This is a genomic window from Bradyrhizobium sp. KZN70725 (genome assembly GCF_055264925.1).
On the sequence record NZ_JBUYWT010000010.1, the window covers coordinates 1 to 57,451 of the forward strand.

Genomic DNA, 57,451 nt, shown 5'->3' on the forward strand with positions numbered 1-57,451 from the left:
TTGAACACCATCAGTTTGAGGGACGACCGCCTTCCAACCAACAGGCCGCTCGCGAGCGCGCTTCCAAATTGCGCCGTAGCGAGCGGGCGGCCGGCCCGTTACCCCATCTACGGCACTCCAATACGTCATGCCCGGGCTTGACCCGGGCATCCATCAATCTTCGGAAGTGTTTTTGAAGATGGATCGCCGGGTCAACCCCGGCGATGACACGTGTCGAGGAGGCCTACCCAGCCCCCACCTTCTTCTTGCGCCAGGCGAGATGCACGGCGCAGGTGCAGCCCTGCGGATGCGAGGCCAGCTCCGCGTCGTTGGCGGGCGTCGCGGCGGGCGCGATCGCCGATCCCTTGGCGCCGTCCTGCGAGGGGATGTAGTTCAAGACCGGCGCCAGCCAGCGCTCGATCTCGGCGACCGTCATGGCCTTGCGCGTGGCGTAGTCCTCGACCTGGTCGCGCTCGATCTTGCCGACGCCGAAGTAGAAGCTTTCGGGATGCGAGAAGTAGAGGCCCGAGACCGACGAGCCCGGCCACATCGCAAAGCTCTCGGTCAGCTTCACGCCGGCGGTGTTCTCGGCATCGAGCAGCGCGAACAGCGTCCGCTTCTCGGTGTGGTCGGGCTGCGCCGGATAGCCCGGCGCCGGGCGGATGCCGTCATATTTCTCGAGGATCAGTTCGTCCGCCGACCAGGTCTCATCGGGCGCATAGGCCCAGAACTCCTTGCGCACGCGCTGGTGCATGCGTTCGGCGAAGGCTTCGGCCAGGCGATCGGCCAGCGCCTTGCACAGGATCGAGGAGTAGTCGTCATTGGCGTTCTTGAAGCGGTCGGCGACCGCATCCTCGCCGATCCCCGCGGTGACGACGAAGCCGCCGATATAGTCGGCGATGCCGGTTTCTTTCGGCGCGATGAAGTCGGACAGCGCGGCGTTGAAGCGGCCCTCGCGCTTCTCGAGCTGCTGGCGCAGCGTATGGAAGGTCGCGATCTTCTGCTTCCGCGTCTCGTCGGCATAGACCTCGATGTCGTCGCCGACGGCGTTCGCCGGCCAGAAGCCGACGGTGGCGCGGGCGGTGAACCACTTCTCCTTGATGATGGTGTTCAGCATCTTGCGCGCGTCGGCATAGAGCGAGCGCGCGACCTCGCCGACCTTGGGGTCGTCGAGGATCGCCGGGAAGCGGCCGGTCAGCTCCCAGGTCTGGAAGAACGGCGTCCAGTCGATGTAGTCGGCGAGCTCGGCAAGATCGTAGGCGTCGAAGCTCTTCAGCCCGAAGAAGGCCGGCTTTTTCGGCGGCGCCGCCGCAAAATCGATCGCGACCTTGTTGGCGCGGGCCTCGCCAAGCTTCAGCCGCTTCTTGTCGGCTTGGGCGCGGAAATGCGCCGTCGAGATTCTTGCGTATTCGGCGCGTACCTCGGCGGCGTAGGCCTGCCTCTTCTCGGCCGACAGCAGCGAGGAGGCAACGCCGACGGCACGGCTCGCGTCATTGACGTGCACGACCGGGCCGCCCGGATAGTTCGGGTCGATCTTCACGGCGGTGTGCACGCGGCTCGTGGTGGCGCCGCCGATCAAAAGCGGCAGGTTCATGCCCTGCCGTTGCAACTCGCCGGCGAGGAAGCTCATTTCGTCGAGCGAGGGCGTGATCAGGCCGGACAGGCCGATGATGTCGGCGCCTTCGGCCTTCGCGGTCTCGATGATCTTGTTGGCAGGCACCATGACGCCGAGGTCGATGACCTCGAAATTGTTGCATTGGAGCACGATGCCGACGATGTTCTTGCCGATGTCGTGGACGTCGCCCTTCACCGTCGCGAGCACGATCTTGCCCGCGGCGTTGCGGCCGCCGGTGATGCCGTTGGCGAGATTGCGGGCCTTCTCCTCCTCCATGAACGGCATCAGATAGGCGACCGCCTGCTTCATCACGCGGGCCGACTTCACGACTTGCGGCAGGAACATCTTGCCGTCGCCGAACAGGTCGCCGACCACGTTCATGCCGGCCATCAGCGGCCCCTCGATGACGTCGAGCGGACGGGACGCGTTCTGGCGGGCGGCCTCGGTGTCCTGCTCGATGAACTCGGTGATGCCGTGCACCAACGCGTGGGACAGCCGCTTCTCGACCGGCCATTCGCGCCAGGCGAGATCTTGCTCCTTGGTCTGCTTCTCCTTGCCGCGGAATTTCTCGGCCAGCGCCAAGAGCCGCTCGGAGGCGCCGGGATCGCGGTTGAGGATGACGTCCTCGCAGGTCTGGCGCAGCTCGGGATCGATGTCGTCGTAGACGATCATCTGCCCGGCATTGACGATGCCCATGTCCATGCCGGCATGGATCGCGTGATACAGGAACACCGAGTGCATCGCCTCGCGCACCGGTTCGTTGCCGCGGAACGAGAACGACAGGTTGGAGACGCCGCCGGAGATGTGGGCGCCCGGCAGGTTCGCCCGGATCCAGCGCGTCGCTTCGATGAAGTCGACGCCGTAATTGTTGTGCTCCTCGAGGCCGGTCGCGATCGCAAAAATATTTGGATCGAAGATGATGTCCTCGGGCGGGAAGTCGAGCCGGCCGACCAGGATGTCGTAGGCGCGCTTGCTGATCTCGGTCTTGCGCTTGAACGTGTCGGCCTGGCCGGTCTCGTCGAACGCCATCACCACCACGGCGGCGCCGTGGCGCTTGGCGACGGTCGCCTCATGGATGAACTTCTCCTCGCCTTCCTTGAGCGAGATCGAGTTCACGATCGGCTTGCCCTGGATGCATTTCAGGCCGGCCTCGATGACGTGGAATTTCGAGGAATCGACCATCACGGGCACGCGCGCGATGTCGGGCTCGGCGGCGACGAGGTTGAGGAACGTCACCATCGCCGCTTCGGAATCGAGCAGGCCCTCGTCCATGTTGACGTCGATGACCTGGGCGCCGTTCTCGACCTGGTCGCGCGCGACCTGCAGCGCGGCGGTGTAGTCGCCGGCGGTGATCAGCTTGCGGAAGCGCGCCGAGCCGGTGACGTTAGTGCGCTCGCCGACATTCACGAACGGGATCGCGTCGGTCAGCGTGAACGGCTCGAGGCCGGAGAGCCTGAGCCGCGGCGCGATCTCGGGCACCACGCGCGGCTTGTGCGGGGCGACCGCCTTGGCGATCGCCGCGATATGGTCGGGCGTGGTGCCGCAGCAGCCGCCGACGATGTTGACGAGGCCGGCGGCCGCGAATTCGCCGATCAGCCGCGCCATGTAGTCCGGCGTCTCGTCATACTGGCCGAATTCGTTGGGCAGGCCGGCGTTCGGGTATGCACACACGAGCGTGTCGGCGACGCGGCCGATATCGGCGATATGCGCGCGCAGATCCTCGGCGCCGAGCGCGCAGTTGAAGCCGATCGTGATCGGCCTTGCGTGCCGCACCGAATGCCAGAACGCCTCCGGCAACTGGCCGGAGAGCAGGCGGCCGGACTTGTCGGTGATGGTGCCGGAAATCATCACGGGCACGTCGATGCCGCGCTCCTCGATGATCTCGGAAATCGCGTACAGCGCCGCCTTGGCGTTCAGCGTGTCGAAGATGGTCTCGACCAGCAGCAGATCGGCGCCGCCGTCGAGCAGGCCCTTGGCCTGTTCGCCATAGGCCTTGCGCAGATCGTCGAAGGTCACCGCGCGATAGCCGGGATTGGAAACGTCGGGCGAGATCGAGGCGGTGCGGTTGGTCGGGCCGAGTGCGCCGGCGACAAAGCGCGGTTTGCCGTCCTCGGCGCTCACGCGCTCGGCGGCGGTGCGCGCCAGGCGGGCGCCCTGCAGGTTCAGCTCATAGGCGAGGTCCGACATGTCGTAGTCGGCCTGCGCGATCGAGGTCGAGGAGAAGGTGTTGGTCGCGACGATGTCGGCACCGGCGCGCAGATATGCGGCGTGGATGTCCGTGATCGCATCGGGCTGGGTCAGGATCAGCAGATCGTTGTTGCCCTTGATGTCGCGGTGGAAGTCCGCAAAGCGCGCGCCGCGGAACGCGGCTTCGTCGAACTGCAGGCCCTGGATCATCGTGCCCATGGCGCCGTCGAGCACCAGGATGCGCTCGCGGGCAGCCGCGAGCAAAGCGTTACGCTTGGGGGAAACGGGAACGGACATGTGTCAGGCAGCTTTCTGGGCACCGTTCGGCCGGATGCCGAGCAGGTGGCTGATCGCGAACACGAGGTCCGCGCGGTTCATGGTGTAGAAGTGGAAGGTGTCGACGCCGTGCTTGAACAGCTTCTGCACCTGGCCGGCGGCGACGGTGGCGGCAACCAGCTTGCGGGTCTCGGCGTCGTTGTCGAGGCCCTCGAACTTCTCGGCGAGCCAGTCCGGCACGCTGGTGCCGGCGCGCGTCACGAAATTGCGCGCCTGCTTGAAATTGTGCATCGGCATGATGCCCGGCACGATCGGAATCTCGATGCCGCGCGCGCGCACCCGGTCGACATAGCGGTGGTAGAGGTCGTTGTCGAAGAACACCTGGGTGATCGCGCGCGTCGCGCCGGCGTCGACCTTGGCCTTCAGCGTGTCGATGTCGGCATCGAAATCCTTCGCTTCCGGATGCTTCTCGGGATAGGCGGACACCGAGATCTCGATGTCGGCGTGGCGCCTCTTGATCCCGGTGACGAGTTCGGCCGAACTCTGGTAGCCGTCCGGATGGGTGAAGTAGGGCGTGCCGATGCCGCCGGGCGGATCGCCGCGCAGCGCGACGATGTGACGGACGCCGACCTCATGATAGCGGTCGACGATGTCGTCGATCTCGCCGCGCGAGGCGCTGACGCAGGTCAGATGCGCGGCCGGCAGCAGATCGGTCTCGCGCAGGATGCGGGTGATGGTCGAATGGGTGCGCTCGCGGGTCGAGCCGCCGGCGCCGTAGGTGACCGAGACGAAGTTCGGCGTCAGCGGCGCCAGGCGATTGATGGTCTCCCAGAGATTGCGCTCCATCTCCTCGGTCTTCGGCGGGAAGAACTCGAAGGAGATTTTCGGCGCTTTGGGCGCACGTGGTGCGTTCGGCACGGAGGAAATGGTCTCGGTCATGATACGCAAAGGCTCCGCAACTGGAGGGCAGACATCCGGCCTGGATATGAAGGCCCCAAGATAAGCCAAACGCGTCGGATCAAACAGCCCATCGGATATGGGAAATTGCCCATTCGTGGCGCAGATCCGGCAAAAATTGACTATCTGGAATGTTCGGTGGGCAGTCCGCCGACTTCGCCGAAAATGACATTAACGTATTGAAAAGTATAAATAAAGGAAATGATTTGCAATTGATTGGAGAGCGAAATCGATTGTGGGTAGCGTGGTACGATGATGAATCATTGCATATCGTCCCAAAGCCGACGGCTACCGGCGCCGGCGTTCCGCCGCGGGACTGGTCTGCGCGGCCGGGGCCTTTGTCGCCTCGTGGCGCCACACTAGGTTGACGGCCATGATTCCGCTCTCCGTCCTCGACCTGTCCGTCGTCACCACCGGCACCAGGCCGGCCGCTGCGCTCCGCAACAGCATCGATCTGGCGCGCCATGTCGATGGCCTTGGCTACGTCCGCTACTGGCTCGCCGAGCACCACAACCTCGCTTCAGTCGCGAGCCCGGCGCCTGATCTGATGATCGGGCAGATCGCGGCGGTGACGGAGCATATCCGTGTCGGTTCCGGCGGTGTGATGCTGCCCAACCACGCGCCGCTGGTCGTCGCCGAGCGCTTCAAGATGCTGGAGGCGCTGTTTCCCGGCCGCATCGATCTCGGCCTCGGCCGCGCGCCCGGCACCGACGGCGCCACCGCCTACGCGCTGCGCAGCCGGCTCGATCGCCGCGAAGGCGATGATTTCCTCGAGCGGCTGCACGAGCTGACCTTGTGGGAGACGCGCGATTTCCCACCCGGCCATCCCTACAACAATGTGGTGGCGATGCCGGATGATTCGCCGCTGCCGCCGATCTGGCTGCTCGGCTCGAGCGACTATTCCGCCGAGCTCGCAGCCCAGGTCGGGATGGGCTTTGCATTCGCGCATCATTTTGCCACTCACGATGCAATTGCGGCGATGACGAACTACCGCGCGCATTTCAAGCCGTCGGGCTGGCGTGCGACGCCGCAGGCGATTCTGGCGGTTGCGGTTGTTGCGGCGGAGACCGACGCTGGAGCCGAGCGGCTTGCGCTGTCGATGGATCTCAACCGGCTGCGCCGCGACCGCGGCCAGTATCTGCCGCTGCCGAGCGTCGAGGAGGCAGAGGCCTATCCCTACACCGACGCCGAGCGCGCCTCGATCGCGCGCAACCGCACCCGCCTCTTCGTCGGCAGCCCCGCAACCGTGATGACGAAGCTGGAGCCGCTGATCGCGGCGACCCAGGCCGACGAGCTGATGGTGATATCAGCGGTCTACGACCATGCCGCGCGGAAGAAGTCGTACAGCCTGCTCGCCGAGGCGTTCGGGCTTGCCAAGACGGCGGCGGCTTGACCCCGTCATTCCGGGGCGATGCGCAGCATCGAACCCGGAATTTCGAGATTCCGGGTTCACGCTTTGCGTGCCCCGGAATGACTGCGTCAATCCTGCGTCTCGCTGAAAGTCGCGCGGAACGGATGGCCGGGATAGACGCCGACGATGCGGAATTCGCGCGAGAAGAATTTCAATTCCTCGATCGCGAACGCGAGGCTGCGCTCATCGGGGTGACCGTCGACATCGGCATAGAATTGCGTGGCGAAGAAATTGCCGTCGACCATGTAGCTTTCGAGCTTGGTCATGTTGACGCCGTTGGTGGCAAAGCCGCCCAGCGCCTTGTACAGCGCGGCGGGCAAATTGCGCACCCGGAACACGAAAGTCGTGACCAGCGGCCCCGAACCCTGCGTGGCCCACTTGGCCTCGCGCGCCAGCACCACGAAGCGGGTGGTGTTGTGGGCCTCGTCCTCGATGTCCTCGGCGAGAATGTCGAGACCGTAGATGTCGGCGGCGAGGCGGGAGGCGATCGCCGCCACGCTCTTGTCGCCGCGCTCGGAGATGTCGCGGGCGCTGCCGGCGGTGTCGGCGGCGACGATCGGCTTGATGCCGAGCTTGCGGATGACGCGGCGGCACTGGCCGAGCGCGTGGACATGGCTCTCCACACTCTTGATGTCGGCGAGCTTGGTGCCCTTGATCGCCATCAGCTGGTGGCGGATCGGCAAGAACCATTCGCCGACGATGAACAGGCCCGAGGCGGGCAACAGATGATGGATGTCGGCGACGCGGCCGGCGACCGAATTCTCGATCGGGATCATGCCGAGATCGGCCTCGCCCGAGGAAATCGCGGCCAGCGCGTCCTCGAAGGTCGGGCAGGGCATCGGCTCGGCATCGGGATAGGCCTCGACGATCGCGATATGGGAATTGGCGCCAGGCTCGCCCTGGAACGCGATTTTCAGCTTCTTGGTCATGGGTGGCCTTTTACCAGCCGGTCAGGCTTTGGAAAGTATTCTGCGGGCGGTTTCGAGATCGGCCGGGGTGTCGACGCCGCGCGGGACGGTATCGACGATGGTGACGTCGATCCGCATCCCGGCCTCCAGCGCGCGGAGTTGCTCGAGCTTTTCCTGCTGCTCCAGCGGCGAGGGCGGCAGCGCCACGAACCGCTCCAGCGCGGCGCGGCGGTAGGCGTAGAGGCCGATATGATGGTAGCGCGGCCCGTCGCCATAAGGCGCGGTGGCGCGGGTGAAATACAGCGCGCGCAACCGGTTCGGCCCGATCGGCGAGCCGACTGCCTTGACGACGCTGGGGGCCTGATCCTCCTCCTCGGTATGGATGGGCGAGGCCAGGGTCGAGATGTCGACTGCGGGATCGTCGAGCGCCGGCATCACGCTGCGGATGGTCTCGGGGCTGATGGTCGGGAAATCGCCCTGCAGATTGACCACGATCTCGGCATGGCCGTCGGGGTCGAGGGTCGTCATCGCTTCATAAATCCGGTCCGAGCCGGACGGATGGTCGGGACGGGTCATTACGACCTCGCCGCCCGCAGCCTTCACCGCTGCAGCGATCTCGGCCGTGTCGGTCGCAACCGCAACCCGGCCGATGCCCGCCGCCTCGGCCCGCCGCAGCACATGGACGATCATCGGCAGGCCGGCGATCTCGAGCAGCGGCTTTCCCGGAAGGCGAGTGGCGGCCATGCGGGCCGGAATCAGCACCAAGGTACGGGGTTGGGTCATTCGTGTCGGAGCCCGTCCGGCCTGCGGAAATTGCCGGGGAGGAGGTTGAATTCGGCGCGTTTATACGGGTTGCCAGAGCGCGGGCAAACCGATATCTCAACCCTGCTTGGGGCGGTGCGATAAGGCCGATTCCCAGGTCTTTCCCCGCGGCCGTATTCCCGGCCTGAAGTCGACATTCAAGGCCCGGAGCCTGACCCAAAATGGACTCCTTCGAACTCAACAAAATCCTCGGTGCGGTTCTCGGCACCTGCATCGTCGTCCTGGTGATGAGCTTTGCCGCCAGCGCGAAATTCGCGCCGAAGCTGCCGGAGAAGCCGGGTTTTGAGATCGCTGTGAAGGAAGAGTCCCATGGCGGCGGCGGCGAGGCCGCTGCGGCCGCATCCGAGCCGATCGAGAAGCTGCTGCAGACCGCTTCCGTCGAGAAGGGCGCCGCGGCCGCCAAGAAGTGCCAGGCCTGCCACACCTTCGAGAAGGGCGGTCCCAACCGCGTCGGTCCGAACCTGTTCGGCGTCGTCGGCGAGAAGAAGGGCGAGGGCCGTGGCTTCAATTTCTCGGCCGCGATGAAGGGCAAGGGCGGCGAATGGTCCTTCGACGACCTCAACAAGTTCCTGACCAACCCGAAGGGCTTCATCCCCGGCACCGCGATGGGCTTTGCCGGCGTGCCGAAGGACAGCGAGCGCGCCGACATCATCGCCTATCTGAATTCGAACTCGGAGCACCCGGCCCCGCTCCCGACCGCCTCGAAGTAGCGATTTGCTTCGCGCAAGCATGCGGATGAAACGGCCAGGCAATGCCTGGCCGTTTTCGCATGGGGAACGGTCGTCCCCCTTTTGGGGTTGCAGGGGTTGTTATCGAGACGTTTCGCCGCAGCGGATCGGTTCCGGACCGGCTATCATTAGGAAAAAGCAACGTAAGTGGTCGAACCGTTGCCGTATATTGAGGTCCATCTAGGCGGGGTCAGCAACAGGAATTCCGGATTTGGCAATCACCCGACGACACCTCCTTCAGGGCAGCGCACTGGCAGCAGTGGCTCCGGCACTCGGATTGAACTCTGGCGTGTCAGCGATAACGCCGGTACTCGCCGATAACGTCCCCAGTGGGCTCAAGTGGCGGCACGGCCTGTCGCTCTTCGGTAACGTCAAATACCCGGCTGACTTCAAGCGATTTGACTACGTCAATCCGGATGCACCGAAGGGGGGCCTTGTTCGGCAAATCGCAATCGGCACTTTCGATAATTTCAACATTGTTGTCTCGGGTGTGAAAGGCTCCATCGCGGGCGCTGTCGCCTTGATTTATGAATCGCTGACGACGCCATCGCTCGACGAAGTCTCAACGGAGTACGGATCGCTGGCGGAGGCCGCAAGTTACCCGGACGACTTCTCCTCTGTCGTTTACCGTCTGCGCCCTCAGGCAAAGTGGCATGACGGAGCACCGGTTACTCCAGAAGACGTGATCTTCTCGCTCGACGCCTTCAAGACGCATCACCCGATGTTTTCCGCCTATTACAGCCATGTCGTGAGGGCGGAGAAGCTTAGTGATCGCGAAGTGAAATTTGTCTTCGATATGCCGGGCAACCGCGAACTGCCACAGATCGTAGGCCAGCTTACGATCTTGCCCAAGCATTGGTGGGAAGGCACCGATAGCCAAGGACGCAAACGCGATATCTCCGCGACAACGCTGGAGCAGCCGCTAGGGTCGGGACCGTATCGGATCAAGGAATTTGTCGCAGGGCGGACTGTGACTTTGGAGCGCGTCAAGGACCATTGGGCGCGGGATCTCGCGATCAATGTGGGGCGCAATAACTTCGACGAACTTCGCTACGAATACTTCAGGGATCCGACGGTTGCGATCGAGGCATTCAAGGGCGATCAGATCGATTGGCGTTTGGAGAACAGCGCGAAGGCATGGGCGACCGCCTATAATTTTCCGGCTGTCACCGACAAGCGCGTGGTGCTGGAAGAGTTTCCGAACCGCAGTTCGGGCATCATGCAGGCCTTTGTCCCGAACCAGCGGCGCGCCAAATTCAAGGATCCGCGTGTTCGCCGCGCCCTGAACTATGCGTTCGACTTCGAGGAGGTCAACAAGCTGCTCTTCTTCGGCCAATATAAGCGCATCATTAGCTACTTTGATGGCGCCGAGGAGTTGATGGCGACTGGGCTGCCGCAAGGCAAGGAACTCGCGATTCTTGAATCCATGCGTGATCAAGTGCCTGCCGAAGTGTTCACGACGGTCTATGCGAATCCGGTCGGCGGCAATCCAGAAGCAGTGCGCGAAAATCTCCGTGAAGCATCTCGTCTGCTCAAGGAGGCTGGGTACGAGGTACGAGACAGGAAGCTCGTGGATCCAAAGAGCGGAGAGCCGTTCTCCGTCGAATTGTTGAGCGAGGATCCGAATTTCGAAAGGATCATGCTGGCTTACAAGCCAGCACTCGAGCGGCTCGGATTTTCGGTCACGGTACGCACGATCGATCCAATCCAATACGAGAACCGGATTCGCAATTGGGATTTTGACGTCGTCATCGGGTCCTGGGGGGAATCCTTGTCACCCGGAAACGAGCAGCGTGAATACTGGGGATCGAAAGCTGCGGATACGGCCGGATCGCGCAATCTTGCCGGCATCAAGAACCCGATAATCGACAAGCTGATCGAGCGGGTGATTTTTGCGACGGATCGCGAAGATCTCGTCGCGGCGACGAAAGCGCTCGATCGCGTGTTATTGTGGAACCATTACGTCGTCCCGCAATGGAACTACCCGAAGGTCCGCACAGCCCGCTGGGATCGCTTCGGCCGTCCGGCCGAGTTGCCCAAATATGGACAATCGGGGTTCCCAGCGATTTGGTGGTACGACGCCGACAAGGCGGCCAAGCTCAAGCGTTCATAAAACTCAAGGATTCGCGCATGGCGCTATTCTCCCGTCGGCACGCACTCGGCCTCGGCATCGGTGCGTTGAGTGCTGCAGGCTTGCGTGCTGCGCCGGCAGTGGCCGACAACGGAACCGAGATGCACGGCATGTCGGTGTTCGGCGACCTGAAATATCCGGCGGATTTCAAGATCTTCGACTACGTCAATCCGAAGGCGCCGAAGGGCGGGGCGTTCTCAATGATCCCTTCGACCCGTGCCTACAACCAGTCCTTCTTTACGTTCAGTTCGTTCAACGCGTTCATCCTCAAGGGTGAAGGCGCGAAGGGCATGGAGATGACCTTCGATTCGTTGATGGCACGCGCGGGCGATGAACCTGACGCGATGTACGGCCTGGCCGCAAGATCGGTCTCGATTTCTCCCGACAAGCTCACCTACCGCTTCACGATGCGGCCCGAGGCTCGCTTTCACGACGGCTCGAAGCTGACTGCGCAGGATGTCGCGTTCTCGCTCAATACGCTGAAGGAGAAGGGGCATCCGTTGATCGTGGTGCAACTGCGCGATTTCGTGAAGGCCGAGGCGCCCGACGACGGCACCGTGATCGTGACCTTCGCGCCTAATCGCGCGCGCGACGTGCCGCTTTATGTTGCGGGTCTGCCGATCTTCTCGAAGGCCTATTACGCGAAGCGGCAGTTTGATGAGTCCACGCTCGAAGTTCCGCTGGGCTCCGGGCCGTACATGGTCGGCAAGTTCGAGGTCAATCGTTACGTCGAGTATAACCGCCTCAAGGATTGGTGGGCAGCCGACTTGCCGGTCAATCGCGGCAGTTACAATTTCGACACCGTGCGCTACGAGTTCTACCGTGATCGCGATGTCGCGTTCGAAGGCTTCACAGGCAAAAATTATCTGTTTCGCGAGGAATTCACGTCCCGTGTCTGGGCGACGCGGTACGATTTCCCGGCTATCAAGGACGGGCGGGTCAAGCGCGAGACATTGCCGGACGAAACACCGTCCGGTGGGCAGGGTTGGTTCATTAACACCCGTCTCGACAAGTTCAAAGACCCGCGCGTTCGCGAAGCGCTAATCTATGCCTTCGATTTCGAATGGACCAACAAGACCATCATGTACGACGCTTACGCGCGCAGCGTCTCGCCTTTCCAGAATTCGGACATGGTGGCTAGTGGACTACCTTCGCCCGAGGAATTGAAACTGCTCGAACCATTCCGCGGCCAAGTGCCGGATGAGGTGTTCGGCGAGCCCTTTGTGCCGCCGGTGTCGGATGGATCGGGACAGGACCGCGCACTGCTGCGAAAGGCGACGCAGTTGCTCAACGATGCAGGATGCGTCGTCAAGGATGGCAAGCGGCGATTGCCTAACGGCGACCCGCTTACGATCGAGTTCCTGCTAGATGAGCCGACTTTCCAGCCGCATCACGCCAGCTTCATCAAGAATCTCAAGCCGCTTGGCATCGATGCCAACATCAGGCAGATCGACGCAGTGCAGTATCGTGCGCGTGTTGAGGCTTTCGATTTTGAGGTGACGACCCAGCGTATATCCATGTCGGCGACGCCGGGTGACAGCCTGAGGCCTTACTTCTCGTCCCAGGCTGCGACCACCAGGGGCTCCTACAATCTGGCGGGCGTTGCCAACCCGGCGATCGACGCATTGATCGAAAAAGCTATCGCTGCCGAGACGCGGGCGGACTTAACCTTTGCCTGCCGCGCGCTCGATCGCGTCTTCCGTGCCGGCCGCTATTGGGTGCCACAATGGTATTCTAACAAGCACCGTGTCGCCTATTGGGACCAGTTCGGGCATCCGGAGAAGCCGGCGAAATATGCGGGCGTCGGCGCCCCGGAGAACTGGTGGTATGATGCGGCCAAGGCCGCGAAGCTCGAGCAGGCGAAGTAGCCGATGAGCGCCTATATCGCCCGACGTATCTTCCTGATGCTGCCGACGCTGCTTGGCATCCTGTTCGTCTCCTTCGTGGTCGTGCAGTTTGCTCCCGGCGGTCCGGTCGAGCGCGTCATCGCGCAGATCAACGGCGCCGACACCGGCGGCACATCGCGCGTGTCGGGAGGCGGCGGCGATTTCGGCGCGCAGCGCGGCCAGGGCGCGGGCGCAGGCGCGGCCATCAATTCGAAATACCGCGGCGCGCAGGGGCTCGACCCGGATTTCATCAAGAAGCTCGAGGTGCAGTTCGGCTTCGACAAGCCGGCGCCCGAGCGGTTCGCGTTGATGGTCTGGAATTTCGCGCGGTTCGATTTCGGCAACAGCTATTTCCGCAGTGTCAGCGTGCTGCAGTTAATCAAGGAGAAGCTGCCGGTCTCGATGTCGCTCGGCATCTGGATGACGCTGCTGACCTATCTTATCTCGATCCCGCTCGGCATCCGCAAGGCGGTGCAGGACGGCTCGCGGTTCGATACCTGGACCTCGGCGGTGATCATCATCGGCTTTGCGATCCCGGGCTTCCTGTTCGCGATCCTCCTGATCGTGCTGTTTGCCGGCGGCTCGTTCCTCAACATCTTCCCGCTGCGCGGCCTGACCTCGGACGGCTGGTCGCAATTCCCCTGGTACTGGAAGATTATCGACTATTTCTGGCACCTGACGCTGCCGCTGGTGTCGATGGCGCTCGGCGCCTTCGCCACCATGACCCTGCTGACCAAGAATTCGTTTCTCGACGAGATACGCAAGCAATATGTGATGACCGCGCGCGCCAAGGGTTGCAGCGAGCGCCAGGTGCTGTACGGCCACATCTTCCGCAACGCCATGCTGATCGTGATCGCAGGCTTCCCGGGCGCGTTCATTCACGCGTTCTTCTCCGGCTCGCTCTTGATCGAAACCATCTTCTCGCTCGACGGGCTCGGCCTGCTCGGCTTCGAGAGCGTGTTGAACCGCGACTATCCGGTGGTGTTCGGGACGTTGTTCATCTTCTCGCTGGTCGGACTGGTGGTCAATCTGCTCTCCGATCTCGCCTATATGTGGATCGATCCCAGGATCGACTTCGAAGCGCGGGAGGTCTGATGACGATGCTCGCGCCCCAGCCGGTCGAGACCACGACGCAATCGCCGCTCGGCGAAACGGTGCCCGCCACGCACCACGCCTTTTCGCCGTCGCCGCTGAACAAGCGACGCTGGCAGAACTTCAAGGCCAATCGCCGCGGCTACTGGTCGTTCTGGATCTTCCTCGTGCTGTTCGTGGCGTCGCTGTTTGCCAATTTCATCGCCAACGACAAGCCGCTGGTCGTCAAATATGACGGCCGTCTCTACTGGCCGGTGGTGTTCACCTATGCCGAGACCACATTCGGCGGCGACTTCGAGACCGCGGCCGATTATCGGGATCCCTACCTGCAGAAGCAGATCGCCGCCAAGGGCGGCAGCATGATCTGGCCGCCGATCCGCTACTCCTACGACAGCCGCAACCTCGACCCGCCGACGGCGGTGCCGTCGAAGCCGACCTGGCTCTTGACCGAAGAGCAGTGCAAGGACGTGGTCAAGCGCAAGGGCCTGACCGGCTGCCGCGACCTCGAATACAACTGGCTCGGCACCGACGATCAGGGCCGCGACGTGGTCGCGCGGCTGATCTACGGCTTCCGCATCTCGGTGCTGTTCGGCCTGACGCTGACCATCCTGTCCTCGATCATCGGCATCGCCGCGGGCGGCGTGCAGGGCTATTTCGGCGGCTGGACCGATCTCATCTTCCAGCGGCTGATCGAGATCTGGACCGCGATCCCCTCGCTCTATCTGCTGCTGATCATCTCGGCGGTGCTGCCGCCGGGCTTCTTCATCCTGCTCGGCATCCTCCTGCTATTCTCCTGGGTCTCGCTGGTCGGGCTGGTGCGCGCCGAGTTCCTGCGCGGCCGCAATTTCGAATACATCCAGGCGGCGCGCGCGCTTGGCGTCTCCAACGGCGTGATCATGTTCCGCCATCTGCTGCCGAACGCGATGGTCGCGACCATGACCTTCCTGCCCTTCATCGTCTCGTCCTCGGTGATGACGCTGACGGCGCTGGATTTCCTCGGCTTCGGCCTGCCGCCCGGCTCGCCCTCGCTCGGCGAGTTGCTGTCGCAGGGCAAGGCCAACGTGCAGGCGCCGTGGCTCGGCCTCACCGGCTTCTTCTCGGTCGCGATCATGCTGTCGCTGCTGATCTTCATCGGCGAAGCCGCGCGCGACGCCTTCGATCCACGCAAGACGTTCTCGAAGGGCTGAGGCATGGACGCGATCAACCAGCCTTTGCTCGATGTCCGCGACCTCTCGGTCGCCTTCGGCCGCTCGCTTGCGGTCGACGGCATCTCGTTCTCGATCAAGCGCGGCGAGTGCGTCGCGCTGGTCGGCGAATCCGGCTCGGGAAAATCCGTCAGCGCGCTGTCGGTGCTGAAGCTGCTGCCCTATCCGACGGCCTCGCATCCCTCAGGCGCGATCCGCTTCCGCGGCCGCGACCTCCTGACCGCGTCCGACCAGGAGATGCGCAAGGTTCGCGGCAACGACATCTCGATCATCTTCCAGGAGCCGATGACCTCGCTCAATCCGCTCCAGACCATCGAGACCCAGATCGGCGAGATCCTGTCCCTGCACAGGGGCGTCAGTGGCGCGGCGGCGCGGGCGCGGACGCTGGAGCTATTGGGCCAGGTCGGCATCCCCGAGCCGGAGACCCGGCTCAAGAGCTATCCGCACCAATTGTCCGGCGGCCAGCGCCAACGCGTGATGATCGCGATGGCGCTCGCCAACGAGCCCGATCTGTTGATCGCGGACGAGCCGACCACCGCGCTTGACGTCACCGTGCAGGCGCAGATCCTGGCGCTGCTGGCCGAGATCCGCGCGCGGCTCGGCATGAGCCTGTTGTTCATCACCCACGACCTCGGCATCGTCCGCCGCATCGCCGACACGGTCTGCGTGATGAACAACGGCAAGATCGTCGAGCAGGGGCCGGTCGAGCAGGTCTTCACCGCGCCGAAGCACGCCTATACCCAGGCGCTGCTCGCGGCCGAGCCGAAGCCCGATCCGGCGCCGCCGCAGCCAGGCGCAGCGGTCGTGATGTCGGCGGACAATCTCAAGGTCTGGTTTCCGATCAAGCGCGGGCTGTTGCGCTCGACCGTCGGCCACATCAAGGCGGTCGATGGCGTCAGCCTCGCGGTGCGCAAGGGCGAGACGCTCGGCGTGGTCGGCGAATCCGGCTCCGGCAAGACCACACTCGGGCTCGCGCTGCTCCGGCTGATTTCGTCAGATGGTCCGATCGTTTTCCTCGGCAACGACATCCAGGGCCTGCGCTTCAAGCCGATGCGGCCGTTCCGCCGCGACATGCAGATCGTGTTCCAGGACCCGTTCGGCTCGCTCAGCCCGCGCATGTCGGTGGCCGACATCATTGCCGAGGGCCTTGAGGTGCACCAGAAGCAGCTGTCGCGCGAGGAGCGCGAGGCGCGGGTGATCAAGGCAATGAAGGATGTCGGGCTCGATCCGGACTGGCGCTTCCGCTATCCGCACGAATTCTCCGGCGGCCAGCGCCAGCGCATCTCGATCGCGCGCGCGGTCGTGCTGGAGCCGAACTTCGTCGTGCTGGACGAGCCGACCAGCGCGCTCGACATGCTGCTGCAGGCTCAGATGGTCGACCTGTTGCGCGACCTGCAGCGCAAGCGCGATCTCACCTACATGTTCATCTCGCACGATCTGCGCGTGGTCGCCTCGCTGGCGAGCCATCTGATCGTGATGAAATCGGGCAAGGTGGAGGAGGAGGGACCGGCCTCTGAGCTGTTCAAGAATCCGAAGAGCGACTACACCCGCGCGCTGTTCGCCGCCGCGTTTCGCATCGAAGCGGCCGGCGACGGGGCGGTGGCGACGTAACGAGCTTCGTAGGATGGGTAGAGCGCAGCGAAACCCATCATTTTTTTCCGCGCGGTAGCAGCTTGATGGGTTTCGCTTCGCTCTACCCATCCTACAAGATGGGCTAAAGCCGCTTAATCGCCAGGACTTCGCTGCCGGCCGCTCTGATCCTCGCGATCGCGGCCTGCGTGTTCTCCACCACCGTTGCCATGTGATGCGCGTTGGCGTGCACGATCGTGGTCGCGTCGCGCACGATGGCGACATGGCCCTTCCAGAAGATCAGGTCGCCGCGCTGCAGCTGCTTGGATTCCGCCGCCGTCAATTCGCGGCCGAGGCCTTCCTGCTGCATGTCGCTGTCGCGCGGGCAGCCGGTGCCGGCGGCGGTCAGCGCGATCTGCACCAGGCCTGAGCAATCGATCCCGAGGCTCGATTTGCCGCCCCACAGATAGGGTGAGCCGACGAATTGCTCGGCGATGGCAACGAAATCGCCTGCCATCGTGTCGAGCGGCGCGAGATGCCGGCGTGGCAGGTGCCAGCCCTCGCGGGTCACCGCGAGCGCACCGTCCTCACGGACGATGGCGAGCTTCGTCCCCATCGCCAGCGCCTCGACCGGCGGCAGCTTGATCGACGGGCCCGGAAACGCGAGCGTGCGCAGCGCCGTCACCTTGTGCGTCGGCGTGGCGCCGGGCTTGGCCAGCGCGGCCTCGGGAATCCAGCCGACATAGCCGTCATCGGCGAGCTGGCCCCAGGCCCAGCCTTCGCCGTTGCGATCGTACACCGTGACGCGCTCGCCCCGGAGCGCCTGCGTCATCTGTTCGGCATCGCTTGCCGGCGCCTGGCGTAGCGGCGCGATGGCGTCGCCGACCTCGAGCACTTCGCCTTCGACGAAGCGCAACGCCTGGACCTTGCCCTCCAGATACTTCGCCGCGAGGTCGTCGCGGGCCGGTGTCAGACGGGGGTCATGCATAGCGCTGGCTCAGCAATTTGTAGATCGCGCGCGCCGCCTGGCACTCGCCACCTTCGGGACGGCCGGGCTTTGCCGACGGCGTCCAGCCGTAGATGTCGACGTGCAGCCAGCTTCTCGCGTGCTCGACGAAGCGCTGCAGGAACAGCGCGCAGGTGATCGAGCCCGCGAAACCGCCTGACGGTGCGTTGGTGATGTCGGCGGTCTTGGAGTCGAGCCAGGCGTCGTAGGCCGGCCACAGCGGCATCCGCCAGAGCGGGTCGTTCTCGCTCTTCGCACAAGATGCGACGTCGCCGGCGAGCGCCTCGTCATTGGTGTAGAACGGCGGCAGATCCGGGCCCAGCGCCACCCGCGCGGCGCCGGTCAGCGTGCCCAGATCGACCAAAAGATCGGGCGTCTCCTCGTCGGCGAGCGCTAGCGCGTCGGCGAGCACCAGCCGCCCTTCGGCGTCGGTGTTGCCGATCTCGACGGTGATGCCCTTGCGCGACTTGAAGATGTCGAGCGGGCGGAACGAGTTGCCGGCAACTGCGTTCTCGACCGCCGGGATCAGCACGCGCAGCCGCAGCTTGAGCTTCGCGTCCATCACCATCTGGGCCAGCGCCAGCACGTTGGCGGCGCCGCCCATGTCCTTCTTCATGATGAGCATGCCGCTCGAAGGCTTGAGATCGAGCCCGCCGGTGTCGAAGCAGACACCCTTGCCGACCAGCGTCACCTTCGGATGGGCGGGGTCGCCCCAGCTCAGCTCGATCAATCGCGGCGACCGCGTCGACGCCATGCCGACGGCGTGGATCAGCGGGAAGTTCTGGGCGAGCTCGTCGCCGTCGATGCAATTGAAGGCAGCGCCGAACCGCGTCGCGAGGTCGCGCGCCACCTCGGCGAGCTCGGCCGGTCCCATGTCGTTGGACGGCGTGTTGATGAGATCGCGCGCCAGCGCCGCGGCATCCGCCATCCGGGTGATCTCCGCCGTGTCGACGCCGTCGGGCGGCACCAGCCGGACTTCGGGAGCCTTGTTGGTGCGATACCGGCCGAAGCGGTAGCAGCCGAGCGCGAAGGCGAGCGCGGCAAGTCTGGTGTCGTGCGGCGCATTGGCGAAGCGGTAGACGCCGGGCGGCAGCAGGCCGGGCAGGGCGCCGGGCCGGAACGGATCGCGCGCCTTGTGGTCGGCGTCCTCGAGACCGAACAGCACCTGCGCGATGCCGCCGTCTGCCGCCGGCAGGACGAGCAATTTTCCCGCCTTGGCCACGAAGCCATTGGCCGCCGCGAACTGGCGCGCCGGCGCCGGCAGCTCGCCCTGAATCGCATCCCATGTCGCCTTGGTGACGAAAGTGATCGGCGTGGCGGCGGTCGTGGCGGTCTCGAACACGGATGGCATGCGGCTCTCGGTTCTGGCGTCGTTGGTGGGCTACTACACGCCTTTCGCCACGGATGGTAGCGCGCCAACGGTTCACGCGCCGTGCAGGCCGGAACCGGAGCGTCGGCTGCCGGCGCCGCCAGTTAACCAGACGTTAGGGTTAACAGTCTATTGCTGGCACGCTCGGCTGGAACCGTTCGCCCGATTTCGTGAGTCACAGTGCCATGTGTCGACAGTCCAATCTGACCCGGCATCTTGCTTCCGCAGCCCTTCTGGCGGTCCTGGCCGCAGGGCTTGGCGGTTGCCAGACCATGTCCGACGTGGCGGGATCGATCACGTCGCGGTCCGATCCCACGCCCGATGATCCGCGCCGGGCCGTCGAGGCCTATGGCGAGCGCTATCGCAAGAATCCCAAGGATGTCGCTGCCGCGGTCGCCTACGGCCAGGCCCTGCGTATGACCGGCCAGCGCTCGCAGGCCTGCGCCGTGCTCGAGCAGGCCACGATCGCCAACCCCGGCAACAAGGCGCTGCTCGCCGCCTATGGCCGCGCGCTGGCCGACAACGGCAATTCGCAGGCTGCATTCGACGTGCTGAGCCGCGCGCACAGCCCGGACAATCCGGACTGGCGGATCCTGTCCGTGCAGGGCACCACGCTCGACAAGATGAACCGGCACGAGGAGGCGCGGCGCTATTACGCCAGTGCGCTCAGGCTGGCTCCGGACGAGCCGTCGGTGCTGTCCAATCTAGGCTTGTCCTACATGCTGACCAAGGATTTGCCGAAAGCGGAAGAGACGCTGCGCCAGGCCTACGCCAGCGCTCGCGCCGACACCCGGATCCGGCAGAACCTTGCGCTGGTCGTCGGCCTGCAGGGCCGCTTCGCGGAGGCGGAAACGATCGTCAAGGCCGACCTGCCGTCGGATGAGGCCGCGGCCAACGTCGCTTATCTCCGCGACATGCTGAACCGCAAGGACGGCCCGCGGACCGCGTCGCGTGCGGCGCCGGTCGTCGCCAAGGACGACTAAACCAAACGCGGCAGCTCCACCTCCCCTTGAAAAGGGGAGGTCGCTTTGCTCGTGAGAGCAAAGCGGGTGGGGATCATCTCTCCACGAGGAGCGGTGTCTGCGGCTGACCCCCATCCCGGCCTTCCCCCTTTCAGAGGGAAGGAGAGAGGCAGCCGGCGCAGGCGAGGCAACTCAATGCATCGTGGCGATCTTGATGTAGGACGGGCCGAGGATCACGATGAACAGGCAGGGCAGGAAGAACAGGATCATCGGTACCGTCAGCTTGGGCGGCAGTGCCGCGGCCTTCTTCTCGGCCTCGTTCATCCGCATGTCGCGGTTTTCCTGCGCCATCACGCGGAGGCTTTGGCCGAGCGGCGTGCCGTAGCGTTCGGACTGCTGCAAGGCCATGCACACCGACTTCACGCCTTCGAGGCCGGTGCGGCGCGCCAGGTTCTCGTAGGCGGTCTTGCGATCCTGCAAATAGGACAGTTCTGCGGTCGTCAGCGCAAACTCCTCCGACAGCGCGACCGATTGCCCGGCGATCTCGTTGGCCACTTTCCGGAACGCGACCTCGACCGACATGCCCGACTCGATGCAGATCAGCAGCAGGTCGAGCGAATCCGGGAACGCGCGCTTGATCTGGAGCTGGCGCTTGGAGATCGCGTTCTTCAGGAACAGCATCGGCGCCTGCAGGCCGGCATAGGCCGCGCCGACGCAAATGCCGATCTTGAGCGTGAGCGACCAGTTCGCGCCGGCAATGAAGAACGTATAGATGATCGCGCCGATCAGCATCAGGATCGGCGTGACCGCCCGCGCTGCCAGGAAATAGACATACGGAGCGTGGCCGCGATAGCCCGCCATCACCAGCTTCTCGATCGCCGCTTCCTGGGCCAGCCATTTGGTGAGGTTCAGGTCATCCACCATCTTGGAGACGGCCTGCTTCGGCGTCTGGCGCAGCGTCACCTTTTCCGACTTGGAGAGACGGTCGCGCTCGCGCTGCCGCAGGCGCTCGCGCTCGCTGGCGACCGCCTTCATGCGCTTGTTGAGATCGCCGCCGGCGAGCAGCGGCATCACCAGCGTGTAGACCGTCGCGCTTGCCGCGAAGAAGGCAAGCAGCATGGTCATAAACCTGACGTCGTGGAGCTTGGCGACCAGAATATCAATCATGCTGCACCGTCAGAAATCGAAGTTGATCATCTTCTTCATCACCAGCACGCCCATCGACATCCAGATCGCGCAGGCCACCAGCATGAGCTGGCCCATCGAATTGGTCCACAGCAGGGCGATGTAGTCCGGCGTCGTCAGGAACACGAGGATCATCACGATCGGCGGCAGCGAGCCGATGATGGCGGCGGAGGCCTTCGCTTCCATCGACATCGCCTGGATCTTCTCGGCCATCTTCTTGCGGTCGCGCAGCACCCGCGACAGGTTGCCGAGCGCTTCCGACAAATTGCCGCCGGACTTCTGCTGGATCGCGATCACGATGCCGAAGAAGTTGGCCTCCGGCAGCGGCATCCGCTCGTAGAGCCGGGCACAGGCTTCGCCGAGCGGCATGCCGATCGCCTGGGTCTCGATGATGGCGAGAAATTCGCTGCGCAGCGGCTCCGGCGCGTCGTTGACGACCGCCTTGAGCGATTCGAACAGCGGCAGGCCGGCCTTGATGCCGCGCACGATGACGTCGACGGCGTCAGGCAGCGACTTCAGGAACGCCTTTTCCCGCCGCTTCTTCAGGAAGCCGAGCACCCAGCGCGGCAGGCCGAGACCCATGGCAAAGCCGATGCCGGCCGCGCCGAGCAGGCCTCCGCCAACCATGAAGGCCACGCCGAACCCGAACAGGCCAAGGGCGCCGGAGATCATCCAGAATTTCTGCTCCGACCACTCCAGTCCGGCCTGCGAGATGCGCACGCCGAGCGGGACTTTCTTGTCCTTCTGCCGACGCGCCTCGAGCTCCTTCAGCGATCCCTCTACCTGCTCGCGGCGGGAGCGTTGCGTGCGGTCGGCGTTTCGTGTCGTCGTGGGTTCGCTGCGCGCCACCGACGCGCGCCGCGACTCGGCCTTCTTCTCCCCCGAAAGGTAGGGGTACAGGAAGACCCAAGCGATGCCGCCGACCGTCGTGGCGGCGAGGAAGGCGAGAGCCAGAGTTTGCGCCTGCATCCTACGTTCCCCTAGACCGGCGCCGGGGCGTCGGAAGCGTCCAGCGCCGCCGCAAGCCGCTTCTCTTCATTGTAGTAGCGCGCACGCTCCCAGAAGCGCGGGCGGCCGATGCCGGTCGAGCGGTGCTTGCCGATGATCTTGCCGTTGGCGTCTTCCCCGACCACGTCGTAGAGGAAGATATCCTGGGTGATGATGGTGTCGCCTTCCATGCCCATCACCTCGGTGATGTGCGTGATGCGGCGCGAACCGTCGCGCAGGCGCGCCGCTTGCACGATGATGTCGACCGAGGCGCAGATCATCTCGCGAATGGTGCGTGACGGAAGCGAGAAGCCGCCCATGGTGATCATGGATTCGCAGCGCGACAGTGCTTCGCGCGGATTGTTGGCGTGCAGCGTGCCCATCGAGCCGTCGTGGCCGGTGTTCATGGCCTGCAACAGATCGAACGCTTCGGGTCCGCGGACTTCGCCGACGATGATGCGCTCCGGGCGCATACGCAGGCAGTTGCGGACCAGTTCGCGCATCGTCACCTGGCCCTCGCCCTCGATGTTCGGCGGCCGGGTTTCCAGCCGCACCACATGCGGCTGCTGCAGCTGAAGCTCGGCGGCGTCTTCGCAGGTGATGATGCGTTCGTCGTGCTCGATATAGTTGGTCAGGCAGTTCAGCAGCGTGGTCTTGCCCGAGCCGGTGCCGCCGGAAATGATCACGTTGCAGCGGACGCGGCCGATGATCTGCAGGATGGTCGCCCCTTCGGGGGTGATCGCGCCGAACTTGACGAGCTGCTCCAGCGTCAGCTTGTCCTTCTTGAATTTGCGGATGGTGAGCGCGGGCCCGTCGATCGCCAGCGGCGGCACGATGGCGTTGACGCGCGAACCGTCGGCGAGGCGGGCGTCGCAGATCGGCGAGGATTCGTCGACGCGCCGGCCGACCTGGCTGACGATGCGCTGGCAGATGTTGAGCAGCTGCTGGTTGTCGCGAAAGCGGATGCCGGTGCGCTGGATCTTGCCGGCGACTTCGATGAACACGGTGCCTGCGCCGTTGACCATGATGTCGGCGATGTCGTCGCGCGACAGCAGCGGCTCCAGCGGGCCGTAGCCGAGCACGTCGTTGCAGATGTCGTCGAGCAACTCCTCCTGCTCGGCGATCGACATCACGATGTTCTTGATCGCGATGATCTCGTTGACGATGTCGCGGATTTCCTCGCGCGCCGATTCGCTGTCCAGCTTGGCGAGCTGGGCAAGGTCGATCGCCTCGATCAGGGCGCCGAAGATCGTCGCCTTGACCTGGTAGTAGTTGTCGGAGCGGCGGGCTTCGACGGCGGGGGCAGGCGGTGGCTTGCTGGGTGCCAGCGGCGGCGACGAGATCGCCGGTGCGACGGACTCGCGCGACATCGCCGGCGCGCCGGCTGGCTCCGGCGCCTGAAACGCGGGCTTGGGTGCCCGCACGTCCCCATCGTTTCCGCTACGCTTACCAAACACGACGTCTTGACTCCACGCGGACCACTATTTGGACCGCAGCTTTTCGAGCAGGGGCGACAGGAAGGACCCCCTCGGCTTCTTGGTCTCGCCGCGGCCTGTCAGCCGCTGCGCCATCTGCAGAAACATCTCGACCGCGCGGTGGTTGGCGGAAATCTCGGCGATCATCTGGCCGTTGTTGGCCGCCGAACCGAAGATCTGCGGATCGAACGGGATGGCGGCGATCGGCTGGCTTTCGATCGCCTTGGCGAACTCGCCGGCCGCGATCTCGGGACGCTTCGGCACGCCGACCTGGTTCAGGCAGTACAGCGGCGCGCGGTCGTTGGGCCGCGAGGCCTTCAGCAGGTCGAACATGTTCTTGGCATTGCGCAGATTGGCGAGGTCGGGCGCCGCCACGATCAGGATGTCGTCGGCCGCGATCAATGCGCGCTTGGTCCAGCCGGACCATTGATGCGGCACGTCGAGCACGATGCAGGGCATCGTGGTCCGCAGCGTATCGAAGATCGCATCGAATGCCTCGGCGCCGAAATCGTAGACCTTGTCCAGTGTCGCCGGCGCCGCCAGCAGGCTCAGATGGTCGGTGCATTTTGACAGCAGGCGGTCGACGAAGGCGGTATCGACGCGGTCCGGCGAGAACACGGCGTCGGCGATGCCCTGCGCGGGATCCTGGTTGTAGTTGAGGCCGGCGGTGCCGAAGGCGAGGTCGAGGTCGGCGACTACGGAATCAAGCGCCAGATCGCGGGCAATCGCCCAGGCGACATTGTGGGCGATGGTCGAGGCGCCGACGCCGCCCTTGGCACCGACAACGGCGACGATGCGGCCGACCGCCTTGGCTTCCGGTGCCGAGAACAGGTTACAGACCGCGCGCACCACGTCGATCGCATGGGCCGGCGCGATCACGTAATCGCTGACGCCGCGGCGCACCAGCTCGCGATACAGGGTGACGTCGTTGACGCAGCCGATCACGACCACACGAGTGCCGGCGTCGCACACTGTTGCGAGCTGATCGAGGCCAGCCAGGATGTCGCCGCGGCCCTCGGTCTCGAGGATGATGACGTTGGGCGTCGGCGCCGAGCGATAGGCCTCGATGGCGGCCGCCATGCCGCCCATCTGGATCTTGAGGTGAGCCTTGGCCAGCCGGCGATCTTCGCCCGCCGACTGCACGGCGGCAGCGGTCTCGACCGTTTCGCAGAACGCCTGGACCGAAACCCTTGGCGCCGGAGCAATATGGTCGTCCACGGCCTGCGGCGGGGCGTCCGTCTGCTCTTCGGAGTTTTGCTGCGCGTAGGTGATCATTTTCCTGTGTCGCTTAGCTTGGCCCTGTCGGACTCGGGATAACTCGTGGCGGTGGTGGTGCCCTTGCGATACTTGTCGAAGGCGATGTTACGACGCGACGTATAGGCAGGGGTCTCCGCGCGCGGCTGCACGAGGTCGGTCGGATCTTCGACCATGGCTGCGAGGTTGCGCTGATTGGCGCAGCCGAAATTGTAGTACTGCTTGTTCTCGATGTAGGACCCGTTGTGGATCGACGGGCCGAGATCTTCCGGCCAGAGGCCGCACGGCGCGGCGACCGCTTTCATCTTTGGATAGTTCACGCGGATCGCGGGCATCTGGCGCGGATCCTCGGGATGGTATTTTCGAACGAGGATCCCGCGCGGCGGCACGCCGGCGGCGGTGAACGTGGCCTGGATCTCGCGCAGCGATTCCTGGGCGGTCCGTGCGTTCGGCGTGTCGGCGGGAACGTCGATGGTGACGGCGCCGGTCCCCTCGCGCATCCAGTCCTGCGCCATCCCCATCACCTCGGCGCGCTGCTCCGCAGTCAGGCCGCCGCGGCTGCGGCCGACGAAGACCACGATCGAGCGATCAGCCTCGGTGACCGCGATCGGATGGCGCTGGCGATAGTCGGCCGGTGCGTTCACCATCGCGAAACTGTTGTCGGCGGCGTGCTGGCAGGCGCCGAGCGTCATCGCGAGGCTGACGAGCGCTCCGGCGAGAGCGATGCCGCGCTGGTAACCGGCGGATGTCCTGGATGTGGTCTGTGTCATCGTCCGCCTCAGTCCGTAATGAAGCCGTAAGTGCCGCGGTAATTCCGCGCCGGCTCGGTGCGGCCGGGCACGCCGTAGACGCGATTGATGCTGCCGAGCAGGTCGGCCTGCGGATCGGACGCGTTGGCGAAGCCGTCATCCGGACGCGACAGGTCCTTCTGTGCCACCGCGCGAACAACATAGGGCGTCACCAGCACCATCATCTCGGTCTGGTTGTTGACGAAGTCCCGGCTGCGGAACAGCGTTCCGAGCACCGGCAGCGACGCCAGTCCGGGAAGGCCGTTGATCGCCTGCTTGGTCTGGTCCTGGATCAGGCCGGCCATCGCCATCGAGCCGCCCGAAGGAATTTCCAGCGTGGTCTCGGCGCGCCGGGTCTTGATCGAGGGGATCGTCGTTCCGCCGGCGCCGCCGGTCAGCGAATTCTCGGTCGAGACTTCCGACACTTCCGTCATCACGCGCAGGCTGATCCGTCCCTCGGTCAGCACCACGGGCGTGAAGTTGAGCGAAATGCCGAATTTCTTGAAGCTGACGGTCTGAACGCAATTCCCGATCGCGCCTCCCGTCGTCGTCTGACAGGTCACGCCGGTCGGAATTGGAAACTCGCCGCCCGAGATGAAGGTCGCCGATTCGCCGGAGATCGCGGTCAGGTTCGGCTCGGCGAGTGTCCGCACCACGCCTGCGCTTTCCATGGCGCGGAGCGTCGCCGACACCGATGGGGCCGCGCCGAACGAAGTGGTGAGGGCGTTGCCGGGCACCAGCGGTGCGTTGTTCGCCGTGAACGGGTTGTTGTTGGTGAACTTCACCACGGTGGTGCCGTAGTTGAGGTTCGCGGTGAGGTCGATGCCGAGCTGCTTGATCAGGCTGCGCGAGACTTCGGCGACCGTCACCTTCAGCATCACCTGGTCGCGGCCGCGAACCGTGATGGAGTTCACGACCTTGTCAGCGCTGCCGACCAGCCGCGTGGCGATCTCGCCGGCCTGCTGCGCTTCGATCGGGCTCGCCGCGCTTCCGGTCAGCATGACGCCCTCGCCGACACCCTCGATCTGGATATCGGCGTTCGGCAGGGCTGCACGCAGGGCCGCGCGCACGCCGTTGAGGTCGCGCTTGACCGCGATGTCATAGGCCGCGATCTGCTGGCCGGCGGCGTCGAAGAACACGATGTTGGTCTGGCCGACCGTCGCGCCGATGATGTAGGCGCGTTGCGCCGAGCGGACCACGGCATTGGCGATCTTGGGATCGGCGACCAGCACGTCCTTGATGTCCCTCGGCAGATCGATCACCACCGATTTGCCGACGCCGAGTGAGAGGAAGCGGGCATTCATCTGGCCGTCGGCCGCGGCGGGAGCGGCGCGGTAGTCGCCCGCCACCACCGGCGTCAGTGCCGGGTTGAGCGTGAGCGCCGCGACGGCCGAGAACGACAATGCGCGGACCATGAAGGCCCGCATCGTCCGTTGAGTTGCCCCGCCCTTCATCACCTGTGTCCTCATGGTCACTTCTGCATCGTTGCCTGGTTGGCAACGCCAAAGCGGATGACGTTGATCGTCTCACCGCGTCTCTGGTGGTTGTCCTCGATCCTGACGTCGGTCCCGTTGTTATCGGCGATGCTGCGCAGCGCCAGCGACAGGACGCCGCTCTGGCGCGCCCGCGCCAGCGTCTCGGTCTGGTCAGGCTTCAGCTCCAGCGTCACTGTCTTGCCGATCAGTGCGTTGGTGCCGTCCTTCTCCTTCGGCGCCTGGTCGATCGCAAGGACGCGGATATTGGTCAGGATGACCTCGGAATTGACGATGTCGGCGCCGTTGCGGTCGGGATTCTTGTCCCGCTTCGACAGCAGGACGTCGACCCGGTCATTCGGCAGGATGAAGCCGCCGGCACCGGTCTCGGGAGAGATTTCGGTCGATACCGCCCGCATGCCCGTCGGCAGGATCGCGGCCATGAAGCCGCTTCCGTCGGCCTTGACGAGCTTCTGCTCGCGGATCGGCTCGCCCTGGATGAACGGGGCGCGCGCGATCGAGCCGGTGACGTCCTTGATGGCGTCGGCGTGGCTGTCCTTGCGCATGAAGCTGGCGCTGGCGGTCGCCGCCGGCCAGGTCTGCCACTGCAGGTCTTCGGCCTTCACTGCCTGGCCGAGGCCGATGTCGGAGCGCGCGACCAGGATGTCGACGGTCGGCAGCTGCGCAACTGGCGGAGGAGCCGCCGGCTTGTCGTCGCTTCCGCTCGCCAAATAAAGCGCCGCAAGGCCGGCGCAGCCTGCAATTGCCAGGACCAGAATGCGGGCCTTATCCATTACGCTTCACTTTCCACATGACGCCGCGACGCTGCCGCCGCCGTGATGGGAGTTGACCAGCTATTCGTCAAAGCATGGTTAATGAGGCGTATCTAAATCGCCTTAACGGGCGGTTACCGCTGCTTTCTCAGCGCATGGCGAAGTGCGCGAGATCGATCGTCTTGATCCAGTCCGTCTCGGGATAAATCAGGAGGGCGCCGAGAGCGAGTGCGATGCCGTAGGGAATTCCGGTCTGCTTGTCGTGCAGGCGGCTGAGCCAGGCCTGGGACGCGAGCGGGTAGGGCAATGGCCATTGCCGCAGCTGCAGCAAGAGCACGGTCAGCGCACCGCCGAACAGCGAGGCAAAGACCAGATAGGGCAGCAGGTGCTCGAACCCGAACCACAGGCTGGCCGCGGCCGCGACCTTGGCGTCTCCGCCGCCGACCCAGCCCATCGCGAACATGCCGAACGCCACCACCAGAACCAGCGCGCCTGCGCCGGCATGGGTGAGGATCTCGTGGACGCCCATCCCGGTCAGCGGCGCCAGGACAAAGAAGCCCGCCACCAGCGCCAGCGAAATCCGGTTCGGGATCGTCATGGTCAGGAGATCGCTCGCCGCCGCAAAGGCCATCAGGGCCGGAAACAGCATCAAGCGTGCGATGTCGAGGATCATGAATTCATGCCGTCAAGCTGGAGCTGCGGTCGAGACCCGACGCTAGCGGCCAATGGTGAACAATCGGAAAAGGATTACCGGCACCTTCAACAGAGGCTGCCGATCGGCCCCCGACAAATAGCAAAGGTCCCGGGATTGCCGGGACCTTTGATGCGAATTCGTCGAAGCCGGCTTACTTCAGCGAGCCCGAGATCGAGTTGAAGGTACCCGAGAGCTTCGTGCCGACGCCGTTGACTGCAGCGATGATCGCGATGGCGATACCGGTGGCGATCAGGCCGTACTCGATGGCGGTCGCGCCCGATTCGTCCTTCACGAAGCGCGAAACGAGGTTCTTCATAAAATCACTCCTGTGTACACGTGGCTGGTCGAACTAGATTTGGTCTCGCCGGCGTTCTCAGCACCGTGACCATTGCGGCACCCTAGTGTTGGACGATTTCGGCGCAGTTAATTTGATCGCATAAACTCTGCGGGAACCCGCTGATGTTGCGCACAGTAAATTTGGCATTAAACGGTCCGCGAAAATTGCGGATTGTTGCTGCGACCAGACATCCGGCGCCTATTCACGGCTCCTTAAGCGCACATCTATACCCATGGGGCTTCCGTAGTATGAGGCTGCCATGTCCACCCTCCCGATCGAAGTCATCGAGATGCTCGGCCAGACGATGATGAGGGTGGTGCCGATCACGATCGGCCTCGCGCTGTTCTTCACGGTGCTGACCCACTTCTGGGCCTGCAATCCCGGCAAGCCGTGGTGGCAGAAGCGCGAGCTGGTCACGGACATCTGCTACTGGTTCTTCGTGCCGGTATTCGCCCGCGTGCTGCGGATCGGGCTGCTGGTGGTGGGCGCGGCCGCGGTGTTCGATGTGCACGGTGCCGACGAGCTGATCTCGTTCTACGAGAACGGACACGGCCCGCTGGCGCAGCTGCCGCTCTGGCTGCAATCGATCATCTTCCTGGTCGCTTCCGACTTCATGCTGTACTGGCTGCACCGGATGTTTCACGGCGGCGGATTCTGGAAGTACCACGCCATTCATCATTCCTCCGAGGATCTCGAATGGATCTCGGCGGCGCGCTTCCATCCCGTCAATCTGCTGATCGGCACGATTTCGGTCGACGTGATCCTGTTGATGGCCGGCATCTCGCCGAACATCATGCTGTGGGTCGGTCCCTTCACCACATTCCATTCCGCCTTCGTGCACGCCAACCTGAACTGGACGCTCGGCCCGTTCAAATATGTGATCGCCACGCCGGTGTTCCATCGCTGGCATCACACCGCGCTCGAGGAGGGTGGCGACACCAATTTCGCCGGCACGTTTCCGCTCTGGGACATTCTGTTCGGGACATTCCGCATGCCCGAAGGCAAGCTTCCGGATGATTACGGCGTCGACGCCGAGGAGGGCGTGCCGGCCGAAATCGGCGGACAGCTGGCCTATCCGTTCCGTCATTGACCGGACTGCGCGCGCATGAGTGCTGAGACCGCAACCGTCCCACAGGCGCGGGCCTCGGTGTTCGCCGAAGTCCCGGCCTGGTTCTGGATGGCGTGCGGCGTCTATGCGTTGCTGCTGGTCGTCGGCGACAGGCTGCTCGCCGATTCCGACACCTACTGGCAGATTGCCGTCGGCCGGTGGATCCTCGACCACCGCGCATTGCCGTCGGTCGATATCTATTCCTTCACCAAAGCGGGTGAGCCTTGGGTGTCGTCGTCGTGGCTGGCGCAGGTCCTGTTCGCGAAGGCCTACGACCTTGCCGGGTGGACCGGGCCTGCGGTTCTGGCCGCGGCCTGCGGTGCCGCCACCTTCGCGCTGCTCACCGCCATCCTCGGCCGTGCGCTGCCGGCAATCCATGCGAGCCTGATCGCGCTGGCGGCGCTAGTGTTGACCTGCGGGCATCTGCTGGCCCGTCCGCATTTGCTTGCGCTGCCGATCATGATGGTCTGGGCGAACGGCCTGATGGTCGCCAGCGAACGCCGCGAGGCCCCCTCGTTCTGGCTGCTGCCGCTGATCGCGCTCTGGGCCAATCTGCATGGCGGCTTTCTGTTTGGCCTGGTGCTGGCCGGCGCCTTCGCGCTCGATGCGCTGTGGAACGCCGCGCCGGCGCAAAGATTGCCGCTGGCGCTGCGCTGGGCCGCATTCGGCTTCGGCGCGCTGGCCGCGTGCAGCGTGACGCCCTATGGCTGGGGGACGATCCTCGCCTCGCTGAAGATTCTCAGCCTCGGTGAACTGCTGCATCTCATCACGGAGTGGATGCCGGCGAGTTTCAGCCACGTCGATGCGTTCGAGCTGGCCATTCTCGGCCTGATCGGCGGGGCGCTCTATTGCGGGGTGAAGCTGCCGCTGCCGCGGATCGCCCTGGCGCTGGGCCTGCTGCACATGGCGCTATCCCATGTCAGGAATCTCGAGCTCTTCGCCCTGCTGTTGCCGCTGGCTGTGCTGACGCCGGTGGCAACCCAGTTCGGCCTGCGTGCCGCAAGCGTGGTCCGGCTGAAGGCCACGCCGGCCGTGATGCTGATCGCCGTGCTCTGCGCCGCGACCTGGTTCATCGCGGCGCGTCGGGACATGTCGCCGCCGACGATCCATTCGCCCGCTGCCGCCGTCGACGCGCTGAAGGCGCACAACGTGCAGCGCGTGCTCAATGATCTGCAGTTCGGCGGCTATCTGATCTGGCGCCAGGTGCCGGTGTTCGTCGACGGCCGTGCCGAGCTTTACGGCGAGAAATTCGAGATGGCCTATTATCGTGCGCTCCAGCTCAAGGACGTCAACGGCTTCCTCGACCTGCTCAAGACCTACAGGATCGATGCGGTGATGCTCGATCCGGCAACGCCCGCCTCCAAGTTTCTCGATCACATCGATGGATGGCAGCGCCTCTACGCCGACGATCGCGTGGTGGTGCATGTGCGTGGTGCTGGCTAGGCGGCGGTCCCCGCCGGGACGTTTTTCCGCGGGATCACCGGGCCGTTGGTCGATCCGTTCCAGAAGTCGTGACATCCGCGCAATTCAGCGGTCGATTTTTGCTCTTCTTAAATGAATTGCCGTCAGATTTGCCTGCGTCGGGCGCCGGTCCGCTGCGTATCGCTTTTGCCGGCTTGTTAACGTCCCGGGGTAAGGTATGTCGTTTCAATTCCAGCGTATTGGCGCCGTCGCGCGCATTGGATTCATCTCGCTGGCCGCAGCCGTTCTGCTGTGGCCCGCATTCGCAACGGCCGCGCCGGATCCGGACCGGATTGCGGTCAATGTCGATCAGGCCAAGCTCGTCAAGCTGCCCGGCGGCATTTCCACCATCGTGGTCGGCAACCCGCTGATCGCCGACGTCACCCTGCAGAATGGCGGCGTTGTCGTCGTGACCGGCAAGGGCTACGGCGCGACCAACTTCATCGCACTCGACCGCACCGGCCAGGTGCTGGTGGATCGCCAGATCCAGGTCGAAGGTCCGACCGACCAGCTTGTCACCGTCTATCGCGGCGTCGATCGCGAGACCTACAGCTGCATGCCGGTCTGCCAGCGTCGCATCACCCTCGGCGACGGCGAGACCTACTTCAAGTCGACCATGGACCAGGCAGGCTCGCTCAACAGCCAGGCCTCCGGCTCGGGCGCGGCCGCGAAGCCGCAGAACTAGCGCGTGTCCGCGCCGGCGCTTCGCACGCCGGGGCAGCCGCCTGCCGCAGGCGGTTCATCCGACATGGTTAAGAAAGGCCTGACGGATCGGGTGGCCCTGTCTCGATCCGGCGAAATACTTCGACAATGAGTCTTGGGTAGTTGTTGCCGCCATGTTGATCCGGGGTCGTTGATGCCGCTACCCGCTCATTCTTTCACGCGCCTCCTCCATCGCTTTCGCAGAAACCGCCGTGGCGCGACCGCGGTCGAATTCGCGATGGTCGCGCCGCTGTTTTTCGGACTGCTGTTTGCGATCATCGAAGTGGCGATGATCTTCTTCGCGAGCCAGGTGCTGGAGACGGTGACGCAGGATTCTGCGCGCATGATCATGACCGGTCAGGCGCAGGGCGCAAGCTATACCCAGCAGCAGTTCAAGAACTACGTCTGCGGCCAGGTCAACCCGCTGTTCGATTGCGCCAATGGCATATCGGTCGACGTGCGCAGCTACCCCGCGGCGACGGGCTTCAGCAGCGTCAACATCGCGCCTCCAATCGATTCCAACAACGCATTCATTCCGGCCATGAAATGGTGTCCCGGCAAGGACGGCGACGTCGTGGTGGTCCGGCTGTTCTATCAGTGGCCGCTGTTCGTCACCAAGCTTGGCTTCAATGTCGCCAACCTCGCCAATGGCAAGCGGCTGCTGACCGCGACCGCGACATTCAAGAATGAGCCATCCGGGACTGCCGGGGCGACATGCTCATGAGCAACGTCATGAAAACCCAGGCAGCGGCCTTGCTGCGCTCCGTCGTGGCCCTGTGCAATGACCGCCGGGGCCTTGCCGCCGTCGAGTTCGCTTTCGTCCTGCCGCTGATGCTGGTGCTGTTCTTCGGCACCGTCGAGTTTTCATCCGGTGTCGCGGTCGACCGCAAGGTCACGCTTATGGCGCGCGCCGCGTCGGACCTGACCTCGCAGTCGACGCAGGTGGTGGATGCCGACCTGCAGAACTTCTTCAGTGCCAGCGTCGGCATCATGACGCCGTACGATCCGACGCCGACCAAGGTCACGTTGTCGGAGATCTACGTCGATGCCTCGAAGGTCGCGCGGATCCAGTGGAGCAAGGCGGGGGTGATGGCCACGGGCGCCACGCAGGCCACATTGACGGCCTCGAGCCGCAGCCAGGGTGATGTCGTGACCAGCGTCGTTCCGGCGGCGCTGCTGGTTGCGGGCACCTATCTGATCTTCAGCGAAGTCAGCTACAAATACGTTCCGACGGTCGGCTATGTGATGGCCAAGAGCGGCATCAATCTCACCGATGTCGCCTTCACAAGGCCGCGGCAGTCGGTTTGCGTGTTCTACGCCCCGACGTCCGCCACCATGCCGACGACCTGCTCGACCTATTAGAGCTTTCGAACGACGCGGACGCCGGTTGGCAATCCGGACAAAAAGGGCCGCACCCGAAGGTGCGGCCCCTTGATGCTTTAGCGACAATTTCCTGGAGCTTCGCGCTCCCGGGAAATCGGCTTATCCGGCGGCGCGCAGATTGTCGGCCGAGGATTTGCCGGAACGGCGGTCAGCCACGATCTCGTAGGAGATCTTCTGGCCTTCACGCAGAGTGCCAAGGCCGGCGCGCTCGACTGCACTGATGTGCACGAACACGTCGTTCCCGCCTTCATCCGGCTGGATGAAGCCGTAGCCCTTGGTCGCGTTAAACCACTTCACGGTTCCCATGCTCACGTGGGTAGTCCCTTCTCAGATATACAAGTTCAAGACCCGCTGATCGGCGGGGTGGTGAGATCGAATTTTTGGAAGGGTCGTCAGCGTCTGAACCGGCTGTACCGGTATTGGCTAATGTCGTCCGGCCGAAAATCGATGGGTAGGATATTATTCGATAGAAGGCTTCAAAACAATCCTGAAAACAATCCTGACGTGCGCGATTTTTTGGCCGGCGCAGCCGCCGGCCAATTGTGCGCAGGACATCAGGACGTCATGCCCGCAGCGGTTGCAACACCCCGCTTATCGGCGGCGGAACTGGCCGCCGCGCTGGGCTCCGCCCCGCGGCGGGCCGCCGGGCGCGCCGCTCGGACGTTCGTCCTTGTGCCGGAAGATCAGGCGCCCCTTTTCGAGATCGTAGGGCGACATTTCGATCGTAACGCGGTCGCCGGCCAGCGTCTTGATGCGGTTTTTCTTCATCTTGCCGGCGGTGTAGGCGACGATCTCGTGCCCGGCATCGAGTTGCACCCGGTAACGAGCGTCGGGGAGGATTTCGGTCACCAGTCCTTCGAACTGGATCAGCTCTTCCTTAGCCATATGTTTCTCCAGATCGAGCGACGGCTAGTGCTTCGGTCGGTTGTTGCGGTTGGATTGCGGATTCGGCCGGCTCTCGCGATGCAAGAAGGCGACGCCCTGAATGCCTTCGCTGTTGCCGGCCTGCGACGGACGCGGCGACTCGCCCCGGCTCGTCTGCGGCGCGCCATTATTACCACCTCGACGGCGGCGGCGGCGAGGGCCTTTTGCGCCCGGAGCGGCCTCATTCCCACGGACATTATGCGCACGGGGCGCAGAGCGGCCGCCCCGGTGCGGGTGGGTGGCCTGCGCCGGCGCGGCGGCCTCGCGGCCGCCAGAGGAGCTGCCTTGCGTGCGGCGGTCTTCCCGCGGCACGGTAATCCGGATCAGCCGCTCGATATCGCGCAGATAGCCCATCTCCTCGGCACCGGCGATCAGCGAGATCGCGACGCCGTCGGCGCCGGCGCGCGCCGTGCGGCCGATGCGGTGGACGTAGGTCTCCGGGATATTGGGCAGGTCGAAATTCACCACGTGGCTGACGCCGTCGACGTCGATGCCGCGGGCGGCGATATCGGTCGCCACCAGCGTGCGGATCTCGCCGGAACGGAACGCCGCCAGCGTGCGCTCGCGGTGGTTCTGCGACTTGTTGCCGTGGATCGCATTGGCCTCGATGCCGGCCTTGGCAAGGCTTTTCACCACCTTGTCGGCGCCGTGCTTGGTGCGGGTGAAGACCAGGGCGCGGTTGACCGGCTCCTGCTTCAGCAACTGGGCGAGAACCGTCGGCTTGGCCGCGAAATCGACCTGGATCGCGCGCTGGGCGATGCGATCCACCGTCGAGGCCACCGGCGTCACCGCCACGCGGGCCGGGTCGCGCAGCATCGCCTCGGCGAGCTCGGCGATGTCCTTGGGCATGGTGGCCGAGAAGAACAGCGTCTGGCGCCGGATCGGCAGCTTGGCGACGATTTTCCGGATGTCGTTGATGAACCCCATGTCGAGCATGCGGTCGGCTTCATCGAGCACCAGGAACTCGACCTGGTTGAGCTTCAGCCCGTTGCTCTGCACGAGATCGAGCAGGCGGCCGGGGGTGGCGACCAGCACCTCGACGCCCTGCATCAGGGAACGGACCTGGCGGCCCATCGGCACGCCGCCGATGGCGAGCGTCGAGGACAGCCGGATGTGGCGGCCATAGGTGTTGAAACTGTCGAGGATCTGGCCGGACAGTTCACGGGTCGGCGAGAGCACCAGCACGCGGCAGCTCTTGGGCTGCGGGCGGACGCGGTTCTCCAGCAGCCGGTGCAGGATTGGCAGCGCGAAGGAGGCGGTCTTGCCGGTGCCGGTCTGGGCGATGCCGACGACGTCGCGGCCGGCAAGGGCTAGCGGGATGGTCTGGGCCTGGATGGGGGTCGGCGTGAGATAATTTTCTTCTCGGAGCGCGCGGGCGATGGGATCGGCGAGGCCGAAATCCTGAAAGGAGGTCAAAAGGTGGTTCTTTCCATAAAAGCCGTCGTCGTCCCGGCCCATATCGGCCGGAAGCGTGTGAAGGCATTCGGGGACACCCGCGTGTCTGGGGCGTCAAGCTGGGTTAGCTGAAAGGCGAGCCAGAAGCCGCTTGGGGCAGCTTGAACACGCAGCTCGCGAAGGCACCGCGACTCTCGCGGGCATGGCGAGGATATGGACCAGGAACTGGGCGGTTTCAAGATGAGATTGCCGTCTTTGGTGCCCGGAGTTCGCTGAACCATCGCGCAAACTGTCACAAATCGATGCCGGAAATTTAGCCAAGGCGGCGATTTTGCCTACAGAATAATCTGATTGCTCTTTCGGCAGTCAAGTTGGCGGCTCAATGATTGAGCAGTCGGCTTCCGTATTTGCCCGGAACCGATGAAATTATCCAGCCGGTTCATCGGCTTACGGTGCCCGCGCACCGTGGCACAGTTCTTGCGATTCCATTAACCGCAGGCGGCCAAGCGGCCGTTCGCAGCGTTCCACGCCTGCGTCAGGGAGACGACATTTCATGCTTACTCAGCTTTCTCACAAAATAACGACGATGACCCGCCGCCGCGCGCTCGCGGCGACGGCCGGCCTGGTTTTGGGTCTGGCTGCGTCCTCGTCCCTCGCGCCCGCGCAAGCGGCCGACGACACCATCAAGGTTGGCATCCTTCACTCGCTGTCGGGCACCATGGCCATCAGCGAAACCACGCTGAAGGACACGATCCTTTTCCTGATCGACGAGCAGAACAAGAAGGGCGGCGTGCTCGGCAAGAAGCTCGAGCCCGTCGTGGTCGACCCCGCCTCGAACTGGCCGCTGTTCGCCGAAAAGGCCCGCGAGTTGATCACCAAGGACAAGGTCGCGGTCGTGTTCGGCTGCTGGACCTCGGTGTCGCGCAAATCCGTGCTCCCGGTGTTCAAGGAGCTGAACAACATCCTGTTCTACCCGGTACAGTATGAGGGCGAGGAGTCCGAGCGCAACGTGTTCTACACCGGCGCGGCGCCGAACCAGCAGGCGATCCCGGCGGTCGACTATCTGATGAAGGAAGAGAAGGTGAAGCGCTGGGTGCTGGCCGGCACCGACTACGTCTATCCGCGCACCACCAACAAGATCCTGGAAGCCTATCTGAAGTCGAAGGGCGTCGCCCAGGACGACATCATGATCAACTACACGCCGTTCGGTCACTCCGACTGGCAGACGATCGTGGCCGACATCAAGAAGTTCGGCTCGGCCGGCAAGAAGACCGCGGTGGTCTCCACCATCAACGGCGACGCCAACGTTCCGTTCTACAAGGAACTCGGCAACCAGGGTATCAAGGCGACCGAGATCCCGGTGGTCGCGTTCTCGGTCGGCGAGGAAGAGCTCGCCGGCATCGACACCAAGCCGCTGCTCGGCCATCTCGCCGCCTGGAACTACTTCGAGTCGATCAAGACCCCGGCGAACGAGAAGTTCATCAAGGAGTGGCAGGCCTACACCAAGAACCCGAAGCGCGTGACCAACGATCCGATGGAAGCGCACTACATCGGCTTCAACATGTGGGTGAAGGCGGTCGAGAAGGTGAAGTCGACCGATCCGGACAAGGTGATCGATGCGCTTCCCGGCATCGAGGCGCCGAACCTGACCGGCGGCGTGTCGCAGATGCTGCCGAACCACCACATCACCAAGCCGGTGTTCATCGGCGAGATCAAGGGCAACGGCCAGTTCGACGTGGTCTGGAAGACCCCGGGCCTGGTGGCCGGCGACGCCTGGTCGAAGGAGCTCGAGGGCTCCAAGGACCTGATCGGCGATTGGGTCGGCAAGAAGTGCGGCAACTTCAACACCAAGACCAACAAGTGCGGCGGCCAGGGCTCCTGACAATAGGGCTCCTGACAACAGGGCTCCTGAGCTCCTGACCTGATCGACGACACAACACAACCATCCAAGAACCTGGAGAAGGCGGCACAGCTCGCCGCCTTCTCCTCACACTCCTGCCGGGGTACTGACGTGTTCGCCAATTGTATTGATCGTTTTCGTGCGCTGTTTCTCTCGATCCTGCTGCTGAGCTGCCTTGCTGTGCCGGCGCTGGCTGGTCCGTTCGAGGATTCGGTCGCCAAATTCGCCAATGACGAGTTCTCCGACACCGAGGCTGCGATCGGTGAGGTCGCCGCGTCGGGCAATGCGCTGGCCTCGCCCATCATCAGCGCGCTGCAGGACGGCCGGCTCTCGGCCGATCCCGACAGCAAGAAGGTCTTCATCACGCGGACCGACGGCAAGATTGTCGACGCCGCCACGGGTGCTGCCGTCGACAAGCTGCCCGACAACGCCGCCGCCGTCCGCCTCAACAACCGCCTGCGCCGCACCGTGGAGGCTGCGCTCGGCGGCCTGACGCTGCTGTCGCCGGATCCGGCCAAACGCCTCGCCGCCGCGCAGTCGGTGTTCAAGAGCCACGAGGAGAATTTGCTGCCGACGGTGGAGGCTGCGCTCGCCAAGGAGAACGTCAAGTCGGTCAAGCAGGCCTTCGCCGAGGCGCGCGCCGCCATCATCCTGTTCAAGTCGGACGCATCCGACAGCGACAAGCTCGACGCCGTCGCCGTGGTCAAGGCGCGCGGCGATCAGGAGGCGCTGGCGCTGCTCACCGGCCTCGGCGCCGACCAGCCGCCGCTGGTCGCCAACGCGGCCGCAAGCGCGGTGTCCTCGATCCAGAGCAATCTGGCGATGTGGTCGATGGTGCAGAATGCCTGGTACGGCCTGTCGCTCGGCTCGGTGCTGCTGCTCGCCGCGATCGGGCTTGCCATCACCTTCGGCGTGATGGGCGTCATCAACATGGCGCATGGCGAGATGGTGATGCTCGGGGCCTACACCACCTTCGTGGTGCAGGAGGTGATCCGCAGCCGCTATCCTGCGCTGTTCGACTATTCGCTGCTGATCGCGGTGCCGCTCGCCTTCCTGGTCGCCGGCTTAATCGGTGTCGTGATCGAGCGCACCATCATCCGCTTCCTCTATGGCCGTCCGCTGGAGACGCTGCTCGCGACCTGGGGCCTGTCGCTGGTGTTGCAGCAGGCGGTGCGCACCGCGTTCGGCCCGACCAACCGCGAGGTCGGCAACCCCTCCTGGATGAGCGGTGCCTTTGAGCTCGGCCAGATCACCATCACCTATAACCGGCTGTGGATCCTCTGCTTCACGCTCGCGGTGTTTGCCATCCTGCTGGCGATGCTGCGCTACACCGCGCTTGGCCTGGAGATGCGCGCGGTGACCCAGAACCGCCGCATGGCGGCCTCGATGGGGATCGCCACCTCGCGCGTCGACGCGCTGACCTTCGGCCTCGGCTCGGGGATCGCCGGCATTGCCGGCGTGGCGCTGTCGCAGATCGACAATGTCAGCCCGAATCTCGGCCAGAGCTACATCATCGACAGCTTCATGGTCGTGGTGTTCGGCGGCGTCGGCAATCTCTGGGGCACGCTGGTCGGCGCCTTCACGCTCGGCATCGCCAACAAGTTCCTCGAGCCTGTCGCGGGCGCGGTGCTCGGCAAGATCGCGATCCTGGTGCTGATCATCCTGTTCATCCAGAAGCGGCCGCGCGGCCTGTTCGCGCTCAAGGGTCGGGCGGTGGAAGCATGACGCCGCACATCCTCACCCGTTCGCTCGACCGCGCGGCGACCGCGTTCGTCCTGATCGTCGCCGCGATCGGCGTGCTGATCCCGCTATCGAACCTGCTGCTGCCGCAGGGCTCGATGTTCCAGGTGCCGACCTATCTGGTCGCGCTGTGGGGCAAATATGTCTGCTACGCCATCCTCGCGCTCTCGATCGATCTGATCTGGGGCTATTGCGGCATCCTCTCGCTCGGCCACGGTGCGTTCTTCGCGCTGGGCGGCTACGCGATGGGGATGTACCTGATGCGCCAGATCGGCAGCCGCGGCGTCTACGGCAATCCGATCCTGCCCGACTTCATGGTGTTCCTGAACTGGAGCAAGCTGCCCTGGTACTGGTACGGCTTCGACCAGTTCTGGTTCGCCGCACTGATGGTGCTGCTGGTGCCGGGTCTGCTCGCCTTCTGCTTCGGCTGGCTCGCCTTCCGCTCGCGCGTCACCGGCGTGTATTTGTCGATCATCACGCAGGCGATGACCTATGCGCTGCTGCTGGCGTTCTTCCGCAACGATTTCGGCTTCGGCGGCAATAACGGGCTGACCGACTTCAAGGACATCATCGGCTTCAACGTGCAGGCCGAAGGCACCCGCGCGGCGCTGCTCCTGCTGAGCTGCCTTGCGCTGATCATCGCGTTCCTGATCTGCCGCGCGATCGTGACCTCGAAGCTCGGCAAGGTCCTGATCGCAGTGCGTGACGCCGAAAGCCGGACCCGTTTCCTTGGCTATCGTGTCGAATCCTACAAGCTGTTCGTGTTCACGCTGTCGGCCTGCATGGCCGGCGTCGCCGGTGCGCTGTACGTGCCGCAGGTCGGCATCATCAATCCGAGCGAGTTCGCGCCCGCCAACTCGATCGAGGCGGTGATCTGGGTCGCGGTCGGCGGCCGCGGCACGCTGATCGGCGCGGCGCTCGGCGCCGTCGTCGTCAACTATGCCAAGACGTTCTTCACCTCGGGGCCGCTTGCACCGTACTGGCTGTTCATGCTGGGCGCGCTGTTCATCCTGGTCACGCTGCTGTTGCCCAAGGGCATCGTCGGTACCTTCAACGCCTGGTGGGAGCCGCTGAAAGCGCGGCGCAACTCACCCGACGCCGAGAGTGCCGCGCGCGAAGACGGCATCGGCGCACCGAACCCGGCGGAGTAGGCAGATGAACGTCATGGACACCCGCGCCACCTCGGCCATGCTCTACCTCGACGGCGTGCATGTCTCGTTCGACGGCTTCCACGCCATCAACAATCTGTCGCTGGCGCTCGAACCCGGCGAGATGCGGGCCATCATCGGCCCGAACGGCGCCGGCAAGACCACGATGATGGACATCATCACCGGCAAGACCAAGCCGGACGAGGGCACCGTGCTGTTCGACGGCACCGTCGACCTGACCCGCCTCGACGAGACCCGTATCGCCGAGCTCGGCATCGGCCGCAAATTCCAGAAGCCGACGGTGTTCGAGAGCCAGACCGTGCAGGACAATCTCCTGCTCGCGCTCAATGTCGATCATTCCGTGCGCGGCACGCTGTTCTGGCGCGGCAGCAAGGCCGAGTCCGAGCGCATCGACAAGGTGCTCGAGACCATCCGCCTGACCGATGCGCGCAACCGCCTCGCCGGCAGCCTGTCGCACGGCCAGAAGCAGTGGCTCGAGATCGGCATGTTGCTGGCGCAGGACCCGAAGGTGCTGCTGGTCGACGAGCCGGTCGCCGGCATGACCGATGTCGAGACCCATCTGACCGCGGAGCTCCTGAAGGAGATCAACAGGAATCACACCATCATGGTGGTCGAGCATGACATGACCTTCGTGCGCGAGCTCGGCGTCAAGGTGACCTGCCTGCATGAGGGCTCGGTGCTCGCCGAAGGTTCGATCGACCAGGTGTCGTCGAACGAGCGGGTGGTCGAAGTGTATCTGGGGCGCTAGCGCGATGCTGAAGATCGACAACATCAATCTCTATTACGGTGCGGCGCAGGCGCTGCGCGGCGTGTCGCTGACCGCCGAGCCGGGCAAGGTCACCTGTGTGCTCGGCCGCAACGGCGTCGGCAAGACTTCGCTGCTCCGCGCCATGGTCGGCCAGTATCCGATCGCTTCCGGCACGATCAATTTCGACGGCAAGGACATCACCGCGCTAAAGCCCTATGAGCGGGCGCGGCGCGGCATCGGCTTCGTGCCGCAGGGCCGCGAGATCTTTCCGCTGCTGACGGTGGAAGAGAACCTCAAGACCGGCTTCGGTCCGCTCAAGCGCGAAGACCGCAACATTCCCAACGACGTGTTCTCGCTGTTTCCGGTGTTGGAGACCATGCTGGGCCGCCGCGGCGGCGACCTTTCCGGCGGCCAGCAGCAGCAGCTTGCGATCGGCCGCGCGCTGGTGATGCGGCCAAAGCTCCTGCTGCTCGACGAGCCGACCGAGGGCATCCAGCCCTCGATCATCAAGGATATCGGCCGCGCCATCTCCTATCTGCGCAATCTCGGCAACATCGCCATCGTGCTGGTCGAACAATATCTCGACTTTGCCTGCGAACTCGGCGACAGTTTTGCCGTGATGGACCGGGGTGCGGTGAAATATGCCTGCGACCGCGCAAGCCTCGATCCCGCCGAGATCAGCCGCCAGATGGCGCTGTGAACAGGATGTGACGCCGCCTGTCGTGGCGCGCGAAGGGAGCGTCGGGGGAATGCGGACCGGGATCGCAGGCGCGGCAGCGGCGACGTTTGCGGCAAACCGCGCCCAGGGTGCGGTCCGGTTCGGCGTGCATCTGAAAGACGGCGCCACCCGCCGCGGCGACCTGCATGAGTCCGGCTCGCTGCGCGTCCGCTTCCCATCGCCGGAGGACGACGGTCTCTCGGCCATGTTCGTCAACACCGCCGGCGGCATTGCCGGCGGGGATCGCTTCGAGATCGCGGTCGCGGCCGGCGAGGGCGCGCGTTTGACGCTGACCACCGCGGCGGCTGAGAAAGTCTACCGTGCACCGGCAGCGGCGGCACGGCTCGACATCGCGCTGACCGTTGCCGCAGGCGCGCATCTCGCCTGGCTGCCGCAGGAAACCATCCTGTTCGACCGTGCCCGCATTCACCGCGGCTTCGACATCGACCTTGCCGAGGGTGCCTCGCTCCTGCTCTGCGAGATCGTGGTGTTCGGCCGCGCCGCGATGGGCGAGACCATGCGCCACGGCGAGTTCGTCGACCGCTGGCGGATGCGCCGTGGCGGCAAGCTGGTGTTCGCCGAGACCGTCAGGCTCGACGGCGAGATCGGCGAGAAGCTCGCGCGACCCGCGATCGCGGGCGGCGGCTGCGCGATCGGCACGGCGCTGATCGTGCCGGGTGACGAAGCCTTGGTCGAGCGCATCCGCGAGGCGTCGGAAAGCTTCGGCGGCGAGGTCGGCATCTCCGCCTGGAATGGCTTTGCAATGGCCCGCTTCTGTGCCCAAGATGCGGCCCGGCTGCGCGCTGACATGATGACGGTGCTCGGCCGCGCCTCCACTGTCCCGCTGCCGCGGCTTTGGCTCAACTAATCCTTTCAACGCTTTCAGAGTGCTCGCATGAATTTGTCTCCCCGCGAAAAGGACAAGCTCCTGGTTTCGATGGCGGCCACGGTGGCGCGGCGCCGGCTCGAGCGCGGCGTCAAGCTGAACCATCCCGAAGCCGTCGCGTTGATCACCGACTTCATCGTCGAGGGCGCGCGCGACGGCCGCACCGTCGCCGAGCTGATGCAGGCCGGCGCCAAGGTCCTGACCCGCGCGCAGGTGATGGATGGCATCCCGGAGATGATCCACGACATCCAGGTCGAGGCGACATTCCCCGACGGCACCAAGCTCGTCACCGTGCACGAGCCGATCCGATAGCCACGAGCGTCATTCCGGGGCGGCCGAAGGCAGAACCCGGAATCCAGAGATTGTTGATCGAGATTCCGGATTCACGCTTCGCGTGCCCCGGAATGACAGGAGAGACGAATGATCCCCGGCGAACTCTTCATCAAGGACGGCGAGATCGAGCTCAATGCCGGCCGCAAGACCGTGACGCTCTCGGTCGCCAACACCGGCGATCGTCCGATCCAGGTCGGCTCGCATTACCACTTCTTCGAGACCAACCCGGCGCTGAAATTCGACCGCAAGAAAGCCCGCGGCATGCGCCTCGACATCGCCGCCGGCACCGCCGTCCGCTTCGAACCCGGCCAGACCCGCGACGTCCAGCTCGTCGCACTCGCCGGCAAGCGCGTGATCTACGGCTTTCGCGCCGAGGTGAAGGGGAAGCTGTAGCGCCATGCTTCCCGCTGTCCGCATGGTCTCCGAAGCTGCCGAGCTTGCCGCGCACCGTCATAACGGGATGGCGCGCAAGGGGCGGGGGAGTGAGCCTTACATCAACCATCTCGCCGAGGTCGCGAATCTGCTCGCGCAGGTCACTAACGGCACCGATGCCGAACTGGTGGCTGCCGGCTGGCTGCACGACACCATCGAGGACACCGAGACCACGCGCGAGGAGCTCGCGCAGAAGTTCAGCGCGCGCGTTGCCGATCTCGTTGTCGAGTGCACCGATGACATGAGCCTGCCAAAGCCTGCCCGCCGGCAAAAGCAGATCGAGGATGCTCCGCACAAATCTCCCGGTGCAAAGCTGATCAAGATCGCCGACAAGATCAGCAATATCGGCGCGCGGATCGTGCCGCATCCGAGCAAGGACGAGCGCGATGATCTCGCCGACTATGCGGCCTGGGCCGACAAGGTCGTTGCCGGTTGCCGGGGCATCAATCCGCGGCTCGACCGCATTTTCGACGACACGATTGCGCGTGCCAAGGCCGCGCTGACTGAAACTGGGGGCTGACATGTCCGTGAAGATCAAGCGTTCCGTCTATGCCGACATGTTCGGCCCGACCACCGGCGACAGGGTTAGGCTTGCCGACACCGATCTGATCATCGAGGTCGAGAAGGATCTCACCACCTATGGCGAGGAGGTGAAGTTCGGCGGCGGCAAGGTGATCCGCGACGGCATGGGGCAGTCGCAGGTGACCAACGCGCAAGGCGCCGCGGATACTGTCATCACCAACGCGCTGATCGTCGATCACTGGGGAATCGTGAAGGCCGACGTCGCGATCAAGGAGGGCATGATCGCGGCGATCGGCAAGGCCGGCAATCCCGACATCCAGCCCAACGTCACCATCGTGATCGGTCCCGGTACCGACGTGATCGCGGGCGAGGGCAAGATCCTCACCGCCGGCGGTTTCGACAGCCACATCCATTTCATCTGCCCGCAGCAGATCGAGCACGCGCTGATGTCTGGCGTCACCTCGATGCTCGGCGGCGGCACCGGTCCGTCGCACGGCACCTTCGCCACCACCTGCACGCCTGGCCCTTGGCACATGGGGCGGATGATCCAGTCGTTCGACGCCTTCCCGGTCAACCTCGGCATCTCCGGCAAGGGCAACGCCTCGCGTCCGGCGGCGCTGGTCGAGATGATCAAGGGCGGCGCCTGCGCGCTGAAGCTGCATGAGGACTGGGGTACCACGCCGTCGGCGATCGACACCTGTCTCTCGGTTGCCGACGACTACGACGTCCAGGTGATGCTGCATTCGGACACGCTGAACGAATCCGGCTTCGTCGAGGATACGGTGAAGGCGTTCAAGGGCCGCACCATCCATGCCTTCCACACCGAGGGCGCCGGCGGCGGCCATGCACCGGATATCATCAAGATTGCCGGGCTGAAGAACGTGCTGCCGTCCTCGACCAATCCGACCCGGCCGTTCACCCGCAACACCATCGACGAGCATCTCGACATGCTGATGGTGTGCCATCACCTCGATCCGTCGATCGCCGAAGACCTTGCCTTCGCCGAGAGCCGGATCCGCAAGGAGACCATCGCCGCCGAGGACATCCTGCACGACCTCGGCGCGCTCTCGATGATGTCGTCGGACTCGCAGGCGATGGGCCGGCTCGGCGAGGTCATCATCCGCACCTGGCAGACCGCCGACAAGATGAAGAAGCAACGTGGGTCGCTGCCGCAGGACAAGGGCAACGACAACGACAATTTCCGCGTCAAGCGCTACATCGCCAAATACACCATCAACCCCGCGATCGCGCACGGCGTGTCGAAGCTGATCGGTTCGGTCGAGAAGGGCAAGCTCGCCGACCTCGTGCTGTGGTCGCCGGCGTTCTTCGGCGTCAAGCCGGACTGCATCATCAAGAGCGGCTCGATCGTGGCGGCGCCGATGGGGGACCCCAACGCCTCGATCCCGACGCCGCAGCCGGTGCATTACCAGCCGATGTTCGCCGCCTTCGGCAAGTCGCTCACCGCGTCCTCGGTGGTGTTCACCTCGAAGGCGGCGGTCACCGGCGGCCTTGCCCGCAAGCTCGGGATAGCCAAGAAGCTCTACGCGGTACAGAACACCCGCGGCAAGATCTCCAAGAAGAGCATGATCCACAACGACGCGACGCCCGAGATCGAGGTCGATCCGGAGACCTATGAGGTACGCGCAGACGGCGAGCTGCTGACCTGCGCGCCGGCCGAGGTGCTGCCCATGGCACAGCGCTATTTTATGTTCTAAAACCCATCCCGGTAACCAGAGCGTTTTCGAGCGAAGTGGATTTCCGGTTCGCGGAAAGAAAACGCGTCAAAACAAGACTCAAGCCAAAACAGAAAACCGGGAGGAACTTCCGTGATTTACGTCGTTGCTACGCTGACCATCAAGCCCGAGACCCGCGCCGAATTCATTGCTGCGGCGACGGCCTGCATCAAGGAAACCCGCAAGGAGCCCGGCAACATCGCTTACGATTTGCATGAGAGCGTCACCGACCACAGCAAGATGGTGTTCGTCGAGCAGTGGGAGAACGCGGAGGCGCTGGTGCCACATCGCACCGCCGAGCACATGAAGACGTTCGGCCGGGTCGCGGTGAAATGCATGGCCGCGCCGCCGAAGATCGAGGTGATCACGCCCGAGAAGGTCGACGTCCGCTAACGAGAAAAAGAAGGGAGATAATCCATGATCTATGTCATCGCCACCACGCCGATGAAGCCGGAGAACAAGGACGACTTCATCAAGGGGCACAAGGCCTGCACGGTCGAGACCCGCAAGGAGAAGGGTTGCATCTCCTATGACGGCAATGTCAGCGTCAACGATCCCAACCTCTATGTGGTGGTCGAGCGCTGGGAGAGCCGCGAGGATCTCAACGGCCATGCCAGGGCGCCGCACATGAAGGTATGGCGCGAATATTCCGCTAACATGAAGACCGGGCCGACGGTGATCGAGATCATCAGCGACGCCAAGGTCGAGAAGCTCTGAGGCATCGATGATCCGCGCCACCAAAGTCCTGGGACAGCACCGCTGGAAGGAAGCGCCAGCCGATACCGTCGTGCTAGATTTCGACGACCGGCATCGGCGGCGGATGGTGATGTCAGGGACGCGCGGGCTCGAATTTCTGCTCGATCTCGAAAACGCCGTCGCGCTGCGCGGCGGCGATGCGCTGGTGCTGGAGGACGGCCGCCTCGTCGAGGTGGTCGCAGCTCCCGAGCCGCTGGTGGAAATCCGGGGCAGCGATCCGCATCATCTGATCCGGGTCGCCTGGCATCTCGGCAACCGTCATCTGCCGACGCAGATCATGCCGAAGGGATTGCGCATCCGCAGGGATCACGTGATCGAGGCGATGGTGAAGGGGTTAGGGGCCCGTGTCATCGAGATCGAGGCACCGTTCGATCCCGAGGGCGGCGCCTATGCCGAGCATGCGCATGCCGACGCGCACGCGCATGGTCACACCGGGCACGATCATGCCCACAGCCATGCGCATGATCACGGTCACCACCACGGCCATGATCACGGGCCTGACCATGATCACGACCATCATCATGATGAGCATTGCGAGCAAGCTCATCATCACCACGATCACTCCCATGCTCATGACCACAAATGAGCCTGATCCCGCCGCGCTGCGCGGCGGGATGGCGGAGGACGAGGCGGCCGCGCTGTACCGGCTGATGACATGGCTGTCGCCGTCCTTTCCGGTGGGGGCGTTCGCCTATTCCAGCGGCATCGAATGGGCGGTCGAGGCCGGCGACATCACGGATGCCGCGTCGCTGCGCGGCTGGCTCGCCGCGATGCTTTCCGACGGCAGCGGATTTTGCGACGCTGTGTTTCTCGCGCAGAGTTTTCGTGCGGCGTTGCAGCCCAATCATGCCGGGCTGGAGCAGGTCGCCGAGCTTGCCGCGGCCTTCGTGCCGTCGCGCGAGCGGCAGCTCGAGACCACGACGCAGGGGCGCGCCTTCATCGAGATCGCCCGTGCCGCGTGGAATTCGCCCGGCCTCGACGCGATGATTGCGGCTTGCAACGGCCCTGTCGTCTACCCCGTCGCGGTCGGCATCGTCAGCGCTGCACACGGCATTCGGCTTGCGCCGGCGCTGCACGCCTTCCTGCAGGCAGTGACCTCGAACTGGATTTCCGCGGGCAGCCGGCTGATCCCGCTCGGGCAGACCGACAGTCAGCGCGTGTTGGCCGGTCTCGAGCTGGTCGTTGCTGCGACCGCGGCGCGGGCCAATGCGGCCTCGCTCGACGATCTCGGCGGCGCGACCTTTCGCGCCGATCTCGCAAGCCTGCGTCACGAGACGCAATACACGAGGCTGTTCCGGTCATGATGCATCTTCCGCTGTCGTCCCTGCGAAAGCAGGGACCCATAACCACAGGGGGTGGTTGTTGCGGATGGTGTCGGCCACTGGACCCGGTTGAGGGATCACGCGGTATGGGTCCCGGCTTTCGCCGGGACGACAATAGAGGGACTTGTTGATATGCCCACTTCCCACGGCCCACTTCGTGTCGGCGTCGGCGGCCCGGTCGGCTCCGGCAAGACCGCGCTGATGGACCTGCTCTGCAAGTCGATGCGCGAGCGCTACGACATCGCCGCGATCACCAACGACATCTACACCAAATGGGATGCCGAGTTTCTGGTGCGCTCCGGTTCGCTGACGCCGGACCGCATCGCCGGTGTCGAGACCGGCGGCTGTCCGCATACTGCGATCCGCGAGGACGCTTCGATGAATCTCGCCGCGGTTGCCGACATGCGGGCAAAATTCCCCGACCTCGATCTGGTGCTGATCGAATCCGGCGGCGACAATCTGGCGGCGACCTTCTCGCCGGAATTGGCCGATCTGACGATCTACGTCATCGACGTTGCCGCCGGCGACAAGATCCCCTCCAAGGGCGGCCCCGGCATCACGCGATCCGACCTCCTGGTGATCAACAAGATCGATCTCGCACCCCATGTCGGTGCGTCACTCGAGAAGATGGACACCGACGCCAGGCGGATGCGCGGCGAGCGGCCCTTCGTGATGACCAACCTGAAGAAGAGCGACGGCCTCGATCGCATCATCAGCTTCATCGAGACCAAGGGCGGCCTTCGGTCGCAGGGCAAGGTCAAGGCGGGTTAGGCGTTAATCATTGTGGCGGTGCGAACCCTTATCCCGTCATCCCCGCGCAAAGGCTTCGCCTTTATCGCTGGAGGCGCGAGCAGAGCGAGCCTCGAAGGATGAACGGCCACCGGTGGGCCGTTCATCCTTCGAGACGCGCTGCAGGATGACGGTGAGGCACTTGGCTGGATGTCGCTGGCCGCCGCAAAAAAGCTGCGCAATCGCCGGAACAATTTCCAACTTTGCCGATTAGCAACCTTTGGCGCCGCCAAAGACCGCCGGGTGGCGTCGTCGTTAATGCTGCCGACCGGCTCCTGTTGCGGACCGATGATTGCTATTCCATATTCCTTTGCGGCGGGCCTTCATCGCATCCTGATTTGTCGCCGCCCTTGCAGAAGCCAGATGACTTCCGTCCCCTTTCGCCACCCCCTGATTGCCGAGTAAGCGTGTGGTTCGACTGGGCTTCATCGTTGCCTTGATTGCGCTGATCGGAGTTCTGCTCTCCGGTCTTGCCGCCTATCGGGTGCACGATCAGGAGCTCGCGATCGACGGCATCGCGCTGGCGCGGGCGATCGACGTCCATGCCAGCCTGGTGCAGGACCGCCTGACCGAGCGCGAGCTGCTGGCGCGGGTCGCCTCCGGGCTGTTCCGGGCGCCGTCGATGGTGAAGGCCAACATGCTGCAGCCGCTGCGCTCGGCGATCTACGCCTTCAAGACCGATTTCGTCGTCGCCGCCTGGATCGCGCGGCTCAAGCCGGACGAGCTCGCCGCGGCGGAGGCCGAGCTGAAGGCCAACGGCTTCACCAATCCGACGATCCGGGATTTCGACGACCAGGCGCTCGACCTCAAGGCGCTCGACAAGCCGATCAACGTGCTGATGGACGTCGAGCCGCGCAATCCGGAGACCTTGAGCATTCCGGGCCGCGCCTTCGACCGCCACTCAGTGGTGGGCCCGATGCTGGCGCGGGCGATGGCCAACGCCAAGCCTGTGGCCTCCGACCCGGTGCCGCTGTTGCGGCAGAACGGCCCGGTCGGGGTCGTGCTCGCCGCGCCGGTGTTCCAGGAGGGCGCATCCGAGCCGGCCGGCTTCATCACCTTCTCCTATGAGCTGTCGTCGCTGATGCTGACCAACGACGATAGCTCGCTATTCGCGGTGGCGTTGAAGGATCCGCGCGACTCCAACGACGAGTTCACCGCCAACGAGCAGGGCATCGTCACCTCGCGCGCGGTGCGCCAGGACGGCCCGCTGCCGTCGATGGTGCGCACGGTGACGTTCGGCGGCCGTGACTGGTCGCTCGACTATTACGCCAAGAGCAACGCCACGGTGCGTGCGCAGCAGACCGCGACCATCGTCGCGGCGATCGGCCTCGCGCTGACCGGCATCATCTGCGGCCTGTTCGGCTATGTCGCCTATAACAATTTGCGCCTCAGCCGCGAGATCGAGGTCCGCATCGGATTCGAGCGCCGGTTGACCGCCGTGATCGACGAGCTCAACCATCGCGTCAAGAACATCCTCGCGGTGATCCAGTCGATCGTGACCCGCACGCTGCGGCACGGCGCCGATATCGATGTCGCGCGCGAGCTCTTGATCGGGCGCATCCACGCGATGTCGAACGTCGTCACGCTGCTCAGCGAGAGCCAGTGGCAGGGCGTCAAGCTGAAGGGCCTGTTCGAATCGCGCGCGATCCCGCATGCCGACCGGATCGCGGTGAACGGTCCCGACATCACGGTCAGCGCCCGCGCCGCCCAATCGCTGTCGCTGCTGTTCTTCGAGCTCGCCTCGCATTCCGACGAAGGGCTGTCGCTGGTCGGCAAGCACCCGCACATCGTCGCCAATTGGGAGGTCGTCGGCGAGGATGCGGACTCGGTCTTTCATTTCCGCTGGGAAGAGTTCAACACCAGCCAGGCGACGCGGCGAGCCGACAGTGATTTCGGCCTGATCCTGCTCGACCGCGTCGCGCCCGAGGCGCTCGGCGGCACCGCGAAGCGCTATTTCACCGACGTCTCCTATGTCTATGAACTGACCGCGCCGATGGACACCGTCGTCGACATGACCGAGCGCGACCGCACCGAGCAGTTCTCCGCGCCGCTGCGCCCGGTGAAGAAGTAGCGACTGCCTCAGGTTGTGTGATCGGATCGACGCGCGGATTGATCGAAATCACGCGCGCAAGCATGCGCCGGCGTCATCGTGACCAATGCCCACTATCAGTAATAGACCGCAACCGATTGTTAAAACTTCGTTGAACATGCTTGGGCATATACCGAGCAGGATACCGTCTGAGGACCCCGATGAGGCTTTGGGTCAGCCTGACCTTGCTCGCGGCAGTTTTGCCGGTAGGGCTGTCGCTTGCCTTGACTCCGGCAGCGCCGCCCGGCGACCCTGCGACAATCCGTGCCAGCTATCGGAGGCCGGACGTCGTTCCGTTCCCGAGCAGCAATCCCTATTCGGAGGCGAAATCCGCGCTTGGGCGACTGCTGTTCTTCGATCCGCTGCTGTCGAGGTCAAAGACACACTCCTGCGCGAGTTGCCACAGGCCATCCCTTTCATGGGCCGATGGCCTTCCGCGCGCCATCGGTGAGGATCCCAAGGGCCTGCCGATCCGCTCGCCGACATTGATCGATGTGGCCTTCTTCGAGCCGCTGGGATGGGACGGTAAGTTCAGGGATCTGGAATCCGTTGCGTTCGGGCCGATCCTCAGTCCGGCGAACCTGAACATGACCGAGCCGGAATTGATTGCGCGACTTTCGGCGATCCCCGGCTATGTCGATGCCTTCGCCCACGCATTCGGAGACGGCGCGATCACGCGGCCGAGGATCGAGGCGTCATTGGCGACCTTCGAGCGCTCCATCGTCGCAGGCGAGGCTCCGTTCGACCGTTGGATCAAGGGCGACGACACCGCCATCAGCAAATCAGCCCAGCACGGCTTTGAGCTTTTCAACGGCAAGGCACGTTGCTCGGCTTGCCACAGCGGCCCGTCGTTTTCCGACGGATCCTTCCAGGATATCGGCACCGCCAAGGGCCATGACATCGGGCGCGGCCGTTTCTTTCCGACCTCGGCGAAGCTGAAATATGCGTTCAAGACGCCGACATTGCGCGACGTCGCGCGCCGGGCGCCCTATATGCACGACGGATCGGTGGCAACGCTGGAAGATGTCATCGAGCTTTACAACAAGGGTGGGATCGATCGGCCGAGCCGATCGCCCGACATCAAGCCGCTGTCCCTGACGGCAGACGAGAAGAACGACCTCATCGCCTTCCTGCAAACCCTGACCGCGACGGCCCCGCCGGTGGCAGGCGTCCCCAAACTGCCCCGCTGACCTCGGCTCAACGCGGTTCAGAACGAGGTTCGTTTCAGGACAGGTGCGGCAGCGCCGCGCCCAGGAGGCCGAGCCCCACGATCACGAATGCGCCCGCGCAGGTCTCGAGGGTCGCTGTGCGCGCAGCGGACGATCTTGTCACATAGGCGAGGGCCGACCCCACCCCGATACTTACGACGCTCAACGCTCCGAACACTGTACCGGCCTCCCGATCCGATTTGTCCGGATTTCACTACGACAGTTGAATTGAGCTCCCGTGCCGGAATTAGCTAAAATTTGAGGCAACCGGCTGTAAAGACTGCACTAAGGGACAGGCCGGGGGCTCGCCCGCCAGGATTAACCACGATGCAACCACGGGATGTCCCGGCAGGCGCAAAGCTTAAAATTTGATATAAGTTAAACAAGTCCTTAAGTGTGTGGGCGGTTGGTTCAATGTTTAGTGGATGGGCGCGAGATACCGTCTCGGCGGTGCGCTCCTTTTTCGCCACGTGCCTTGCAGCGGTTCTGTTTTGTGTCGTCGCCGCGCGCAGTGCCGAGGCACATGTCAAATGGTTTTGTGCCTACGATGTCGCCGGCCAGCCCCGCGGACTCGAGAATGTCCTTTGCCTGGATTTCGAACTGCTGCTCGGTGTCGCCATCTTCTGGCTGTTTGCGGGTTGCCTGATCGAGCCCACCTCGCTGGGTGACGCCACGATCCGGGTGATGGACCGCGTCACCGAGGGGCTGCGGCTGCGCACCGAATTGATGATGCGCGCCGTGTGCGGGTTCTTCTTCATCTCGATCTGGGCCGTGGGCGGCATCCTGCTGACGCCCGAGTTGAAGACGACGTCGCCGTATGTCGGCGCGTTGCAGCTTGCGATCGCTGCCGGGATGCTGTCACGACGCACGCTGCCGCTGTCGGCGGCGGGGATGGTGGTCCTGTTCGGGATCGGTGTACGCGACTACGGTGTCTTTCACCTCGCCGATTACCCGATCTTTCTCGGTGTTGCCGCCTATTTTGCGCTGGTTGGGCTGAACAAGGATTTGTTCGGAATCCGGCCGATCGACGTGATGCGCTACGCCGCCGCGGTGACGTTGATGTGGGCCTCGGTCGAAAAATGGGCCTATCCGGAGTGGAGCTTCCCGCTGCTGATCGAGCATTCCGCGATGACGCTGGGCTTCGACAACGAGTTCTACATGCGCGCCGCCGGCATGGTGGAATTCACGCTTGCCTTTGCCTTGATCTGGACGCCGCTGATCCGGCGCTGCGCCGCCACCGTGCTGACGGGGATGTTCATCAGCGCGTGCTTCGAATTCGGCAAGATCGACACGATCGGACACTCGGCGATCATCGCTGTCCTGCTTGCGATTGTCGCCGACAACAAGGTGTTGTCGCGCGACCGTCGTGCGCCGTGGCTCGCCCCGGTCGCGCTCTGTGCCGCGCTGTCGGTGACCTTGTTCGTCTACTATTTCGGCCACGCCGCGATCTTCAAGACGTCGGTCCTGTAGATCGCCGCCTCCTGGGGCGGCTATTTGGCGACGTGGACGGCGAGCTTCATCTTCGGGTGAATGCCGCACAGCACGGTGTAGTCGCCGGGCACCGAGAAGGTGACGTCGAACTTGCTGCCCGGCTGCTGGTCACCCGAGTCGAAGCTGAACGTATCAGTGCTCAAATAAGCGTGATGCAGCAGTTCGCCGTCATCGTTAACGAACCGTAAAACCTCACCCCGCTTGATCGAGATCTGCGCGGGTTTGAATTCACGATCCTTCTGCGAAATGACATAAGGGGCTGCGCCCAAAGCTGCTCCAATAAGCGCTCCAGTGACGATCGCCGCCGCAAACGGCAGGCGGCCGAACTGGCCCAGGCGCAAGGCGCGCAACAAGCCTGACTGCATGAGACCCCCGCTGAACCTCGAACACCAAATATCGGCTATCCCGGGCTGCAAATGTGGCTCCCGGATCACCTGTAAGGGTGATTATCGCCAGCTGATCTTAACGATTTCAGCATGAGTTCCAGTCACTACTAAAGCAATTTTGAGCAGACAGTTATTTTCCGCAGTGCTGCGCGTTTCTGCGTAGCTTGAGTATCGAGCACTACGGCGAAACGCGGGCATGGACAGCCTATTTGGCAACCTCAAGGTAAAGAGCGGTGCGGCCTTTCGGTTCGCAACCGTCCGCCTTTCGCGTCTTGCCCTGACCAAGGGTTCGATCCGCAGCCAGATTCTGATTTTTTGCCTTGCGATGAGCGCCGTTGCGGTCGCCCTCGGCGGGTACTCCATCCTCGGCATCCGCCATGCCGGCGATCTGGTGGCCAAGACGTTCGACGAATCCCTGATGTCGATCAACTATGCACGCGCGGCCGGTGCGGATTTCGCCGCGATGCGGGTCGCCTCGTCGCAACGCCTGCTGACCACGGATCCGGAGATTCGCGCCAATCTCGATGGCCAGATTGAAAAGCTCGCGAAGACGCTCTCGGAAGACCTGGCGATTGCTGCCGATCGGTCGCAATCCTCGCGCGCTGCGCAAGCCGCCGCTAAGGTTCAGGAAGCCGCCGACGCCTGGATGGCGCTGCACCGGCGCGCGATCGGATCGTCCACGGAGGGCAGCGCGGCGGCCGATCCGCGCGCACCGGGTGCGACGGTCGGCGATGTCGATCGCTACTCCAAGATTGTCAGTCAGCAGGTCGAGCTGCTCGTCAATTATACGGCCGGCGATGGCTTCCTGTTCAGGCAAAAGGCGCTCTCGACGATCAAGCGGGACCTGCAGCTCAACGTGGCCGGGCTGACCGTCGCGCTGTTTCTGTCGGCGCTGTTTTCGTGGCTGCTGGCGCGCCGCATTATCGGGCCGGTCGCGATCGCATCGCGGGCCGCGCGAAGCATCGCCGGCGGCGACCTCGACGCGACCATCCCCAAGGGCGGGACCGACGAGCTTGGCACGCTTCTGACCGCAATGGAAACGATGCGCGACAACATCCGGCGGATGGTCAATCAAGAAGTATCGCAACGCCGCTCGGCGCAGGCACGGCTTTCCGATGCGCTCGAAACGTCGCGTGAGGGCGTCGTGCTGCTCGACGCGGATGGCCAGGTCGCGCTGGCCAACTCGCGCGCGAGTGAATTCATCCGTCTCTCGCCGCAGCTCCTGCAGTCGAATCCGCTCGATGCCGCCAGGCTGGCGCCTGCCGACGGTGACATCGATGGCTTTGCGAGCGAGGCGCAGCTTGCGGATGGACGCTGGCTGCGCGTCAGCCGCAGCGAGACGCAGGAGGGCGGCGTCGTCCTCGTCTACAGCGACATCTCCGCGCTGAAGCAGCAGAAGGCCGAGCTGCATGAAACCAATCTGCGGCTCGACGCGGCGCTCACGCACATGTCGCAAGGATTGTGCCTCTATAACAGCGAGGCGCGGCTGCAAGTCGCCAACCGCCGGTTCTGCGAGATCTTCGATATATCGCCGGAGCTTGTCGTTCCCGGAATGACCATGGAGGAGGTGCTCGACCTGAGCATCGCCGCGGGCAATCACGGCGAGCGGACCGTCACCGACCTGCTGGCGGAGCGCGAGCGCTCGATGGCCCTGCACGACGGCAATTATCTGCAGCATCTCAGCGATGGACGGATCATTGCGATCGCGCAACGGCCGACATCCGATGGCGGCTGGCTCGTCACCTGCGAGGACGTCACCGAACAGCAACGGGCGGAATCGCAGATCGCGTTCATGGCCCGGCACGATGCCCTGACCAAGCTGCCGAACCGGACGTTGTTGGCCGAGCGGATCGAGCTGGCGGTTGCGCAGGTCGGCCGCGGGCTCGGCTTCGCGGTGTTCTGCCTCGATCTCGATAATTTCAAGCAGGTCAACGACACGCTCGGGCATCCGGTCGGCGACGAACTGCTGTGCGCGGTCGCGGACCGGCTCAACGCCTGCGTCCGCGAGGTCGACACCGTCGCGCGTTTGGGCGGCGACGAGTTCGCGGTCATCCAGTGTGGCGTCCAGGGCGGCGACGAGGCCGAACGCCTCGCGCGCCGCATCGTGGAATGCGTGGGTGCGCCGTACGAGCTGAACGGGCATCGCGTCGTCGTCGGATGCAGCGTCGGCATCTCGATGTCGCCGGGCGACGGCACCACCGGCGAGAAGCTGCTGAAGAACGCCGACGTCGCCTTGTACCGCGCCAAGATGGAAGGCCGCGGCACCTGGCGCTTCTTCGAGCCTGCGATGGACGCCAGCCTGCAGCGACGTCGGGCGATCGAGCTCGACCTTCGCGAGGCGATGGTCAAGGACGAGTTCTCGTTGTTCTACCAGCCGCTCTACGATCTCCATCTCGACCGCATCTGCGGCTTCGAGGCGCTGCTGCGCTGGCATCACCCCAAGCGCGGGCTGGTGCCGCCGGACCAGTTCATCCCGATCGCGGAAGAGATCGGCCTGATCGGCCCGCTGGGAGAATGGGTGCTCGATCGCGCCTGCGAACAGGCGACGACCTGGCCCAGCGAGATGAAGCTCGCGGTTAACGTATCCGCGGTCCAGTTTCGTGATGCCGACTTCACCGACGTCGTCGTCGGCGCGCTCGCGACGTCAAAATTGTCGCCGCGCCGGCTGGAGCTTGAAATCACCGAGTCCGTGTTCCTCGCGAACAGCAACGAGACGCTTGCAACGCTGCACAAGCTGAAGGCGCAGGGAGTGCGCATCGCGCTGGATGATTTCGGCACCGGCTATTCGTCGCTGAGCTATCTGCGCAGCTTCCCGTTCGACAAGCTCAAGATCGACAAATCCTTCGTGCGCGATGCGACCGCGACGCATGGATCGAAGTCGATCGTCCGCGCCGTCATCAGCCTCGGCAGAAGCCTGGGCATGACCACGATCGCGGAGGGCATCGAGACCGTCGAGCAGCTGGATCATATGCGGGCCGAAGGCTGCAACGAGGCGCAGGGCTTCCTATTCAGTCACCCGGTCCCGGTGACCGAAATCGCAGCCAAGATCCTCGAATTGAGAAACGGCTTCAAGCCGGCGTCCGTCAAGGCGATGGCCAGCTGACGGCGCGCTGAGCGTGGCCTTGCAGGCCAACATGAAAAAAGGCGGCCCGCGGGCCGCCTTTTCTCATTTATCGCCGTGGTCGCGC

At 64.3% G+C, this 57,451-nt stretch carries 52 protein-coding genes; 33 read left to right on the plus strand and 19 right to left on the minus strand.

All coding sequences use genetic code 11. The features are described 5' to 3' along the window. Window positions 1–223 precede the first annotated feature (223 nt). Window positions 224–4,078 carry a methionine synthase gene (gene metH / locus ACZBJS_RS11820; protein WP_316395969.1) on the minus strand — a complete coding sequence of 1,285 codons (3,855 nt, stop codon included), beginning with the start codon at window positions 4,076–4,078 and terminating at the stop codon, window positions 224–226. Between the two features lie 3 nt (window positions 4,079–4,081). Then, window positions 4,082–4,996 (minus strand): methylenetetrahydrofolate reductase [NAD(P)H], encoded by a 915-nt coding sequence (metF, locus tag ACZBJS_RS11825; protein ID WP_057016102.1) that lies wholly within the window; start codon window positions 4,994–4,996, stop codon window positions 4,082–4,084. Between the two features lie 391 nt (window positions 4,997–5,387). On the opposite strand from metF, the gene ACZBJS_RS11830 reads away from it, so the two are divergent. Further along, window positions 5,388–6,407 (plus strand): LLM class flavin-dependent oxidoreductase, encoded by a 1,020-nt coding sequence (locus ACZBJS_RS11830; protein ID WP_316395968.1) that lies wholly within the window; start codon window positions 5,388–5,390, stop codon window positions 6,405–6,407. Window positions 6,408–6,493: 86 nt separating this feature from the next. Here ACZBJS_RS11830 and ACZBJS_RS11835 read toward each other — a convergent pair whose 3' ends face one another. Then, window positions 6,494–7,354: a prephenate dehydratase gene (locus tag ACZBJS_RS11835; RefSeq protein WP_316395967.1), complete on the minus strand. Its 861-nt coding sequence runs from the start codon at window positions 7,352–7,354 to the stop codon at window positions 6,494–6,496. Window positions 7,355–7,375: 21 nt separating this feature from the next. Next, window positions 7,376–8,116, minus strand: coding sequence for a 3-deoxy-manno-octulosonate cytidylyltransferase (locus ACZBJS_RS11840; protein WP_316395965.1), 741 nt, complete (start codon window positions 8,114–8,116; stop codon window positions 7,376–7,378). Between the two features lie 200 nt (window positions 8,117–8,316). Here ACZBJS_RS11840 and ACZBJS_RS11845 point away from each other — a divergent pair, with 200 nt between their 5' ends. From ACZBJS_RS11845 to ACZBJS_RS11870, 6 genes are all read left to right on the plus strand, one after another. Continuing rightward, a complete protein-coding gene (locus ACZBJS_RS11845) occupies window positions 8,317–8,865 on the plus strand; it encodes a c-type cytochrome (protein ID WP_028342300.1) in 549 nt (182 codons plus the stop codon). 229 nt (window positions 8,866–9,094) lie between these two features. Next, on the plus strand, window positions 9,095–10,996 hold the full coding sequence (locus ACZBJS_RS11850; protein WP_316395964.1) for an extracellular solute-binding protein: 1,902 nt from the start codon (window positions 9,095–9,097) through the stop codon (window positions 10,994–10,996). A 17-nt stretch (window positions 10,997–11,013) separates the two neighbouring features. Continuing rightward, entirely contained in the window at window positions 11,014–12,882 is a 1,869-nt protein-coding gene (locus ACZBJS_RS11855; RefSeq protein WP_316395972.1) for an extracellular solute-binding protein, read from the plus strand. 3 nt (window positions 12,883–12,885) lie between these two features. Continuing rightward, a complete protein-coding gene (locus ACZBJS_RS11860; protein WP_057016107.1) occupies window positions 12,886–13,995 on the plus strand; it encodes a microcin C ABC transporter permease YejB in 1,110 nt (369 codons plus the stop codon). Next, window positions 13,995–15,179, plus strand: coding sequence for an ABC transporter permease (locus ACZBJS_RS11865; RefSeq protein ID WP_057016108.1), 1,185 nt, complete (start codon window positions 13,995–13,997; stop codon window positions 15,177–15,179). Before ACZBJS_RS11860 ends, ACZBJS_RS11865 begins: the two co-directional genes overlap by 1 nt. 3 nt (window positions 15,180–15,182) lie before the next feature. Further along, window positions 15,183–16,808, plus strand: a complete 1,626-nt coding sequence (locus ACZBJS_RS11870; RefSeq protein WP_316395963.1) for an ABC transporter ATP-binding protein — start codon at window positions 15,183–15,185, stop codon at window positions 16,806–16,808. A gap of 103 nt (window positions 16,809–16,911) precedes the next feature. Here the strand turns inward: ACZBJS_RS11870 and ACZBJS_RS11875 are convergent, their stop codons facing one another. Both ACZBJS_RS11875 and ACZBJS_RS11880 read right to left on the minus strand, forming a co-directional pair. Further along, the gene (locus ACZBJS_RS11875) at window positions 16,912–17,754 is read right to left on the minus strand and encodes a C40 family peptidase (RefSeq protein ID WP_316395962.1); all 843 of its coding nucleotides are present in this window, start codon (window positions 17,752–17,754) and stop codon (window positions 16,912–16,914) included. Then, entirely contained in the window at window positions 17,747–19,123 is a 1,377-nt protein-coding gene (locus ACZBJS_RS11880) for a leucyl aminopeptidase family protein (protein ID WP_316395961.1), read from the minus strand. The genes ACZBJS_RS11875 and ACZBJS_RS11880 overlap by 8 nt, the downstream gene beginning before the upstream one ends. A gap of 203 nt (window positions 19,124–19,326) precedes the next feature. Here ACZBJS_RS11880 and ACZBJS_RS11885 point away from each other — a divergent pair, with 203 nt between their 5' ends. Beyond that, complete coding sequence (locus ACZBJS_RS11885) at window positions 19,327–20,124, plus strand: tetratricopeptide repeat protein (protein ID WP_057016112.1); 798 nt, start codon at window positions 19,327–19,329, stop codon at window positions 20,122–20,124. A gap of 171 nt (window positions 20,125–20,295) precedes the next feature. On the opposite strand, the gene ACZBJS_RS11890 is transcribed toward ACZBJS_RS11885, so the two are convergent. The 9 genes from ACZBJS_RS11890 to ACZBJS_RS11930 form a co-directional block, all read right to left on the minus strand. Then, window positions 20,296–21,270: a type II secretion system F family protein gene (locus ACZBJS_RS11890; protein WP_038387579.1), complete on the minus strand. Its 975-nt coding sequence runs from the start codon at window positions 21,268–21,270 to the stop codon at window positions 20,296–20,298. Between the two features lie 9 nt (window positions 21,271–21,279). Further along, the gene (locus ACZBJS_RS11895) at window positions 21,280–22,257 is read right to left on the minus strand and encodes a type II secretion system F family protein (protein ID WP_057016113.1); all 978 of its coding nucleotides are present in this window, start codon (window positions 22,255–22,257) and stop codon (window positions 21,280–21,282) included. A gap of 11 nt (window positions 22,258–22,268) precedes the next feature. After that, the gene (locus tag ACZBJS_RS11900; RefSeq protein WP_057016114.1) at window positions 22,269–23,732 is read right to left on the minus strand and encodes a TadA family conjugal transfer-associated ATPase; all 1,464 of its coding nucleotides are present in this window, start codon (window positions 23,730–23,732) and stop codon (window positions 22,269–22,271) included. A gap of 24 nt (window positions 23,733–23,756) precedes the next feature. Next, window positions 23,757–25,025 (minus strand): CpaE/TadZ family protein, encoded by a 1,269-nt coding sequence (locus ACZBJS_RS11905; protein WP_463438725.1) that lies wholly within the window; start codon window positions 25,023–25,025, stop codon window positions 23,757–23,759. Beyond that, window positions 25,022–25,774, minus strand: coding sequence for a CpaD family pilus assembly protein (locus tag ACZBJS_RS11910; protein WP_316395960.1), 753 nt, complete (start codon window positions 25,772–25,774; stop codon window positions 25,022–25,024). The genes ACZBJS_RS11905 and ACZBJS_RS11910 overlap by 4 nt, the downstream gene beginning before the upstream one ends. 8 nt (window positions 25,775–25,782) lie before the next feature. Beyond that, window positions 25,783–27,261, minus strand: coding sequence for a type II and III secretion system protein family protein (locus ACZBJS_RS11915; protein WP_141341582.1), 1,479 nt, complete (start codon window positions 27,259–27,261; stop codon window positions 25,783–25,785). A 2-nt stretch (window positions 27,262–27,263) separates the two neighbouring features. After that, complete coding sequence (cpaB, locus tag ACZBJS_RS11920) at window positions 27,264–28,058, minus strand: Flp pilus assembly protein CpaB (protein ID WP_076824885.1); 795 nt, start codon at window positions 28,056–28,058, stop codon at window positions 27,264–27,266. A gap of 127 nt (window positions 28,059–28,185) precedes the next feature. After that, complete coding sequence (locus tag ACZBJS_RS11925; RefSeq protein ID WP_028334676.1) at window positions 28,186–28,710, minus strand: A24 family peptidase; 525 nt, start codon at window positions 28,708–28,710, stop codon at window positions 28,186–28,188. Window positions 28,711–28,882: 172 nt separating this feature from the next. Further along, on the minus strand, window positions 28,883–29,047 hold the full coding sequence (locus ACZBJS_RS11930) for a Flp family type IVb pilin (RefSeq protein ID WP_016842642.1): 165 nt from the start codon (window positions 29,045–29,047) through the stop codon (window positions 28,883–28,885). Between the two features lie 280 nt (window positions 29,048–29,327). On the opposite strand from ACZBJS_RS11930, the gene ACZBJS_RS11935 reads away from it, so the two are divergent. The 5 genes from ACZBJS_RS11935 (at window position 29,328) to ACZBJS_RS11955 (ending at window position 33,701) form a co-directional block, all read left to right on the plus strand. Further along, window positions 29,328–30,158: a sterol desaturase family protein gene (locus ACZBJS_RS11935; protein WP_316395959.1), complete on the plus strand. Its 831-nt coding sequence runs from the start codon at window positions 29,328–29,330 to the stop codon at window positions 30,156–30,158. Between the two features lie 15 nt (window positions 30,159–30,173). Further along, complete coding sequence (locus ACZBJS_RS11940; RefSeq protein ID WP_316395958.1) at window positions 30,174–31,619, plus strand: hypothetical protein; 1,446 nt, start codon at window positions 30,174–30,176, stop codon at window positions 31,617–31,619. 196 nt (window positions 31,620–31,815) lie between these two features. Continuing rightward, window positions 31,816–32,322 (plus strand): pilus assembly protein N-terminal domain-containing protein, encoded by a 507-nt coding sequence (locus ACZBJS_RS11945; RefSeq protein WP_057016118.1) that lies wholly within the window; start codon window positions 31,816–31,818, stop codon window positions 32,320–32,322. Window positions 32,323–32,493: 171 nt separating this feature from the next. After that, window positions 32,494–33,063 (plus strand): TadE/TadG family type IV pilus assembly protein, encoded by a 570-nt coding sequence (locus ACZBJS_RS11950; protein ID WP_168858010.1) that lies wholly within the window; start codon window positions 32,494–32,496, stop codon window positions 33,061–33,063. 8 nt (window positions 33,064–33,071) lie between these two features. Continuing rightward, window positions 33,072–33,701: a TadE/TadG family type IV pilus assembly protein gene (locus tag ACZBJS_RS11955; RefSeq protein WP_225645084.1), complete on the plus strand. Its 630-nt coding sequence runs from the start codon at window positions 33,072–33,074 to the stop codon at window positions 33,699–33,701. A gap of 120 nt (window positions 33,702–33,821) precedes the next feature. Here the strand turns inward: ACZBJS_RS11955 and ACZBJS_RS11960 are convergent, their stop codons facing one another. From ACZBJS_RS11960 to ACZBJS_RS11970, 3 genes are all read right to left on the minus strand, one after another. Then, complete coding sequence (locus ACZBJS_RS11960; protein ID WP_016842648.1) at window positions 33,822–34,034, minus strand: cold-shock protein; 213 nt, start codon at window positions 34,032–34,034, stop codon at window positions 33,822–33,824. Between the two features lie 279 nt (window positions 34,035–34,313). Continuing rightward, the gene (infA, locus tag ACZBJS_RS11965; protein WP_016842649.1) at window positions 34,314–34,607 is read right to left on the minus strand and encodes a translation initiation factor IF-1; all 294 of its coding nucleotides are present in this window, start codon (window positions 34,605–34,607) and stop codon (window positions 34,314–34,316) included. A gap of 24 nt (window positions 34,608–34,631) precedes the next feature. Beyond that, on the minus strand, window positions 34,632–36,104 hold the full coding sequence (locus ACZBJS_RS11970; RefSeq protein ID WP_410469727.1) for a DEAD/DEAH box helicase: 1,473 nt from the start codon (window positions 36,102–36,104) through the stop codon (window positions 34,632–34,634). Window positions 36,105–36,627: 523 nt separating this feature from the next. On the opposite strand from ACZBJS_RS11970, the gene urtA reads away from it, so the two are divergent. The 19 genes from urtA (at window position 36,628) to ACZBJS_RS12065 (ending at window position 53,856) form a co-directional block, all read left to right on the plus strand. Next, complete coding sequence (urtA, locus tag ACZBJS_RS11975) at window positions 36,628–37,923, plus strand: urea ABC transporter substrate-binding protein (protein WP_371852088.1); 1,296 nt, start codon at window positions 36,628–36,630, stop codon at window positions 37,921–37,923. 144 nt (window positions 37,924–38,067) lie between these two features. Beyond that, window positions 38,068–39,666 (plus strand): urea ABC transporter permease subunit UrtB, encoded by a 1,599-nt coding sequence (gene urtB, locus ACZBJS_RS11980; protein WP_375167117.1) that lies wholly within the window; start codon window positions 38,068–38,070, stop codon window positions 39,664–39,666. Beyond that, window positions 39,663–40,832, plus strand: coding sequence for an urea ABC transporter permease subunit UrtC (gene urtC, locus ACZBJS_RS11985; protein ID WP_463438727.1), 1,170 nt, complete (start codon window positions 39,663–39,665; stop codon window positions 40,830–40,832). The genes urtB and urtC overlap by 4 nt, the downstream gene beginning before the upstream one ends. 4 nt (window positions 40,833–40,836) lie before the next feature. Further along, window positions 40,837–41,598, plus strand: coding sequence for an urea ABC transporter ATP-binding protein UrtD (gene urtD / locus ACZBJS_RS11990; protein WP_016842654.1), 762 nt, complete (start codon window positions 40,837–40,839; stop codon window positions 41,596–41,598). 4 nt (window positions 41,599–41,602) lie between these two features. After that, on the plus strand, window positions 41,603–42,298 hold the full coding sequence (gene urtE, locus ACZBJS_RS11995; protein ID WP_057016124.1) for an urea ABC transporter ATP-binding subunit UrtE: 696 nt from the start codon (window positions 41,603–41,605) through the stop codon (window positions 42,296–42,298). A gap of 49 nt (window positions 42,299–42,347) precedes the next feature. Beyond that, window positions 42,348–43,184, plus strand: coding sequence for an urease accessory protein UreD (locus ACZBJS_RS12000; protein ID WP_168858006.1), 837 nt, complete (start codon window positions 42,348–42,350; stop codon window positions 43,182–43,184). Window positions 43,185–43,211: 27 nt separating this feature from the next. After that, window positions 43,212–43,514 (plus strand): urease subunit gamma, encoded by a 303-nt coding sequence (locus ACZBJS_RS12005; RefSeq protein WP_316395954.1) that lies wholly within the window; start codon window positions 43,212–43,214, stop codon window positions 43,512–43,514. Window positions 43,515–43,622: 108 nt separating this feature from the next. After that, the gene (locus ACZBJS_RS12010; protein ID WP_028334688.1) at window positions 43,623–43,928 is read left to right on the plus strand and encodes an urease subunit beta; all 306 of its coding nucleotides are present in this window, start codon (window positions 43,623–43,625) and stop codon (window positions 43,926–43,928) included. A 4-nt stretch (window positions 43,929–43,932) separates the two neighbouring features. Beyond that, entirely contained in the window at window positions 43,933–44,487 is a 555-nt protein-coding gene (locus tag ACZBJS_RS12015) for an HD domain-containing protein (RefSeq protein WP_057016126.1), read from the plus strand. 1 nt (window position 44,488) lies between these two features. Continuing rightward, window positions 44,489–46,204, plus strand: a complete 1,716-nt coding sequence (ureC, locus tag ACZBJS_RS12020; RefSeq protein ID WP_316395953.1) for an urease subunit alpha — start codon at window positions 44,489–44,491, stop codon at window positions 46,202–46,204. A 111-nt stretch (window positions 46,205–46,315) separates the two neighbouring features. Next, complete coding sequence (locus ACZBJS_RS12025) at window positions 46,316–46,615, plus strand: putative quinol monooxygenase (RefSeq protein WP_024581875.1); 300 nt, start codon at window positions 46,316–46,318, stop codon at window positions 46,613–46,615. 24 nt (window positions 46,616–46,639) lie between these two features. Continuing rightward, on the plus strand, window positions 46,640–46,939 hold the full coding sequence (locus ACZBJS_RS12030; protein WP_028342270.1) for a putative quinol monooxygenase: 300 nt from the start codon (window positions 46,640–46,642) through the stop codon (window positions 46,937–46,939). Between the two features lie 7 nt (window positions 46,940–46,946). Continuing rightward, a complete protein-coding gene (locus tag ACZBJS_RS12035; protein ID WP_316395952.1) occupies window positions 46,947–47,564 on the plus strand; it encodes an urease accessory protein UreE in 618 nt (205 codons plus the stop codon). Further along, on the plus strand, window positions 47,545–48,282 hold the full coding sequence (locus ACZBJS_RS12040; protein ID WP_316395971.1) for an urease accessory protein UreF: 738 nt from the start codon (window positions 47,545–47,547) through the stop codon (window positions 48,280–48,282). Before ACZBJS_RS12035 ends, ACZBJS_RS12040 begins: the two co-directional genes overlap by 20 nt. Window positions 48,283–48,432: 150 nt before the next feature. After that, on the plus strand, window positions 48,433–49,071 hold the full coding sequence (gene ureG, locus ACZBJS_RS12045) for an urease accessory protein UreG (protein ID WP_028334695.1): 639 nt from the start codon (window positions 48,433–48,435) through the stop codon (window positions 49,069–49,071). Between the two features lie 168 nt (window positions 49,072–49,239). Continuing rightward, a complete protein-coding gene (locus ACZBJS_RS12050) occupies window positions 49,240–49,494 on the plus strand; it encodes a hypothetical protein (RefSeq protein WP_316395951.1) in 255 nt (84 codons plus the stop codon). Between the two features lie 4 nt (window positions 49,495–49,498). Beyond that, window positions 49,499–51,160 (plus strand): CHASE domain-containing protein, encoded by a 1,662-nt coding sequence (locus tag ACZBJS_RS12055; protein WP_316395950.1) that lies wholly within the window; start codon window positions 49,499–49,501, stop codon window positions 51,158–51,160. A 179-nt stretch (window positions 51,161–51,339) separates the two neighbouring features. Continuing rightward, the gene (locus ACZBJS_RS12060; RefSeq protein ID WP_316395949.1) at window positions 51,340–52,368 is read left to right on the plus strand and encodes a cytochrome-c peroxidase; all 1,029 of its coding nucleotides are present in this window, start codon (window positions 51,340–51,342) and stop codon (window positions 52,366–52,368) included. Window positions 52,369–52,872: 504 nt separating this feature from the next. After that, window positions 52,873–53,856, plus strand: a complete 984-nt coding sequence (locus tag ACZBJS_RS12065) for a hypothetical protein (protein WP_057016179.1) — start codon at window positions 52,873–52,875, stop codon at window positions 53,854–53,856. A 20-nt stretch (window positions 53,857–53,876) separates the two neighbouring features. Here the strand turns inward: ACZBJS_RS12065 and ACZBJS_RS12070 are convergent, their stop codons facing one another. Continuing rightward, complete coding sequence (locus ACZBJS_RS12070) at window positions 53,877–54,242, minus strand: methylamine utilization protein (RefSeq protein WP_076824951.1); 366 nt, start codon at window positions 54,240–54,242, stop codon at window positions 53,877–53,879. Window positions 54,243–54,459: 217 nt separating this feature from the next. Here ACZBJS_RS12070 and ACZBJS_RS12075 point away from each other — a divergent pair, with 217 nt between their 5' ends. Continuing rightward, complete coding sequence (locus ACZBJS_RS12075) at window positions 54,460–57,366, plus strand: EAL domain-containing protein (protein WP_316395948.1); 2,907 nt, start codon at window positions 54,460–54,462, stop codon at window positions 57,364–57,366. Window positions 57,367–57,451: the final 85 nt, after the last annotated feature.

Coding starts and splice junctions, on each gene's coding strand:
- urtE (WP_057016124.1), top strand. CDS start 41,603: ATGCTGAAGATCGACAACATCAATCTCTATTACGGTGCGGCGCAGGCG.
- urtC (WP_463438727.1), top strand. CDS start 39,663: ATGACGCCGCACATCCTCACCCGTTCGCTCGACCGCGCGGCGACCGCG.
- ureG (WP_028334695.1), top strand. CDS start 48,433: ATGCCCACTTCCCACGGCCCACTTCGTGTCGGCGTCGGCGGCCCGGTC.
- ACZBJS_RS12005 (WP_316395954.1), top strand. CDS start 43,212: ATGAATTTGTCTCCCCGCGAAAAGGACAAGCTCCTGGTTTCGATGGCG.
- infA (WP_016842649.1), bottom strand. CDS start 34,607: ATGGCTAAGGAAGAGCTGATCCAGTTCGAAGGACTGGTGACCGAAATC.
- ACZBJS_RS11930 (WP_016842642.1), bottom strand. CDS start 29,047: ATGAAGAACCTCGTTTCGCGCTTCGTGAAGGACGAATCGGGCGCGACC.
- ACZBJS_RS12010 (WP_028334688.1), top strand. CDS start 43,623: ATGATCCCCGGCGAACTCTTCATCAAGGACGGCGAGATCGAGCTCAAT.
- ACZBJS_RS11895 (WP_057016113.1), bottom strand. CDS start 22,257: ATGCAGGCGCAAACTCTGGCTCTCGCCTTCCTCGCCGCCACGACGGTC.
- ACZBJS_RS11840 (WP_316395965.1), bottom strand. CDS start 8,116: ATGACCCAACCCCGTACCTTGGTGCTGATTCCGGCCCGCATGGCCGCC.
- ACZBJS_RS12070 (WP_076824951.1), bottom strand. CDS start 54,242: ATGCAGTCAGGCTTGTTGCGCGCCTTGCGCCTGGGCCAGTTCGGCCGC.
- ACZBJS_RS11855 (WP_316395972.1), top strand. CDS start 11,014: ATGGCGCTATTCTCCCGTCGGCACGCACTCGGCCTCGGCATCGGTGCG.
- ACZBJS_RS11925 (WP_028334676.1), bottom strand. CDS start 28,710: ATGATCCTCGACATCGCACGCTTGATGCTGTTTCCGGCCCTGATGGCC.
- urtA (WP_371852088.1), top strand. CDS start 36,628: ATGACCCGCCGCCGCGCGCTCGCGGCGACGGCCGGCCTGGTTTTGGGT.
- ACZBJS_RS11905 (WP_463438725.1), bottom strand. CDS start 25,025: ATGATCACCTACGCGCAGCAAAACTCCGAAGAGCAGACGGACGCCCCG.
- ACZBJS_RS12000 (WP_168858006.1), top strand. CDS start 42,348: ATGCGGACCGGGATCGCAGGCGCGGCAGCGGCGACGTTTGCGGCAAAC.
- urtD (WP_016842654.1), top strand. CDS start 40,837: ATGAACGTCATGGACACCCGCGCCACCTCGGCCATGCTCTACCTCGAC.
- ACZBJS_RS11950 (WP_168858010.1), top strand. CDS start 32,494: ATGCCGCTACCCGCTCATTCTTTCACGCGCCTCCTCCATCGCTTTCGC.
- ACZBJS_RS11835 (WP_316395967.1), bottom strand. CDS start 7,354: ATGACCAAGAAGCTGAAAATCGCGTTCCAGGGCGAGCCTGGCGCCAAT.
- ACZBJS_RS11885 (WP_057016112.1), top strand. CDS start 19,327: ATGTGTCGACAGTCCAATCTGACCCGGCATCTTGCTTCCGCAGCCCTT.
- ACZBJS_RS11880 (WP_316395961.1), bottom strand. CDS start 19,123: ATGCCATCCGTGTTCGAGACCGCCACGACCGCCGCCACGCCGATCACT.
- ACZBJS_RS11890 (WP_038387579.1), bottom strand. CDS start 21,270: ATGATTGATATTCTGGTCGCCAAGCTCCACGACGTCAGGTTTATGACC.
- ACZBJS_RS11860 (WP_057016107.1), top strand. CDS start 12,886: ATGAGCGCCTATATCGCCCGACGTATCTTCCTGATGCTGCCGACGCTG.
- ACZBJS_RS11940 (WP_316395958.1), top strand. CDS start 30,174: ATGAGTGCTGAGACCGCAACCGTCCCACAGGCGCGGGCCTCGGTGTTC.
- ACZBJS_RS11870 (WP_316395963.1), top strand. CDS start 15,183: ATGGACGCGATCAACCAGCCTTTGCTCGATGTCCGCGACCTCTCGGTC.
- ACZBJS_RS12015 (WP_057016126.1), top strand. CDS start 43,933: ATGCTTCCCGCTGTCCGCATGGTCTCCGAAGCTGCCGAGCTTGCCGCG.
- ACZBJS_RS12030 (WP_028342270.1), top strand. CDS start 46,640: ATGATCTATGTCATCGCCACCACGCCGATGAAGCCGGAGAACAAGGAC.
- metF (WP_057016102.1), bottom strand. CDS start 4,996: ATGACCGAGACCATTTCCTCCGTGCCGAACGCACCACGTGCGCCCAAA.
- ACZBJS_RS11875 (WP_316395962.1), bottom strand. CDS start 17,754: ATGCATGACCCCCGTCTGACACCGGCCCGCGACGACCTCGCGGCGAAG.
- ACZBJS_RS11865 (WP_057016108.1), top strand. CDS start 13,995: ATGACGATGCTCGCGCCCCAGCCGGTCGAGACCACGACGCAATCGCCG.
- ACZBJS_RS11945 (WP_057016118.1), top strand. CDS start 31,816: ATGTCGTTTCAATTCCAGCGTATTGGCGCCGTCGCGCGCATTGGATTC.
- ACZBJS_RS12040 (WP_316395971.1), top strand. CDS start 47,545: ATGCTCATGACCACAAATGAGCCTGATCCCGCCGCGCTGCGCGGCGGG.
- ACZBJS_RS11955 (WP_225645084.1), top strand. CDS start 33,072: ATGAAAACCCAGGCAGCGGCCTTGCTGCGCTCCGTCGTGGCCCTGTGC.
- ACZBJS_RS12035 (WP_316395952.1), top strand. CDS start 46,947: ATGATCCGCGCCACCAAAGTCCTGGGACAGCACCGCTGGAAGGAAGCG.
- ureC (WP_316395953.1), top strand. CDS start 44,489: ATGTCCGTGAAGATCAAGCGTTCCGTCTATGCCGACATGTTCGGCCCG.
- ACZBJS_RS12050 (WP_316395951.1), top strand. CDS start 49,240: ATGTCGCTGGCCGCCGCAAAAAAGCTGCGCAATCGCCGGAACAATTTC.
- metH (WP_316395969.1), bottom strand. CDS start 4,078: ATGTCCGTTCCCGTTTCCCCCAAGCGTAACGCTTTGCTCGCGGCTGCC.
- ACZBJS_RS11830 (WP_316395968.1), top strand. CDS start 5,388: ATGATTCCGCTCTCCGTCCTCGACCTGTCCGTCGTCACCACCGGCACC.
- ACZBJS_RS11910 (WP_316395960.1), bottom strand. CDS start 25,774: ATGACACAGACCACATCCAGGACATCCGCCGGTTACCAGCGCGGCATC.
- cpaB (WP_076824885.1), bottom strand. CDS start 28,058: ATGGATAAGGCCCGCATTCTGGTCCTGGCAATTGCAGGCTGCGCCGGC.
- ACZBJS_RS11935 (WP_316395959.1), top strand. CDS start 29,328: ATGTCCACCCTCCCGATCGAAGTCATCGAGATGCTCGGCCAGACGATG.
- ACZBJS_RS11845 (WP_028342300.1), top strand. CDS start 8,317: ATGGACTCCTTCGAACTCAACAAAATCCTCGGTGCGGTTCTCGGCACC.
- ACZBJS_RS11970 (WP_410469727.1), bottom strand. CDS start 36,104: ATGGGCCGGGACGACGACGGCTTTTATGGAAAGAACCACCTTTTGACC.
- ACZBJS_RS12075 (WP_316395948.1), top strand. CDS start 54,460: ATGGACAGCCTATTTGGCAACCTCAAGGTAAAGAGCGGTGCGGCCTTT.
- ACZBJS_RS12060 (WP_316395949.1), top strand. CDS start 51,340: ATGAGGCTTTGGGTCAGCCTGACCTTGCTCGCGGCAGTTTTGCCGGTA.
- ACZBJS_RS11915 (WP_141341582.1), bottom strand. CDS start 27,261: ATGAGGACACAGGTGATGAAGGGCGGGGCAACTCAACGGACGATGCGG.